General features: G+C 67.5%; 47 protein-coding genes and 3 pseudogenes (1 of these 50 cut by a window edge). 21 read left to right on the top strand and 29 right to left on the bottom strand.

Translation table 11 applies throughout. The features are described 5' to 3' along the window. Positions 1–33: 33 nt before the first annotated feature. From moaE to B7D75_RS05165, 4 genes are all read right to left on the bottom strand, one after another. A complete protein-coding gene (gene moaE, locus B7D75_RS05180; protein ID WP_003156338.1) occupies positions 34–486 on the bottom strand; it encodes a molybdopterin synthase catalytic subunit MoaE in 453 nt (150 codons plus the stop codon). A gap of 4 nt (positions 487–490) precedes the next feature. Further along, positions 491–742 carry a molybdopterin converting factor subunit 1 gene (gene moaD / locus B7D75_RS05175; protein ID WP_003156340.1) on the bottom strand — a complete coding sequence of 84 codons (252 nt, stop codon included), beginning with the start codon at positions 740–742 and terminating at the stop codon, positions 491–493. Further along, a complete protein-coding gene (moaC, locus tag B7D75_RS05170) occupies positions 739–1,221 on the bottom strand; it encodes a cyclic pyranopterin monophosphate synthase MoaC (protein ID WP_107113802.1) in 483 nt (160 codons plus the stop codon). Before moaC ends, moaD begins: the two co-directional genes overlap by 4 nt. Positions 1,222–1,486: 265 nt before the next feature. Next, on the bottom strand, positions 1,487–2,878 hold the full coding sequence (locus tag B7D75_RS05165; protein ID WP_003156342.1) for a PhoH family protein: 1,392 nt from the start codon (positions 2,876–2,878) through the stop codon (positions 1,487–1,489). A gap of 496 nt (positions 2,879–3,374) precedes the next feature. On the opposite strand from B7D75_RS05165, the gene copA1 reads away from it, so the two are divergent. Further along, a complete protein-coding gene (gene copA1, locus B7D75_RS05155) occupies positions 3,375–5,753 on the top strand; it encodes a copper-translocating P-type ATPase CopA1 (RefSeq protein WP_058174537.1) in 2,379 nt (792 codons plus the stop codon). 31 nt (positions 5,754–5,784) lie between these two features. Here copA1 and B7D75_RS05150 read toward each other — a convergent pair whose 3' ends face one another. The 4 genes from B7D75_RS05150 to B7D75_RS05130 form a co-directional block, all read right to left on the bottom strand. Further along, a complete protein-coding gene (locus tag B7D75_RS05150) occupies positions 5,785–8,505 on the bottom strand; it encodes a LuxR C-terminal-related transcriptional regulator (RefSeq protein WP_034079848.1) in 2,721 nt (906 codons plus the stop codon). A 332-nt stretch (positions 8,506–8,837) separates the two neighbouring features. Beyond that, on the bottom strand, positions 8,838–10,205 hold the full coding sequence (locus B7D75_RS05145; protein ID WP_003148854.1) for a DUF1329 domain-containing protein: 1,368 nt from the start codon (positions 10,203–10,205) through the stop codon (positions 8,838–8,840). Positions 10,206–10,265: 60 nt separating this feature from the next. Continuing rightward, complete coding sequence (locus B7D75_RS05140) at positions 10,266–12,191, bottom strand: DUF1302 domain-containing protein (RefSeq protein WP_012074477.1); 1,926 nt, start codon at positions 12,189–12,191, stop codon at positions 10,266–10,268. Between the two features lie 210 nt (positions 12,192–12,401). Next, entirely contained in the window at positions 12,402–14,084 is a 1,683-nt protein-coding gene (locus B7D75_RS05130) for a fatty acid--CoA ligase (RefSeq protein WP_034079846.1), read from the bottom strand. A gap of 181 nt (positions 14,085–14,265) precedes the next feature. Between B7D75_RS05130 and B7D75_RS05125 the strand changes: the two genes are divergently transcribed. Beyond that, a complete protein-coding gene (locus B7D75_RS05125) occupies positions 14,266–15,441 on the top strand; it encodes an acetyl-CoA C-acyltransferase (protein WP_107113801.1) in 1,176 nt (391 codons plus the stop codon). A 56-nt stretch (positions 15,442–15,497) separates the two neighbouring features. On the opposite strand, the gene B7D75_RS05120 is transcribed toward B7D75_RS05125, so the two are convergent. Further along, complete coding sequence (locus B7D75_RS05120) at positions 15,498–16,679, bottom strand: MFS transporter (protein WP_107113800.1); 1,182 nt, start codon at positions 16,677–16,679, stop codon at positions 15,498–15,500. 101 nt (positions 16,680–16,780) lie between these two features. On the opposite strand from B7D75_RS05120, the gene B7D75_RS05115 reads away from it, so the two are divergent. Then, a complete protein-coding gene (locus B7D75_RS05115) occupies positions 16,781–17,569 on the top strand; it encodes an AraC family transcriptional regulator (protein ID WP_107114654.1) in 789 nt (262 codons plus the stop codon). 175 nt (positions 17,570–17,744) lie between these two features. Here B7D75_RS05115 and B7D75_RS05110 read toward each other — a convergent pair whose 3' ends face one another. Genes B7D75_RS05110 through cioA form a run of 3 tightly spaced genes read right to left on the bottom strand, consistent with a single transcriptional unit; the run spans position 17,745 to position 20,388 of the window. Beyond that, entirely contained in the window at positions 17,745–17,915 is a 171-nt protein-coding gene (locus B7D75_RS05110) for a DUF2474 domain-containing protein (protein ID WP_107113799.1), read from the bottom strand. Between the two features lie 13 nt (positions 17,916–17,928). Continuing rightward, a complete protein-coding gene (gene cioB, locus B7D75_RS05105; protein WP_003093053.1) occupies positions 17,929–18,936 on the bottom strand; it encodes a cyanide-insensitive cytochrome bd quinol oxidase subunit II in 1,008 nt (335 codons plus the stop codon). A gap of 3 nt (positions 18,937–18,939) precedes the next feature. Beyond that, entirely contained in the window at positions 18,940–20,388 is a 1,449-nt protein-coding gene (gene cioA / locus B7D75_RS05100) for a cyanide-insensitive cytochrome bd quinol oxidase subunit I (protein WP_012074473.1), read from the bottom strand. 434 nt (positions 20,389–20,822) lie between these two features. Between cioA and B7D75_RS05090 the strand changes: the two genes are divergently transcribed. The 3 genes and pseudogenes from B7D75_RS05090 (at position 20,823) to betT (ending at position 24,896) form a co-directional block, all read left to right on the top strand. After that, on the top strand, positions 20,823–21,602 hold the full coding sequence (locus tag B7D75_RS05090) for a MetQ/NlpA family ABC transporter substrate-binding protein (RefSeq protein WP_034079845.1): 780 nt from the start codon (positions 20,823–20,825) through the stop codon (positions 21,600–21,602). 168 nt (positions 21,603–21,770) lie between these two features. Continuing rightward, entirely contained in the window at positions 21,771–22,745 is a 975-nt protein-coding gene (locus B7D75_RS05085) for a sigma 54-interacting transcriptional regulator (RefSeq protein ID WP_053813433.1), read from the top strand. A gap of 190 nt (positions 22,746–22,935) precedes the next feature. After that, positions 22,936–24,896: pseudogene (betT, locus tag B7D75_RS05080) on the top strand (choline BCCT transporter BetT). 130 nt (positions 24,897–25,026) lie between these two features. Here the strand turns inward: betT and B7D75_RS05075 are convergent. The 5 genes from B7D75_RS05075 to tauA form a co-directional block, all read right to left on the bottom strand. Further along, positions 25,027–27,063 carry an OPT family oligopeptide transporter gene (locus tag B7D75_RS05075; RefSeq protein ID WP_107113798.1) on the bottom strand — a complete coding sequence of 679 codons (2,037 nt, stop codon included), beginning with the start codon at positions 27,061–27,063 and terminating at the stop codon, positions 25,027–25,029. Positions 27,064–27,212: 149 nt separating this feature from the next. Then, the gene (gene tauD / locus B7D75_RS05070) at positions 27,213–28,046 is read right to left on the bottom strand and encodes a taurine dioxygenase (RefSeq protein ID WP_058174539.1); all 834 of its coding nucleotides are present in this window, start codon (positions 28,044–28,046) and stop codon (positions 27,213–27,215) included. Between the two features lie 107 nt (positions 28,047–28,153). Further along, positions 28,154–28,972, bottom strand: coding sequence for an ABC transporter permease subunit (locus tag B7D75_RS05065; RefSeq protein ID WP_107113797.1), 819 nt, complete (start codon positions 28,970–28,972; stop codon positions 28,154–28,156). Next, positions 28,962–29,753 (bottom strand): taurine ABC transporter ATP-binding protein, encoded by a 792-nt coding sequence (locus B7D75_RS05060; protein WP_107113796.1) that lies wholly within the window; start codon positions 29,751–29,753, stop codon positions 28,962–28,964. The genes B7D75_RS05065 and B7D75_RS05060 overlap by 11 nt, the downstream gene beginning before the upstream one ends. A gap of 62 nt (positions 29,754–29,815) precedes the next feature. Continuing rightward, on the bottom strand, positions 29,816–30,829 hold the full coding sequence (tauA, locus tag B7D75_RS05055) for a taurine ABC transporter substrate-binding protein (RefSeq protein WP_107113795.1): 1,014 nt from the start codon (positions 30,827–30,829) through the stop codon (positions 29,816–29,818). 755 nt (positions 30,830–31,584) lie between these two features. Here tauA and B7D75_RS05045 point away from each other — a divergent pair. Continuing rightward, complete coding sequence (locus B7D75_RS05045; RefSeq protein WP_158039327.1) at positions 31,585–31,926, top strand: HU family DNA-binding protein; 342 nt, start codon at positions 31,585–31,587, stop codon at positions 31,924–31,926. Between the two features lie 108 nt (positions 31,927–32,034). Here the strand turns inward: B7D75_RS05045 and B7D75_RS05040 are convergent, their stop codons facing one another. The 7 genes from B7D75_RS05040 to rocR form a co-directional block, all read right to left on the bottom strand. Continuing rightward, positions 32,035–32,631, bottom strand: coding sequence for an HAD family hydrolase (locus B7D75_RS05040; protein ID WP_034000247.1), 597 nt, complete (start codon positions 32,629–32,631; stop codon positions 32,035–32,037). After that, the gene (tesB, locus tag B7D75_RS05035; RefSeq protein WP_012074464.1) at positions 32,628–33,497 is read right to left on the bottom strand and encodes an acyl-CoA thioesterase II; all 870 of its coding nucleotides are present in this window, start codon (positions 33,495–33,497) and stop codon (positions 32,628–32,630) included. Before tesB ends, B7D75_RS05040 begins: the two co-directional genes overlap by 4 nt. Positions 33,498–33,530: 33 nt before the next feature. Next, positions 33,531–35,126, bottom strand: a complete 1,596-nt coding sequence (locus tag B7D75_RS05030; RefSeq protein ID WP_043098745.1) for a nitroreductase family protein — start codon at positions 35,124–35,126, stop codon at positions 33,531–33,533. Then, positions 35,123–35,707 carry a GNAT family N-acetyltransferase gene (locus tag B7D75_RS05025; protein WP_053813427.1) on the bottom strand — a complete coding sequence of 195 codons (585 nt, stop codon included), beginning with the start codon at positions 35,705–35,707 and terminating at the stop codon, positions 35,123–35,125. The genes B7D75_RS05030 and B7D75_RS05025 overlap by 4 nt, the downstream gene beginning before the upstream one ends. A 26-nt stretch (positions 35,708–35,733) precedes the next feature. Continuing rightward, the gene (locus B7D75_RS05020; RefSeq protein ID WP_012074462.1) at positions 35,734–36,324 is read right to left on the bottom strand and encodes a GNAT family N-acetyltransferase; all 591 of its coding nucleotides are present in this window, start codon (positions 36,322–36,324) and stop codon (positions 35,734–35,736) included. 243 nt (positions 36,325–36,567) lie between these two features. Beyond that, positions 36,568–40,215 (bottom strand): transporter substrate-binding domain-containing protein, encoded by a 3,648-nt coding sequence (locus B7D75_RS05015; RefSeq protein WP_107113793.1) that lies wholly within the window; start codon positions 40,213–40,215, stop codon positions 36,568–36,570. Between the two features lie 133 nt (positions 40,216–40,348). Further along, positions 40,349–41,527, bottom strand: coding sequence for a two-component system response regulator cyclic di-GMP-specific phosphodiesterase RocR (gene rocR, locus B7D75_RS05010; protein ID WP_043098746.1), 1,179 nt, complete (start codon positions 41,525–41,527; stop codon positions 40,349–40,351). Between the two features lie 282 nt (positions 41,528–41,809). On the opposite strand from rocR, the gene B7D75_RS05000 reads away from it, so the two are divergent. After that, complete coding sequence (locus B7D75_RS05000) at positions 41,810–42,439, top strand: response regulator transcription factor (protein ID WP_003151746.1); 630 nt, start codon at positions 41,810–41,812, stop codon at positions 42,437–42,439. Positions 42,440–42,781: 342 nt separating this feature from the next. Beyond that, a complete protein-coding gene (locus B7D75_RS04990; RefSeq protein ID WP_034079833.1) occupies positions 42,782–43,957 on the top strand; it encodes a TIGR03862 family flavoprotein in 1,176 nt (391 codons plus the stop codon). 32 nt (positions 43,958–43,989) lie between these two features. Here B7D75_RS04990 and B7D75_RS04985 read toward each other — a convergent pair whose 3' ends face one another. The 3 genes from B7D75_RS04985 to B7D75_RS04975 all read right to left on the bottom strand — a co-directional run bounded on the left by B7D75_RS04985 (position 43,990) and on the right by B7D75_RS04975 (position 46,702). Then, positions 43,990–45,333: a DEAD/DEAH box helicase gene (locus tag B7D75_RS04985; protein ID WP_003151750.1), complete on the bottom strand. Its 1,344-nt coding sequence runs from the start codon at positions 45,331–45,333 to the stop codon at positions 43,990–43,992. A 77-nt stretch (positions 45,334–45,410) separates the two neighbouring features. Continuing rightward, positions 45,411–45,914 carry a LabA-like NYN domain-containing protein gene (locus B7D75_RS04980; RefSeq protein ID WP_012074458.1) on the bottom strand — a complete coding sequence of 168 codons (504 nt, stop codon included), beginning with the start codon at positions 45,912–45,914 and terminating at the stop codon, positions 45,411–45,413. Positions 45,915–45,979: 65 nt separating this feature from the next. After that, positions 45,980–46,702, bottom strand: a complete 723-nt coding sequence (locus B7D75_RS04975) for a DUF2076 domain-containing protein (RefSeq protein WP_034079831.1) — start codon at positions 46,700–46,702, stop codon at positions 45,980–45,982. A 99-nt stretch (positions 46,703–46,801) separates the two neighbouring features. On the opposite strand from B7D75_RS04975, the gene B7D75_RS04970 reads away from it, so the two are divergent. The 7 genes and pseudogenes from B7D75_RS04970 to B7D75_RS04940 all read left to right on the top strand — a co-directional run bounded on the left by B7D75_RS04970 (position 46,802) and on the right by B7D75_RS04940 (position 51,304). After that, complete coding sequence (locus B7D75_RS04970) at positions 46,802–47,419, top strand: cysteine hydrolase family protein (RefSeq protein ID WP_053813423.1); 618 nt, start codon at positions 46,802–46,804, stop codon at positions 47,417–47,419. Beyond that, positions 47,367–47,540: pseudogene (locus tag B7D75_RS04965) on the top strand (dimethylsulfone monooxygenase SfnG); the annotation flags it as partial. The gene B7D75_RS04970 and the pseudogene B7D75_RS04965, both read left to right, overlap by 53 nt. A 63-nt stretch (positions 47,541–47,603) precedes the next feature. Next, on the top strand, positions 47,604–48,260 hold the full coding sequence (locus B7D75_RS04960; protein ID WP_034079900.1) for a membrane protein: 657 nt from the start codon (positions 47,604–47,606) through the stop codon (positions 48,258–48,260). Between the two features lie 66 nt (positions 48,261–48,326). Beyond that, a complete protein-coding gene (locus tag B7D75_RS04955) occupies positions 48,327–48,761 on the top strand; it encodes a VOC family protein (RefSeq protein WP_034079828.1) in 435 nt (144 codons plus the stop codon). Between the two features lie 144 nt (positions 48,762–48,905). Further along, entirely contained in the window at positions 48,906–50,045 is a 1,140-nt protein-coding gene (locus tag B7D75_RS04950; protein WP_034079898.1) for an endonuclease/exonuclease/phosphatase family protein, read from the top strand. A 91-nt stretch (positions 50,046–50,136) separates the two neighbouring features. After that, positions 50,137–50,871 (top strand): substrate-binding periplasmic protein, encoded by a 735-nt coding sequence (locus B7D75_RS04945; RefSeq protein ID WP_034079826.1) that lies wholly within the window; start codon positions 50,137–50,139, stop codon positions 50,869–50,871. A gap of 25 nt (positions 50,872–50,896) precedes the next feature. Continuing rightward, positions 50,897–51,304 carry a hypothetical protein gene (locus tag B7D75_RS04940; protein ID WP_012074454.1) on the top strand — a complete coding sequence of 136 codons (408 nt, stop codon included), beginning with the start codon at positions 50,897–50,899 and terminating at the stop codon, positions 51,302–51,304. Positions 51,305–51,314: 10 nt separating this feature from the next. Here the strand turns inward: B7D75_RS04940 and hrpB are convergent, their stop codons facing one another. Next, a complete protein-coding gene (hrpB, locus tag B7D75_RS04935) occupies positions 51,315–53,831 on the bottom strand; it encodes an ATP-dependent helicase HrpB (RefSeq protein WP_107113792.1) in 2,517 nt (838 codons plus the stop codon). 141 nt (positions 53,832–53,972) lie between these two features. Between hrpB and B7D75_RS04930 the strand changes: the two genes are divergently transcribed. Then, positions 53,973–54,389 (top strand): hypothetical protein, encoded by a 417-nt coding sequence (locus tag B7D75_RS04930; protein ID WP_012074452.1) that lies wholly within the window; start codon positions 53,973–53,975, stop codon positions 54,387–54,389. A gap of 87 nt (positions 54,390–54,476) precedes the next feature. Further along, positions 54,477–55,373, top strand: a complete 897-nt coding sequence (fieF, locus tag B7D75_RS04925; protein ID WP_003154127.1) for a CDF family cation-efflux transporter FieF — start codon at positions 54,477–54,479, stop codon at positions 55,371–55,373. On the opposite strand, the pseudogene B7D75_RS29700 reads toward fieF, so the two are convergent. Next, positions 55,366–55,505, bottom strand: a pseudogene (locus B7D75_RS29700) (DUF6515 family protein); the annotation flags it as partial. The gene fieF and the pseudogene B7D75_RS29700 overlap by 8 nt on opposite strands. A gap of 329 nt (positions 55,506–55,834) precedes the next feature. Between B7D75_RS29700 and B7D75_RS04920 the strand changes: the two are divergent. From B7D75_RS04920 to B7D75_RS04910, 3 genes are all read left to right on the top strand, one after another. Next, positions 55,835–56,314 carry an Lrp/AsnC family transcriptional regulator gene (locus B7D75_RS04920; RefSeq protein ID WP_003106063.1) on the top strand — a complete coding sequence of 160 codons (480 nt, stop codon included), beginning with the start codon at positions 55,835–55,837 and terminating at the stop codon, positions 56,312–56,314. A gap of 200 nt (positions 56,315–56,514) precedes the next feature. Continuing rightward, positions 56,515–56,724 (top strand): DUF2788 domain-containing protein, encoded by a 210-nt coding sequence (locus B7D75_RS04915; RefSeq protein WP_003093125.1) that lies wholly within the window; start codon positions 56,515–56,517, stop codon positions 56,722–56,724. Positions 56,725–56,824: 100 nt separating this feature from the next. Then, positions 56,825–57,054, top strand: partial view of a globin gene (locus B7D75_RS04910; protein WP_003093127.1) — the 5' portion only. It continues 163 nt past the right edge of the window; the window shows 230 of its 393 coding nt (coding positions 1–230); its start codon is at positions 56,825–56,827; its stop codon lies off the right edge, out of view.

Here is a 57,054-nt window from a genome sequence, read left to right as displayed (position 1 = left end):
AAGAGGTAAGCCGGCGGCGCGAGGAGGTAGCCGTCACTCCTCCCAGCGCTGCGCGGCGGCCTGGTCGCTGCAGCGGCCTTCGACCCAGCGCGGGCCTTCGGCGGTGTCTTCCTTCTTCCAGAACGGCGCGCGGGTCTTCAGGTAGTCCATGACGAAGTTGCAGGCGTCGAACGCCGCCTGCCGGTGAGCGCTGGCGCAGCCGACGAAGACGATCGGCTCGCCCGGCTCCAGGCGGCCGATGCGGTGGAGGATCTCCAGGCGCAGCAGCGGCCAGCGTTGCCGGGCCTCGTCGGCGATCCTGCCGAGGGCCTTCTCGGTCATTCCGGGATAGTGTTCGAGGAACATCCCGCCGACCTCGCGGCCGTCGTTGAAATCGCGCACGTAGCCGACGAAGCCGACCACCGCGCCGATGCCGACGTTCTGCGCGTGCAGGGCGTTGAGTTCCCGCCCCGGGTCGAAGGCGGCCTGCTGGACGCGGATGGCCATGGGCTCAACCTCCGGTGACGGTGGGGAAGAAGGCGACTTCGTCGCCGTCCTGCAGCGGCTCGTCGAGGCCACACAGTTCCTGGTTGCGCGCGCACATCAGGTTCTGCTCGCCGAGGGTGCGTTCCCAGGCGCCGCCGCGCTCCACCAGGAGCTGGCGCAAGGCGCCGAGGGTGGCCAGCCCGGCCTCCCAGTTCAACTGTTCGCCGTCGATGCCCAGGGCCTCGCGGTAACGGGCGAAATACTGCACGCGGATCATGCCTGCCCTTCCTCCTCTTTGCGGTAGTGGCCGCTCTTGCCGCCGAGCTTCTCCAGCAGCTGGACCTGCTCGATGAGCATGCCGCGATCCACCGCCTTGCACATGTCGTAGATGGTCAGGGCGGCGACGCTGGCGGCGGTCAGCGCCTCCATCTCCACCCCGGTCTGCCCGGCCAGCCGGCAGCGCGCGCGGATGCGCACCGCGTCGGGCGCCTCGGACTGCAACTCGACCTTGACGCTGGTGAGCAGCAGCGGATGGCACAGCGGGATCAGTTCGTGGGTGCGCTTGGCCGCCTGGATGCCGGCGATCCGCGCCACGGCGAAGACGTCGCCCTTGGGATGGCCGCCGTCCTGGATCAGTTGCAGGGTTTCCGGGCGCATGCGCACCACGGCCTCGGCCGTGGCCTCACGGGAGGTCACGGCCTTTTCCGTGACGTCGACCATGTTGGCACGGCCCTGGGAATCGAGATGGGTCAGCACGTGGGTGCTCCTGGAAGAGGCTACTGGCCAGTCATTGTAAGCCCTGGAGGGCATGACGCCATGCCTGGGGAAGGTTCGCAAGGGGGATGATTGTATACATAAAGAGGTAGGCCGGGCCGGCGCGGAGAAAGCGCCGGCCCAAGGCATCCTGCGCCGGGCGCCCGCAACGATGCGGGCTCGGCCCCCGGACAGGGCCTGGCAGGATGTATATCCCGCCTGGTTTGCAACCGGGCGGGATATCGGCCGGCGTATGCCGCCGGCTACCTCACATGTGCGCCTCGGCGTACTCCGCCAGTACCGAGCGCGGCACGCCCTGCAGGGTCACGTGCACGCCGTGGGGGAAGTCCTTGAAGCGTTCGGTCAGGTAGGTCAGGCCGGAACTGGTGGCTGACAGGTAGGGCGTGTCGATCTGCGCCAGGTTGCCCAGGCAGATCACCTTCGAGCCGCTGCCGGCACGGGTGATGATGGTCTTCATCTGGTGCGGCGTGAGGTTCTGGCACTCGTCGATGAGGATCAGGCTCTGCTGGAAGCTGCGGCCACGGATGTAGTTCAGCGACTTGAACTGCAGCGGCACCTTGCTGAGGATGTAGTCGACGCTGCCGTGGGTGCATTCGTCGTCCATGTGCAGCGCCTCGAGGTTGTCGGTGATGGCGCCGAGCCAGGGCTCCATCTTCTCCGCCTCGGTGCCGGGCAGGAAGCCGATGTCCTCGTCCAGGCCCTGCACGCTGCGGGTGGCGATGATGCGCCGGTAGCGCTTGCTGACCATGGTCTGCTCGATGGCCGCGGCGAGCGCCAGGATGGTCTTGCCGGAGCCGGCGGCGCCGGACAGGTTGACCAGGTGGATATCCGGATCGAGCAGGGCGTACAACGCCAGCGACTGGTACACGTCGCGTGGCCGCAGGCCCCAGGCTTCCTGGTGCAGGAGCGGTTCCTGGTGCAGGTCGAGGATGGTCAGTTCGTCCTGATGGATGCCCTTTATCCAGCCGACGAAGCCCTGTTCGTCGACGATGAACTCGTTGATATGCACCGCCGGCAGGTTGTCGGTGAGCTGCACGCGGTGCCAGGTGCGACCATGGTCCTGGCGGGTCTCGACCTTGCTCACGCGGTCCCAGAACGAGCCGGCGAGGGAGTGGTAGCCACGCGACAGCAGGGCCACGTCGTCGATCAGCTGGTCGGTGTGGTAGTCCTCCGCGTCCACCCCGCAGGCGCGCGCCTTCAGGCGCATGTTGATGTCCTTGGTCACCAGCACCACGCGCACGCCGCTGTGGCGGCTCTTCAGCTCGACCAGCTGGTTGATGATCTTGTTGTCGTTGAGATGCTCGGGCAGCCAGGTGATGGGTTCGGCGCGCTTGCTCATGAGGATCGACAGGCTGCCGCTGGGGCCGTTCTTGCCACGCTGGATCGGCACCCCGCCCTCCACCTGCTCGGGCGTGGCCTCGCCCAGAACCTGGTCGATCAGGCGGATGGCCTGGCGGCATTCGGCGGCGATGGTGTGCTTGCCGGTCTTCAGCTTGTCCAGCTCTTCGAGCACCGTCATCGGGATCGCGACGCGGTGTTCCTGGAAGTTCAACAAGGCATTCGGATCGTGGATCAGGACATTGGTATCGAGGACGTACAGGGTGGGCTGGGTGGGGCGGGAACGTCCGTGGTCATCCATACGCGATCACCTTCTGCTAAGGGCCTGGCGACGGAATGCCGGGTCGGCGCTCCGCCGGGGGGCGAGCCGCCTTCTCTCTTCCGGTGGAGAGAGCCTGACAGCAGAGGTGTGGGCCGGGGCCGCCACCTGTGCTGCAGGGTTCGGCGGTCTACGGTTCCACAAATACCGCAAAAAATATGACGGTAAAAAGTACTTTTCGTCATCAGCAGGTTTTTTTTCCGCAAGCGACGAAATACCTTGGCTAGGCCTGTATCGAGGGCTAGTGTTATCGGTCCCACCCATGGGAAAACCTGGCGCCCCTTGCCGCGCCGGGGTTCCGCCCGCCCTTCCCCATCCCCCTCTGCGCACGGCAAATCCGCCGCGCGCCCGTGCGTTTCTCCTGTATGAATCCGGGGCTTGACCTTGACACGATGTCAAGGCTGAAGCTGTCGCCCAGACTTCACCGAAGCCCCTTGCGGCCCCACCGGTGCCAATTCCGCGATTCCAAGGAGGTTCCATGAACAGCGCCACGCTCACCGAGCTCGATCTGCCGGTCAGCGGCATGACCTGCGCGTCCTGCGCCGGACGTGTCGAGCGAGCCCTGAAGAAAGTGCCCGGGGTCACGGCCGCCTCGGTCAACCTGGCCAGCGAACAGGCCCGCGTGCAAGCCCCGGCTGACAGCCTGCCGGCCCTGGTGGCAGCGGTCGAGCAGGCCGGCTACCAGGTACCGGCGCAGAGCCTGGAACTGGCCGTCGAGGGCATGACCTGCGCCAGTTGCGTCGGCCGTGTCGAACGCGCGCTGAAGAAGGTGCCCGGGGTGCGCGAGGTCAGCGTCAACCTGGCCAGCGAGCGCGCCCACCTCGATTTGCTCGGCGCGGTGGACAACCAGGCGCTGCTGCAGGCGGTCGAGCAGGCCGGCTACAAGGCGCGCCTGCTCGACGCCGGACAGCCGCAGCAGGACGACGCCGAACGTCGCCTGCGCCGCGAGCGCTGGTGGGTGATCGCCGCCCTGCTGCTGGCGCTGCCGCTGGTGCTGCCGATGCTGGTGGAATGGGCCGGCCTGCACTGGATGCTGCCGCCCTGGGCGCAGTTCGTCCTGGCCACCCCGGTGCAGTTCATCATCGGCGCGCGTTTCTACGTGTCCGCCTGGCGCGCGGTGAAGGCCGGCGCCGGCAACATGGACCTGCTGGTCGCCCTCGGCACCAGCGCCGGCTACGGGCTCAGCGTCTACCTCTGGCTGACCGCCCCGCCCGGACACATGCCGCACCTGTACTTCGAAGCCTCGACCGTGGTGATCGCCCTGATCCTCCTCGGCAAGTACCTGGAAAGCCGCGCCAAGCGCCAGACCGCCAGCGCCATCCGCGCCCTCGAGGCATTGCGCCCGGAACGCGCGGTGCGCCTGCGCGACGGCCGCGAGGAGGAAGTGGCGATCGCCGAACTGCGCCTCGGCGACGAGGTGGTGGTGCGCCCCGGCGAGCGCTTCCCGGTCGACGGCGAGGTGCTCGACGGCAGCAGCCACGCCGACGAGGCGCTGATCACCGGCGAGAGCCTGCCGGTGCCGAAGGCGCCGGGCGACAAGGTCACCGGCGGCGCGATCAACGGCGAAGGCCGGCTGCTGCTGCGCACCACCGCCCTCGGCGGGGAAACGGTGCTGGCGAAGATCATCCGCCTGGTGGAAGACGCCCAGGCCGCCAAGGCGCCGATCCAAAAGCTGGTGGACCGGGTCAGCCAGGTCTTCGTGCCGGTGGTGATCCTCATCGCGCTGGTCACTCTGGGCGCCTGGCTGGTGGCCGGGGTCGGCCTCGAACAGGCACTGGTGAACGCCGTGGCGGTGCTGGTGATCGCCTGTCCCTGCGCCCTCGGCCTGGCCACCCCGACCGCGATCATGGCCGGCACCGGGGTCGCCGCGCGCCACGGCATCCTGATCAAGGACGCCGAGTCCCTGGAGGTCGCCCACGCGGTCACCAGCGTGGCCTTCGACAAGACCGGCACCCTGACCTCGGGCCGGCCGCAGATCATCCACCTCGGCGGCGACGACCACGACGAGCTGCTCAGGCTCGCCGGCGCCCTGCAACGCGGCAGCGAACACCCGCTGGCCAAGGCGGTGCTCGAAGGCTGCGCCGAGCGCGGCCTGGAAACTCCATCGGTAAGCGCCAGCCAGGCCCTCAGCGGGCGCGGCATCCAGGGCGAGGTCGAGGGTCGCCGGCTGGCCCTGGGCAACCGTCGCCTGCTCGACGAACAGGAACTCAAGCCCGGCGCGCTGGCATCCTCGGCCGCGGACTGGGAGGCCGAGGGGCGGACCCTGTCCTGGCTGCTCGAACTGGCTCCGGAAAAACGCGTGCTCGGCCTGTTCGCCTTCGGCGACAGCCTCAAGGAAGGCGCGGCGGAGGCGGTGGCCGCCCTGCGCGAACGGGATATCCACAGCCACCTGATCACTGGCGACAACCGCGGCAGCGCGGCGGTGGTGGCCAAGACCCTGGGTATCGACGACGTGCACGCCGAGGTGCTCCCGGCGGACAAGGCCGCCACGGTCGCCGAGCTGAAAGGCCGGGGCCGGGTGGTGGCGATGGTCGGCGACGGCATCAACGACGCCCCGGCCCTGGCCGCCGCCGATGTCGGCATCGCCATGGGCGGCGGCACCGACGTGGCCATGCACGCCGCCGGCATTACCCTGATGCGCGGCGACCCGCGCCTGGTGCCGGCGGCGCTGGATATCTCGCGGCGAACCTACGCGAAGATCCGGCAGAACCTGTTCTGGGCCTTCATCTACAACGTGATCGGCATTCCGCTGGCCGCCTTCGGCCTGCTCAACCCGATGGTGGCGGGCGCGGCGATGGCCTTCTCCAGCGTCAGCGTGGTCGGCAACGCCCTGCTCCTGCGGCGCTGGAAGCCCTGAACCAGCACGCCAGGCACTTGGGGTGGCGCGCCTAGCGCAACAACCCCATGTGCTTGGCCCGCGCCACCGCCTGGGTGCGCCGCTCGACGCCGAGCTTGTCGTTGATGTGGCGGGCGTGGCTCTTCACCGTATGCAGCGAGATGAACAGCCGCTCGCTGATCTCCTGGTTGGACAGGCCCTGGGCGATCAGCTCCAGCACCGCCAGTTCGCGCCCGCTGAGCACTTCGCCGGCGACGGCGGCCGGTTCCGCCGGCGGCTCCGGCAGCAACGCGCGCAGGCGCCGGGCACCGGGGCAGGCGGGGAAGCGCTGCAACTGCTCGCGCAGCCATTCCGGCTGCTGCACCAGCAATTCGTGGAGTGGCAGCAAGGCGCCGCCGACCGCGCCCTCCATCGCCTGCTGCAGGGTCGCCAGGGCATCGCGCTCGCGGCCCTGCTCCAGGTACAGCGCGGCCAGTTGGCCGAGGGCCAGGCGCGCCGGCAGCAGCGCGCCGTTCTCCCGCGTCGAGCGGGCCAACCGCGCCAGCCGCTGGGCGGCTTCCTGCGAGCGCCCCTCGCGGCGCTCCAGGCCGGCCTGGAGCAATTCGACATGCAGCGGCAGCAGCGGGCTGCATTCCGGCGGCGTGGCCGCCTGCCCGCCATAGGTGCCGCCCAGGCGCTGTAGCCAGACGCCGGCCAGCTCGGTCTGGCCCTGGGCCAGCCAGAGTTCGCACTTGATCAGGGTGATCGCCGCCAGGTAGTAGATCGGCGGGATGTCCCAGGCATGCATCAGCCGTTCGACGTCGCCGAGCCGGGAGAACGCCGCCGCGTAGTTGCCCAGGCGCCCTTCCAGGCTGGCCAGGACGCAATAGCCGATCACCAGGCTGACGTCCCGGCAACTGCGGGTTTCCTCGATCCCCTGCTTGATCCATTTGCGCGCCTCGTCCGGCTGCAGCGCCAGGCTGCGCAGGTAGCCGCGGTACAGCAGCAGCCGCCCGCGCACCGCGTAGCGGCGTTGCGCCGGCAGGTGCTGGAGGCGTTCCAGGCCCTGGCGCACCTCCTCCTCGGCGCGCGCCACTTCGCCGCGCGCCTGCAGGACCCGGGCGCGGTCGTAATGGACCAGCGCCTCGAACAGCGGGTTGCCGTAGCGCTGGGCGAATTCGAGGGCGTCGCGGTTGTAGTTGCGCGCCTGCCAGAAGTCGCCACGGGTCACCGCCAGGTTGCTCAGCGTCGACAGGCATTGCAGGCGGGTGCCGTAGCGCTCCCCGACGAGGTCCTGCAAGGCCTCGCGGCAGTGCGCCTCGGCCTTGTCGATATCGCCGCGGCCACGCGCGATCACCCCGCTCAGGGCCTGCCACTGGGCTAGCAGGTCGCGTTGCGCGGCGGCGTCCGGCGCCGGCAGGAAGCGCGCCAGCTGGCCGGCCAGCTCTTGCGCCGCATCCAGCTGGCAGGCCAGGGCCAGGGCCCAGCCGTACAGCAGGATCAGCCGCGGCGTGCTGGCCAGCAGGCTGTCCGGCAGGTCCATCTTCCAGCGCAGCAGGGTGGCGATGTTCTGCTCCGCCAACAGTTGCTCTTCCGACAGGTTCTGCACCAGGCTCGCCGCCACGTCCGGCTGGCCGGCGCGCAGGGCTTGCTCGACCGCCTGGTCGAGCAGGCCGTGGCGGCTGAACCAGCCGCAGGCGCGCAGGTGCAGGGCGCCGGCGGAGGGCCCGAAGTCGGGCAAGGGGCGCGCCAGCAGCAGGTCGGAGAACAGATGGTGGTAGCGGAACCACTGGCCGTTTTCGTCCAGCGGCACGAGGAATACCTGGTGCTGCTGCAGGTGCTCGAGGATCGCGGCGCTGTCGCCGGCCTCGCGCACGGTGTCGCAGAGTTCGGCGCAGAAGCGCTCGAAGCGCGCGGTCTGGGCGAGGAAGGCCTGGACCTCGGGCGGCTGCCGCTCGATCACCTCCTCCAGCAGGTAGTCGCGGATCAGCTCGTCGGCGCCGTGCACCCCGGGGCTGACCTGTTCCGCCCGGTCGCCGCGCGCCAGCAGCCACAGGCGCAACCCGGCGACCCAGCCCTCGCTGCGTTCGAGCAGGCTGTCCAGCGCCTCCTCGTCCAGCGCCAGGCCGCTGGCGGCCATCAGCGCCGCGCTTTCCTCGGCGGTCAGGCGCAGGTCCTGTTCGCTGAGTTCGAGCAACTGCCGCGACAGCCTAAGGCGCGCCAGGTGCCAGTCCGGCCGCTGCCGGCTGGTGACCAGCAGCACCAGCCCCTCGGGCAGGTGGTTGAGAAGGAACTGCAGGCAGCGATCGAGAACCGCGCCCTGGGCCAGGTGGTAGTCGTCCAGCACCAGCAGCAGCGGGCGTTGCGGGTCCAGGCAGGGCGCCAGTTCGTCGAGCAGATCGTCGAGCCAGGTCTCGAAGGCGAACGGCTGGTGGCGCTGGCGCATCTTCAGCAGGCCCAGGGCCTCTTCGCCGAGGGTCGGGTGGTACTGTCGCAAGCCATCGAGCAGACGTTCGAGGAAACGCCCGGGATCGCTCTCGCGGCTGCTCAGTCCCAGCCAGAGGCTCTGCCAGCGCGGGTCGAGGCTTTCGCAGAACTCGATGGCCAGGGAACTCTTGCCGAACCCGGCGGGCGCGGCGATCAGCAGCAGGCGCCCGTCGAGCCCCTCGCGCAGCCGCTGGCAAAGACGCGGGCGTGCCACGTGGGCCGTCGGCAACGGCGGGCGGAAAAAGCGGTTGGCCGTCGGCAGGACGGCGGCGGCGGTGCCCGGAAAGGTGCGCGAGAAGTCAGTCATCACCCGGTTTCTTGGTTTATGTATGGGGCGTGAACGCTCCGGAGACTAACCACAAGTGATGGCTATTTGAAGCACTATCCATCGGCTCGGACCAAATAGCGCCCCGGCGCTTCAGCTCGACACTCAAGAAAAGACCGCTTTCCCGCCGCGGTCCAGGCGCGGCAAACGTTTCCCGGCCGTGCGGGCGCCTGCCGGGAGGACGACGGCGGCGGAATCCGCGGGCGAGGCGGGTAAACACTTTGTAATGAATTGGCGGCCAGGACCGGCAGCCGGGCGCGAAAACGAAGAAACCGGCACAAGGCCGGTTTCTTCGTGGCAAGCGGCGTCCTTCCTCAGCGCACCCCTTCCTGGCGCAGCGCCGCCGGGGTGTAGTCGCTTTCCGAAGCGCTGTAGTTGAAGTCGTAGGCCTGTTTCTCCTCGTTCTTCATGCCCAGCGCCAGGTAGCGGCCGGAGAGCAGGTCGTAGAGGGTCTCCACCGCATACCAGGGCACCTGCTTGTCGTAGTACTGCTCGGCATGCGCCTCGGCCACGCGCCACAGGGTGCCGCGACCGTCGTAGTGGTCGATCTCGGCGGCCTGCCAGGTGTCCTCGTCGATATAGAAGTCACGCTTGGCGTAGATGTGCCGCTCGCCCGGCTTCAGGGTCGCGACCACGTGCCAGACGCGGTGCAGCTCGTAGCGGGTCAGGTCCTGGTTGATGTGCCCGGCCTTGACGATATCGCTGTACTTGATCTTCGGATCGTCGAGCTTGTAGCTGTTGTAGGGAATGTAGATTTCCTTCTTGCCCACCAGCTTCCAGTCGTAGCGGTCGGGCGCACCGTTGTACATGTCGAAGTTGTCCGAGGTGCGCAGGCCGTCGGCGGCGGTGCCGGGGCCGTCGTAGGACACCTGCGGCGCGCGCCGCACACGGCGCTGGCCGGCGTTGTAGAGCCAGGCCAGGCGCGGTTCCTTGACCTGGTTGAGGGTCTCGTGGACCAGCAGCACGTTGCCGGCCAGCCGCGACGGCGCGGTGACCCGCTGCTTGAAGTAGAACAGCACGTTGCTCGGCTTGTTCGGGTTGTAGTCCTTCAGGTTGGTGCGGAAGGTGAAGGCGTCCTGGAAATAGACCAGCTGGTAGGAGCCGTTGACCTGCGGAGTGGCCTGGGTCACCAGGCGCCGCACGCTGCCGCCACGGTAGCGGGTGATGTGGTTCCAGATCACCTCCAGGCCGTTCTGCGGGATCGGGAACGGGTTGGCGGTATCGAAGTTCTCCAGGCCATTGCCGCCCTCCACCAGCTTGGTGGTGGTGGCGTTGCGCTTGGCCGCCTCCTGCACCGCCGCCGGGACGGTGGCGCTGCGATGGGTCTTGTACACCGGGATCTTGTAGGTGTCCGGATAGCGCTTGAACAGGGCCAACTGGCCGGGGGTCAGCTTGTCCTTGTACTGGTCGACGTTCTGCGCGGTGATGGTGAACAGCGGCTGCTCGCTGGCGTAGGGGTTGGAGAGGAAGCCACGGCCGTCGACACTGCCGGCGTTGGTCGCCAGGCCACCGTCCCAGGCCGGGATGCTGCCGTCGGCGTTGCCGGCCTTTTCCGCGCCCAGCGGGGTCAGGCTGGCGCCGAGCTTGGCCGCCTCGTCGGCGGACACCGCCGCCATCACCTGGGTGGCCAGCAGGCTCAGGGCCAGCACACCGGAATGCAGGAGAATCTTGGTTGTTTTCATTCGCTCGTCGTCCTCGTTAAGTCCCGCTCGCCGGCCCGGCGCACGCCGGGCCGGCGTACATCAGAAGTTCATGCCGAAGCTGAGCGCGACGAAGTCGCGATCGTCCACGGTGGTGTACTTGCCGTCGAAGAAGTTGGTGTAGGAGAGGCTCGCGGTGTAGGTGTTCTGGTACTCCGCATCCACCCCCAGGCTGACCGCCTTGCGGCCTTCCTCGAAGTTGGCGCCCGGACCGGGCGAATAGCCGTCGACGTCATGCGACCAGGCCACGCTGGGCTTGAGGTTCACCCCCATGAACACGTCGTTGTAGTCCCAGATCGCACGGGCGCGGTAGCCCCAGGCATCGGAGGTGGTATAGCCGTCGTTCTCGCAGTAGCGGCTGACGTTGTTCGCCGCTGCGGTGCCGAGGGTGCTGACGTTCAGCGCCTGGCAGCTGGCCAGGCCGGAGATGGTCCCCGGCAGCGGCCCCGGGCCGAACACCGGGTCACGTCCGTAGCGCGCCTTGGAGGTGCTTTCCAGGCCGCCGACGTGGGTCCAGCCGACCTCGCCGACCAGGGTCAGGCGCTCGGCGCCCATGACCTGGTCGAAGAAGTGCGTCAGGGTGGTCTGCAGCTGGGTGATCTCCTTGCGCCGGTAGCCGTGCAGGTCCTGCCCGGCCTGGCCGTTCAGCACCGAGGCATTGTCGTAGGGGCGGTTGCCACCGATGTTCACCGGGTCGAGGCCGGCGAAGAGAATGTCGGTGGTGTTCAGTTGTACCGGCGCGTTCGGCCGGTAGCTGACCTCGCCGCTCCACGCGGTGCCGTTGGGCAGCGTGGTGGAGAAGCTCAGGCCGAACATGCGGATGTCTTCGGGGTATTCGATGAAGTAGCTGGAGTTGCCGGCGGTGGCTGCCGCCGCGGCCTGGGCGGCCAGCGCCGGGTTGAGCGCAGCGAGGCGGGTGGTCAGTTCGTTGATTTTTGCCATGGTGCTGGCCGAGGCGCCCTGGCCGCTGAAGATCGGCAGGCGGCTGTGGTAGTTCATGTAGTAGGCGCCGAACTCGGTGTTCAGTTCGTCGGCGAAGTAGCGCAGAGCGAAGCCGTACTGGCCGCTGTCGCGAGCGTCGCGGTCCGGTCCGCGGCGCACCAGGATGCCTTCGTCCCAGGGCGATGGGGTAACGCTCAGGCCGGCGCCGGCGAGCACGTTGTTGAGCAGGTTGATGGACGCCTTGTTGTTGGTCAGCACCGCCAGGTTCTGGTCGCAGCCGTCGGCCACCACGTCCGGCTGGGAGAAGAAGGTGCCGCAGTTGTCCACCACGGTCTGGTCCCACTCGATCTGGTAGAAGCCTTCGGCGGACAGGTTGTCGGTGAGGTTCTGCGACAGGTAGAACATGTTCACCGGGATCAGGCCTTCCTTGATCTCCGAACCGGGCCGGCGGAAGGCGGTGACGTCGATCGGGTTGACCGCGCTGATGCCGTTCTGGATGAAGGTGCTCTCGCCCCAGTTCACCACCTGCTTGCCCAGGCGCACGCTGCCCGGCAGGTCGCCGATGGCGTAGTTGTGGTAGATGAAGGCGTCGAGCAGTTCGGCGCCGGAGGACTTGGCCAGGGTCTTGCGGCCGCTGTCGTCGATGTCCTTGAACTCGCGGTGCTCGTCCTTCAGTTCGAAGTCGTACCAGTACTTGCCGCGCAGGAACACACCGGTATCGCCGTACTTCAGTTCGAGGTCATGGATGCCCTTGAAGACCTTCGAGAACGTCTCCCCACGCTTGAAGTTCAAGTGGCTGTCGTCGGAGGTCTGGGAAAGTCCCTTGCCGCCATTGTTCACACCGATCAGGTTCTTGTTCGGCTTGGCGGTCGACCAGCTGGCCCCGACCGACAACGCCGAGTCGAAGGAACCTTCGATTTCCCCGATGTTGAAGGTCACCCCAAAGGCCGGAGCCGCCAGCGAGGAAGCCAGGCTGACGGCCAACGGCAACCGGGCCCGGCGCGAGAACGGATTACGGGTTGTCATCGACGCTACTCCATGTGTGTTTTTTGTTATGAGTGCGTGGACTATAGCCAGCGGTGCCTGCCGCTTGATCCCTCGAAAGTGTGATTTGCGCGGCGCGACCACTCTGGCTCGCGCCTTTGCGGCGGGCCTGCCGTGACCGGACGGTCGCAAAACGTGGAGACCAAGCGTTTGCTTGGCCTCCGGGCGTTTCAGCGGTGTAGGAAAGCCCTGTCAGACGGTCGACAGGAAGGCGCTGCCGGCTTCCTGCCACTGGGCGATCTCGATGCGGATGCGCTTCTTGTCCAGCTTGCCGACGCTGGTCTTGGGAATATCGGTAACAACCGCGATCTGCGAGGGAATCGCCCACTTGTTGATGTTGCCCTGCTCGACGAAAGGCTTGAGGTGCTCCTTCAGCCCGCGCGCGTCGAGTTCCTGACCCTCGCGCACCACCAGCAGGGCGAACGGTCGCTCGCCCCACTGCGGGTCGGGCACGCCGACCACCGCCACCTCGCGCACCGCCGGATGGCGGCTGATCAGGTCTTCCAACTCCAGGGAGGACAACCACTCGCCGCCGGTCTTGATCACATCCTTGATGCGGTCGCGGATCTCGATGAAGCCCATGCCGTCCAGGGTCGCCACGTCGCCGGTATGCATCCAGCCGCCACGCCAGAGTTCCTCGCCGCGCTCGGGCTCGCGGAAGTAGCCCTGGGTCAGCCACGGCGAGCGCAACACCAGCTCGCCCTGGGACTCGCCATCGGCCGGCAGGAAGCGGCCCTGTTCGTCCATGATCGCCGCATCCACCAGTGGTACCGGCACGCCGGCCTTGATCCGGTAGGTGGTGCGCTCGTCCTCGCTTCCGGCCAGCAGTTCGTCGTTGAGGTAGGCGCAGGAGATCAGCGGGCAGGTCTCCGACATGCCGTAGGCGGCGGTCAGCTGGATACCGCGCGCCTTGGCGGCCTCGTAGAGCGAGCGGTTCAGTGCGCTGCCGCCGATGATCACCTTCCAGCCTCTGAAGTCCACGCCCTGGGCGGCCCTGGCGTTCATCACCATCTGCAGGATGGTCGGCACGCAGTGGGAGAAGGTGACCTTCTCGCGCTTCCACAGTTCGACCAGCAGTTCCGGATCGTAACGCCCGGGGTAGACCTGCTTGACCCCGAGCATGGTCGCCACGTACGGAGTGCCCCAGGCGTGGACGTGGAACATCGGGGTGATCGGCATGTACACATCGCTGGTGCCGAGCAGGCGGATGCTGTCCAGGCTGCCGATGGTCGAGGCCATCGCCAGGGTGTGCAGGACCAGTTGCCGGTGGCTGAAATACACCCCTTTCGGATTGCCGGTGGTGCCGGTGGTGTAGAAGGTGGTGGCTATGGAGTTCTCGTCGAAATCGGGAAAGTCGTAGCGCGGGCTGGCCGCGGCCAGCAGCGACTCGTATTCGCCGACCAGCCCGGGCAGTTCGGCGCTCTTTTCCGCGCCGTCGCTGAGCAGGATGGTCCGCTCCACCGTGGCCAGCTGCCCCGCCACTGCCTGGTAGAGCGGGACGAACTCGCTGTTGACCAGCACGAAACGATCCTCGGCGTGATTCATGGTGTAGAGGATCTGTTCCGGGGAGAGACGGATGTTGATGGTATGCAGCACCGCCCCGATCATCGGGATGGCGAACATGCATTCCAGGTAGCGATGGCTGTCCCAGTCCATCACCGCCACCGTGTCGCCGGCCCTTACCCCGGCTTCGCTGAGCACATTGGCCAGTCGCGCGACACGCTCGTTGAAGGTGGCGTAGCTGTAGCGCACCTGGTCGCGGTAGACGATTTCATGACTCTTTTCGTAACGACTGCCGGAAAGCATCAGGCTCTTGATCAGCAACGGATACTGATAAGCGCCGGCGGCGGCCGGGATGAGACGGGTCTTCAGCATGGGGCGTACACCTGGGAGCGGGTTCGTTGTCAGGATGAGGCCGACTCTAGAGCCGTCGGCGGGCTTTGTTCATCAGTCAAAAGAGTGATTTGCCCCGTGACCTTTCGAACCCTCTCGGTCACAAGATAGAATCCGCTCACTGAATCGTTCAGACCCTATCCAGAACAAGAGGTAACGTTCCATGTCTGATATCGTCATCGTCGCCGGCGCCCGCACTCCCATGGGCGGCTTCCAGGGCAGCCTGGCCGGGGTTTCCGCGGTCGAACTCGGCGCCGTCGCGATCCGCGAGGCGGTGCAGCGCGCCGGCATCGCCGCCGACGACGTGCAGGAAGTGATCATGGGCTGCGTCCTGCCCGCCGGCCTGAAGCAGGGGCCGGCCCGCCAGGCCGCGCTGGAGGCCGGGCTGCCCGCCGCCACCGGCTGCACCACCATCAACAAGCTGTGCGGCTCGGGGATGAAGGCGGTGATGCTGGCCCACGACCTGCTCAAGGCCGGCACCAACCAGGTGATGGTCGCCGGCGGCATGGAAAGCATGTCCAACGCGCCCTACGTGCTGCCGAAAGCCCGCACCGGCCTGCGCATGGGCCACGGCGAGATCAAGGACCACATGTTCCTCGACGGCCTCGAGGACGCCCGCACCGGCCGTTTGATGGGTTCGTTCGCCCAGGAGACCGCCGACAAGTACGGCGTGACCCGCGAGGAGATGGACGCCTATGCCATCGAATCGCTCAGGCGCGCCCAGGCCGCCATCGCCGATGGCTCGCTGGCGGCGGAAATCGTCCCGGTCACCGTCACCAGCCGCAAGGGCGAGACCGTGGTGAAGGACGACGAGCAACCGCTGACCGCCAACCTGGAGAAGATCCCGAGCCTCAAGCCGGCGTTCCGCAAGGACGGCACCATCACCGCCGCGAATGCCAGTTCGATCTCCGACGGCGCCTCCGCGCTGGTCCTGATGACCGCCGAGGAAGCCCGGCGCCGTGGCCTGAAGCCGCTGGCGCGAATCGTCGGCCATGCCACCCAGAGCCAGGACCCGAGCGAGTTCACCCTGGCGCCGATCGGCGCGATGACCAATCTGTTCGCCAGGACCGGCTGGAGAAAGGACGACGTCGACCTGTTCGAGATCAACGAAGCCTTCGCCATGGTCACCATGCTCGCCATGCGCGAACACGGCCTCGATCATGCGAAGGTCAATGTCTATGGCGGCGCCTGCGCCCAAGGCCACCCGGTCGGCTCCACCGGCTCGCGGATCATCCTCACCCTGATCAACGCACTGCGCCAGAAAGGCGGCAAGCGCGGCGTCGCCTCGCTGTGCATCGGCGGCGGCGAAGCCACCGCGGTGGCGGTCGAACTGCTCTGACGCGGCGTTGAGCCATCGGCGCCCGGCCGGATCGCGCGGTCCGGGCGCCCTCTTCCTCAGGCACCTACCGCGGCGCTACGCGCCGGGCGCGGAAACACCAGCGCCGCGGCGAAGGTCAGCGCGGCGAAGCCTGCCAGCACCAGGTACAACCCCACCAGTCCCTGCCGCGGTTCGAGGAAGGCGATCATCGGGATCGCCGCCGCACTGGCGCCGAACGACAGGAAATAGCGCAGGGCGAAGACCCGCGCCTGCCACTGCGGCGCGACGAAGTGGGCGACCATCGCGTCGTTCACCGTCACCTGGCCGAACACCGCGAACATGAACAGCGCGCCGAACAGCACCACCGCGCTGCCGTGGCCGTAGGCCAGGGCCAGCAGCAGCGGCACCTGGCAGAAGGTGAGGAAGACGAACGGCAACTTCAGGTTCAGCCGATCGATCAGGCGGCCCATGATCAGTTGCGCCACCGCGCCGAAGGCATAGGCCAGGCTGACCACCACGCCGAGGGTCTGCGGCGACGACAGCAGGTCGCTCAGGCGCTCCTGGAACAGCTTCGGGTAGGTCACGGTGCTGGCGTTGAACACCACCCCGCCGGTGGCGGTGACCAGCGCCAGCACGCCGAACACCCGGCGCGTCGACAGGCCCTCGCCGTCCTCGCCACGCGCCGCGGCCTTGGCCGACAGGTGCGGCGATGGCTCCTCGCGCACGCAGAAGAAAAAGCCGATGCCGAGCAGGATGGCCACCCCGCCGGGCAGGATGAACGCCGCACGCCAACCGAAGTGCGCGGTGAGAAAGCCGGTAAGCAGCGCGGCGAAGGCCACCCCGAGGTTACCCCACATGCCGTTGATGCCGATCTCGCGGCCGCGGTTCTCGGCGTGTGCCACCAGCATCGCGGTGCCGACCGGGTGGTAGATCGCGGCGAATACCCCGATCAGGGTCAGCCCGGTCACCAGCATCGGTACGCTGCCGGCCAGCCCGGTGAGCACCGCGGCGGCGCCGATGCCGAAGAAGAACAGCAGCATCATGCTGCGCCGGCTCCAGGTGTCGCCCAGCCAGCCGGCCGGCAGCGAACAGGCGCCGAAGGCGATGAAGCCGCCCAGCGCCAGGCCGATCAGCCCGGCGTAGTCGAGGTCGAAGCTGCCGGCCATGCCGAGCACGGCGGCGGGGAAGATCAGCATGAACATGTGGTCGATGACATGCGCGGCGTTGATGAAGCGGATAACGGTTCGAGGTCGGTTCATGGCGTGCGGCCTGAATGGTCGGTGGGGAATGGGCGTCATGACCCGGGCATGATAGGTTGACCGAAAAGCGCAGACAGGACAGCGAGGTCATCGAAACGGACATGCTGATCGAGCACCGCCCGGACGGCCTGCTGGCCGCCATCTCCCTCGACTTCCCCGACGGCCATCACCTGGGGCGGCATTTCCACCCGCAGGCGCAGTTCCTCTACGCCGCTCGCGGCCTGATGCGCCTGGCCACCCACCACGGCGCCTGGGTGATCCCGCCGACCCGCGCGGTATGGATTCCGCCCCGGGTGGAGCACGAGATATTCATGTCCGGCGAGGTGCACATGCGCACCCTGTTCATCGAGCAACCCGAAACGCCGACACCGCTAAGCGACTGTTGCGTACTGGCGGTGACGCCGCTGCTGCGGGAAATGATCCTGCGCGCCATCCACCTCGAGAGCCAGCCGCGCCTGGACGACTTCCGCCAGCGCCTGCAAGGGCTGATCCTCAGCGAGATCGCCAACCTCGAACGGATGCCGCTGTACCTACCGATGCCCCGCGACCGCCGTTTGCAGGCGATCTGCCAGGCATTGCTGAAGCAGCCGGAACTGGGGCTGACCCTCGATGACTGGGGCCTGCGGGTCGGCGCCAGCTCGCGTACCCTGGCGCGGCTGTTCGCCCAGGAACTGCAGATGAGCTTCCATGGGTGGCGCCAGCAACTGCGCCTGACCGAAGCCCTGCCGCGCCTGCTGGCCGGCGACAGCGTGCAGGTGGTCGCCCGCGACCTCGGCTACGGCAGTACGCGGGCCTTCAGCAGCATGTTCCGCCGTTTGCTCGGTGAGACCCCACGCGACTACCTGGGGCGACTGGAGCAACTGGCACGGGTCAGAGGCCGCGAGGACTGATGCCCCTCGGCGCAACCCGAGGCAATGGCGGATCGGCGGATAACGCCTGTGGCGTTATCCGCCCTACACGACGATTCCGCTTAATCGCTGGGGCGATACACCGCGGATAAAAAGAAGCCCTCCGGCGGAGGGCTCTCGGAAAAGGGCGCCGCAGCGCCCCGGATGGGATCGTCGATCAGTGCGGGACGCCCAGCCCCGCCGCGTTCATGAACAGGCGCATCAGCCAGGCGGCGACGCCCAGGGCCAGCACGCTGGCGGTCCAGATGCCCGCCAGCCAGGCCAGGCGCCGCCAAAGCGGCGGCTTGGCCGCGGTGTCTCGTTCGGGATGACTCGGCGTACGGACCATGTGCGGCGCCTCCTCAGTGATAACCATCGCCGTGCTTCACCTTGCCGCGGAACACGTAGTAGCTCCAGGCGGTGTAGCCGAGGATGAAGGGAATGATGAACAGCGCGCCGACCAGCATGAAGCCCTGGCTCTGCGGCGGCGCCGAGGCCTCCCAGATGCTCACCGCCGGCGGGATGATGTTCGGCCACAGGCTGATGCCCAGGCCGCTGTAGCCGAGGAAGATCAACACCAGGGTGAGCACGAACGGCTTCACATGGTCGTTGTTGGCCACCGAGCGCAGCAGCGCATAGAAGGTCACCAGGACCAGGATCGGCACCGGCAGGAACCAGAACAGGTTCGGCAGGCTGAACCAGCGCGCGGCGATCTCGGCGTGGGCCAGCGGCGTCCACAGGCTGACCACCCCGATGATCGCCAGCAGCACCAGCGCCAGCGGACGCGCCAGGTCGTGCATGCGCTCCTGCAGGCGGCCCTCGGTCTTCATGATCAGCCAGGTGCAGCCAAGCAGGGTGTAGGCGACGATCAGCGCCAGGCCGCAGAACAGCGGGAACGGTGCGATCCAGTCCAGCGAGCCGCCGGCGAAGCTGCGGTTCTCGACCGGGATGCCTTCGATGAAGGCACCCAGCGCCACGCCCTGGAAGAAGGTCGCCACCAGCGAACCGCCGATGAACGCCTTGTCCCAGATGTGCTGCTTGGCCGGCTTGGCCTTGAAGCGGAACTCGAAGGCCACGCCACGGAAGATCAGCCCGACGAGCATGAAGATCAACGGCAGGTAGAGCGCCGACAGGACCACCGCGTAGGCCAGCGGGAAGGCCCCGAACAGCGCCGCGCCGCCCAGCACCAGCCAGGTCTCGTTGCCGTCCCAGACCGGCGCCACGGTGTTCATCATCACATCGCGGTCACCGCTGTCCTTGAAGAACGGGTAGAGCATGCCGATGCCGAGGTCGAAACCGTCCATCACCACGTACATCATGATGCCGAAGATGATGATGACCGCCCAGATGAGGGGAAGATCGATACCCATGTCTCAGTTCCTCTTGTCCTGGTCGTGGCCGTCGTGTTCTTCGTCGAAGCCTTCACCGGCGGCCGACAGCGGCCGTGCCGGGGTGCGCTTCTGCCCGGCGCCGCCGGGGTTGGTCTCGCGTCCCTCGTGGGTGACCGGGCCCTTGCGCACCAGGCGCATCATGTAGCCGATGCCGACGCCGAACAGCGAGAAGTACACCACCACGAAGGTCAGCAGGGTCAGGCTCATCTGCGTCACGCTCTGCGCCGAGGAGGCGTCGGCGGTGCGCATCAGCCCGTAGACCACCCAGGGCTGGCGACCCATCTCGGTGGTGAACCAGCCGGCGAGGATCGCGATCAGTCCGGAAGGGCCCATCAGCAGGGTCAGGCGCAGGAAGGCCTTCGAGTTGAACAGGCGGTCCTGGCCGCGCCAGCGCAGCCACAGGCTCCAGACACCGACCAGGATCATCAGCATGCCGAGGCCGGCCATGATCCGGAACGACCAGAACACCACGGTGGAGTTCGGCCGGTCTTCCGGCGGGAAATCCTTCAGCGCCGGGATCGGTTCGGTCAGGCTGTGCTTGAGGATCAGGCTGCCGAGCACCGGGATCTCCACCTTGAAGCGGGTCTCCTCGCGCTGCATGTCCGGCCAGCCGAACAGGATCAGCGGGGTCGGTTCGCCGCTGCTGTTGTCCCAGTGGCCTTCCATCGCGGCGATCTTCGCCGGCTGGTGCTCCAGGGTATTGAGACCATGGGCGTCGCCGATCACCGCCTGCACCGGGGCGACGATCAGGGCCATCCACATGGCCATCGAGAGCATCTTGCGGATCGCCGGGTTGTCGCGCCCGCGCAGCAGGTGCCAGGCCGCCGAGGCGCCGACGAAGAAGGCGGTGGCGAGGAACGCGGCGACCGACATGTGCAGCAGGCGATAAGGGAACGACGGGTTGAAGATCACCGCCAGCCAGTCCACCGGGATCACCCGGCCGTCGACGATCTCGAAGCCCTGCGGGGTCTGCATCCAGCTGTTGGAGGCAAGGATCCAGAAGGTCGAGATCAGCGTGCCGATCGCCACCATAACCGTGGCGAAATAGTGCAGCCCCGGCCCGACGCGGTTCCAGCCGAACAGCATGACGCCAAGGAAGCCGGCCTCGAGGAAGAACGCGGTGAGCACCTCGTAGGTCAGCAGCGGCCCGGTGATGGATCCGGCGAAATCGGAGAAATGGCTCCAGTTGGTGCCGAACTGGTAGGCCATGACCAGGCCGGACACCACGCCCATTCCGAAGTTGACCGCGAAGATCTTCGACCAGAAGTGATAGAGGTCGCGGTAGACCTCTTCGTTCGTTTTCAGCCAGAGCCCTTCCAGCACCGCCAGGTAGCTGGCCAACCCGATGGTGATCGCCGGGAAGATGATGTGGAAGGACACGGTGAAGGCGAACTGGATGCGGGCAAGGTCGATAGCCTCCAATCCGAACATGGCAACTCCTCTTCAGGTTCTCGGCCCTTCCGGCTTACGTGCGGATTCGGCCGTGCTTCCTCGCGCGCCGTTCGCGCAAGGCTTTGGAACACATCCTTCAGCTATCGTTCTTGTCATTGGAAAGCGACCGCAGCCCTGGCCGGCAGGAGTGCGGGAAGGGTCGCAAGCAGATTCCCGGCCTGCCCGCCTTGATGCAGAGCAATCCGGTACGAAAATCTTACCCGTTAGCCTAGACCGTCCCGCTGTGGTCGGTTGTCGCGAGACAAATTGCCTCAGCCGCTCATTATTCAAATAATGAATATAAAAATAAACAAATAATATTTTTATGGAATAAAAAGAATCGCTAATCTCCCTCCAAGCCCGCCCTTCCGGCCCCGGCAACTCGACTCCCGCCTTGCGCACCGCAGCGGAAACAGCCCTATAAGGATCTAGGAATGAAAAGATTGCTTCTGCTGACCGCCCTGGCCTCCGTCATCAGCGTGTCCGCCAGCGCCGCGGAAAAGCTCATCGTCGCCGCCACTCCGGTCCCCCACGCGGAAATCCTCGAGCTGATCAAGCCGACCCTGGCCAAGGAAGGCGTCGACCTGCAGATCAAGGTGTTCACCGACTACGTGCAGCCCAACGTGCAGGTCGCCGAGAAACGCCTGGACGCCAACTACTTCCAGACCCTGCCGTACCTGGAGAACTTCAACAAAGGCAAGGGCACCAACCTGGTCACCGTGGCCGGCGTGCATGTCGAGCCCTTCGGCGGTTATTCGAAGAAGTACAAGTCGCTGGCCGACCTGCCCGAAGGCGCCACCGTCGCCATTCCCAACGAAGGCAGCAACAGCGGGCGCGCCCTGCTGCTGTTGCAGAAGGCCGGGCTGCTCAAGCTGAAGGACCCGAACAACGCCCTGGCCACGCCCAGGGACATCGCCGAGAACCCGAGGAACCTGAAGTTCAGGGAGCTCGAATCGGCCCTGCTGCCGCGGGTGCTGGAGCAGGTCGACCTGGACCTGATCAATACCAACTACGCGCTGGAAGCCAAGCTCAACCCGGCGAAAGACGCGTTGATCCTCGAGGACCGCGACTCGCCCTACGTCAACTACCTGGTGGCGCGCCCGGACAACAAGGACAGCGACGCCCTGAAGAAGCTTTCCGCCGCGCTGACCAGCCCGGAAGTGAAAGCCTTCATCGAGAAGAAATATGACGGCGCGGTGGTTCCGGCCTTCTGATCCCACCCCGACTCCCACGCTGGGCGCCGTTGCAGCGCCCCTTGTTCACGCCGGTGTCGCATGGCTTGCACCGGCGTTTCTTTTTTCCGGAACGACCCCGCCCGCAATCGTTCCGGCCGCCGTCGCGGCATAGGCGCAGGACGCGCCCACGCCGCCCAGGAGCGATCCATGAGCGAGAAACCACGACCCGCGCCCCTGACCTTCCCCGACGCCGATCGCAGCCCGCTGAGCATCCGCGCCAAGGCCCTGGTGTTCTTCGATCCACGCTCGCGCCAGGTGCGCGAGCAACTCGAGCATCTGGCGCCGCAGAGCCAGCCGGTGCTGATCGAAGGCGAGACCGGCACCGGCAAGGAGCTGCTCGCCCGGCAGATCCACCGCCACAGCGAACGCGCCGGGCTGTTCGTCGCGGTCAGTTGCAGCGCCCTAAGCCGCAACCATGCCGAAGCCGAGCTGTTCGGCTACGTCCCCGGCGCCCACAACGGCCCGGTCGGCAGCCGCGCCGGCTGGTTCGGTTCGGCCAACGGCGGCACCCTGTACCTGGACGAGATCGCCGACCTGCCGCTGGCCCTGCAGGCCAAGCTGCTGCAAACGCTGGAGGAACGCGAGGTGCTGCGGGTCGGCGCGCAGCAGCCGCTGCCCCACGACGTGCGCCTGGTCACCGCCACCAGCATCGACCTGAACCAGGCGGTGCGTGCCGGCAAGTTCCTCGAAGGCCTGCGGCAATACCTGCACGACGGCCGCCTGAGCCTGCCGCCGCTACGCGAGCGGCCCGGCGACATCCTGCCGCTGGCGGAATACTTCGTCGGCGTCTATGCCCAACGTCTGGAACTCCCGGTGCCGGTGATCGGCGTGGAGACCCAGGAGGTCCTCGAGCGCTATCCCTGGCCCGGCAACATCCGCGAACTGGAAAACGTCGTCCACTTCGCCCTGCTGGTCAGCGGACGGGATGAAATCCTACCGCAACATCTGAATTTTGGCGGCGCGACGCCAGACCCTTCTCTGGCTGGTGTAAGGCGCCTGCTCGGCCAGCCAGGTGCTCCGTCCCTGGAGCAGGTCCAGGCCCTGCTCCTGCAGTTGGCTACCGAGCAGGCCGGAGGGGATGCGCAGGCCGCCAGGCTGCGCCTTGGACTGGTGGCGAACTGAGGAAAACCTTCGGCGAACGTGCGGGAAAAAGCGCCCCGCCGAGGGGATCCATACGTCCGAAGGATTGGCTCCGCGGCCCTTGATCGTGTTTATATTGAACGCTTGATCAAATTAAGGACGAGGAGACCAGCCTGTTTTGACTGACGCACAATCGCCCTCCACTACCCCCGCCACGCCCCCGCCGATCCGCATGAACCCACCGGTGTTCTACGGCGCGGCGATCCTGATCCTGCTGTTCGCCACGGTGGTCATCGGCTTTCCCCAGCGCGCCGGCGAATGGCTGCTGGCCGCGCAGACCTGGGCCTCGCAGACCGTCGGCTGGTACTACCTGCTGGCGATGACCCTGTACCTGATCTTCGTGGTCGTCACCGCGCTCTCCGGCTACGGCAAGATCAAGCTCGGCGCCGACCATGACGAACCGGAATTCAGCTACCTGTCCTGGGCCGGCATGCTGTTCGCGGCCGGCATCAGCATCACCCTGTTCTTCTTCTGCGTGTCCGAGCCGCTGACCCACTTCCTCCAGCCGCCGCAAGGCGAGGCCGCTACCCAGGAAGCCGCGCGGCAGGCCATGGAACTGCTGTTCCTGCACTGGGGCCTGCACGGCTGGGGGGTGTTCGCCCTGGTGGCGATGGCCCTGGCCTATTTCGCCTACCGCCACAACCTGCCGCTGGCCCTGCGTTCGGCGCTCTACCCGCTGATCGGCAAGCGGATCAACGGGCCGATCGGCTACACCGTGGACTGCTTCGGCATCATCGCCACGGTGTTCGGCCTCGGCGCCGACATGGGCTTCGGCGTACTCCAGCTCAACTCAGGACTGGACTACCTCTACGCCATCCCGCACACCCACCCGGTGCAGATGGTGCTCATCGCGCTGATGATGGGCGCGGCGATCTCGGTGGCGATCTCCGGGGTCGACAAGGGCATCCGCATCCTCTCCGACATCAACATGCTGCTGGCCTGCAGCCTGCTGCTGTTCGTGCTGTTCGCCGGGCCGACCCAGCACCTGCTCAACACCCTGGTGCAGAACGTCGGCGACTATCTCGGCCACCTGCCGGGCAAGAGCTTCGACCTCTACGCCTACGGCGGCCCGACCGACTGGCTGGGCTCCTGGACGGTGTTCTACTGGGCCTGGTGGATCGCCTGGGCGCCCTTCGTCGGCCTGTTCATCGCGCGCATCTCGCGCGGCCGGACGATCCGCGAATTCGTCTTCGGCGTGCTGTTCATCCCGCTCGGCTTCACCCTGGCGTGGATGTCGATCTTCGGCAACAGCGCCCTCGACCAGGCCCTCGGCGGCGCCAGCGAACTCGGCCGGGTGGCCATCGAGCAACCGTCGATGGCGCTCTACCAGATGCTCCAGAACTATCCCTGGAGCCGCGCGGTGATCACCGTCACGGTACTGGTCAGCTTCGTCTTCTTCGTCACCTCGGCGGACTCCGGCACCGTGGTCCTGTCCACCCTCTCCGCCCATGGCGGCAACGCCGACGACGACGGGCCGAAGTGGCTGCGGGTGTTCTGGGGCTCTGTCACCGCGCTGGTCACCGGCGGGCTGCTGTTCGCCGGCAGCATCGACGCGCTGAAGTCGGCGGTGGTGCTGACCTCGCTGCCCTTCTCGCTGATCCTGCTGCTGATGATGTGGGGCCTGCACAAGGCCTTCTACCTGGAATCGCAGCGGCAACGCGCGCGAACCCACTCCCTGGCGCCGCTGATGAGCGGCAACGGCAAGCGTTCCGGCGGCTGGAAGCGGCGCCTTTCGCAGGCGGTGCACTTCCCTCGCGGGACGAGGTGTATCGCTTCATGAACGACGTGGTGCGTCCGGCGATCAGCGAAGTCTCCGCAGTGTTCCGCGAGAAGGGCCTGGCGGTGGACGCCCAGCTCGACCCTGGCAACGCCTCGCTGAGCCTGGAGATCGGCCATGGTGAACAGCACCGCTTCCTCTACCAGGTGCTGATGCGCGGCTACTTCACGCCATCCTTCGCCCGCGCCGGCATGGGCGGCCTGCACCTGAAGAACCGCCGTTACTTCCGCGCCGAGGTGCACCTCGCCGAAGGCAGCCAGGACTACGACCTGATGGGCTACACCAAGGAGCAGATCATCAACGACATGCTCGACCAGTACGAGCGGCACCTGCAATTCCTTCACCTGGTGCGTTGAGCGTACGCAAAGGGGGCGCGCAGGTCGTGCCGCCCCCTCTCCCCAGCCCTGTCCCTGAAGGGTGGGGCAGCCGGCCTGAGCGCGGGCAATGACGCTAGCGGCCTCCCCTCTGCTTGCAGCCGCGAATCCCTCAGCACGCCAGCACGCGCCGGTAGAACAGCACGCAGACCGCGACGAATACCGCCAGCCCCAGCCACTGGGCGGTGCCGGCGAAGCCGGCGTCGACCAGCGCCAGCGGCGCGTCCTCGCCGGTAGTGCCGATCACCCCGGCGAGAAGGATGCCCATCAGGCTCTCGCCGACGATGAGTCCCGAGGCCAGCAGCACGCCGCGCCGCTTCGGCACTTCGGCGTAGCTTTCCGGGTCGGTCCCGGCCGCCGCCGCGCGCTTCTTCAGGGCGTTTTCCAGCAGCCAGGAAAGCAGCGCGCCGACCACCAGGGTCATGCCGATGGTCGGCGGCAGGTAGATCCCCAGACCCACCGCCAGCACCGGCAGGCAGGCCTTGCCGGTGCGGCGCAGGAGCAGGTCGACGAGGATCAGGGCGATACCGAGCACGACGCCGATCAGGATCATGTTCCAGTTCAGCGCATCGTGGAAAATCCCGCTGGCGATCGCCGTCAGCAAGGTCGCCTGCGGCGCCGCCAGCGCCTGGTTCGGATCCATGCCGTCACGCGGCAGGGCGCCGGTGAAACCATAGGCGCCATAGAGCAGTTCCAGCACCGGCGGGATCACCAGCGCGCCGACGATGCAGCCGACGATCAGCGCGACCTGCTGGCGCCAGGGAGTGGCGCCGACCAGGTAGCCGGTCTTGAGGTCCTGCAGGTTGTCGTTGGAAATCGCCGCGATGGCCAGCACCACCGAGGTGGTGAACAGCGCCAGGGCGATCGCCAGCTTGCCGCCCTGGCGCTGCAGCAGGTCGCCCTCGACGCTGCCGAAGGCAAGGATCAGCAGCGACACCAGGATCACCGCGATGATCCCGATCCCGGAGATCGGGCTGCTCGACGAACCGACCAGGCCGGCCATGTAGCCACAGGCGGCGGCGATCAGGAAGCCGAAGAAGAAGGCGAACACCACGCACACCGCGACCAGGCTCCAGAACGCCGGCCGCGCCATGTCCGGCGCGGCCTCGCCGAGGAAATGCCCGAAGACCGCGGTCAGCGACACCAGCAATGCGCCGACGATCAGCAGGATCCACCTGGCCGGCATGTCCAGCTCGGTGCGCTGGCCGCTCGCCCTGGCGTTGCCGCGTACCGCCCCGAGGGACGCCCAGACGCCACGGACCATGGGCTTGAACAGGGTCGCCAGGGTCCACAGCGCGGCCACGCCGATGGTCCCGGCGCCGAGGAAACGCACCTGCGAACTCCATAGCTGGGAAGCCAGGTCCGCCAGGCTCTGGCCGTCGGCCGGCAGGCTGTTGACGGTCAGCAGCGGTACCGCGACGCCCCAGGAGATCACCACGCCGACGAGAATCGCGATGCCGGCGGTGATGCCCATCAGGTAGCCGGCGCCGACCAGCGCCAGGGAGAAACCGGTGGACAGGCGGAATGCCGCCTGCCCGGCGCTCAGCCAGACGCTGAAGCCTTCGGCGAAGACCTTGAAGCCGCTGCTGCACAGGCTGAACAGCGCCGCCACCAGGCCGCCGCCGAGGATGTCGCGCAGGCCGGGCGCGCGGCCGTCGTCGCGAGGCGCGGCGGCGCCCTCTTCCGGCTCGCCGCCATCGCTGCCGACGCGGAGGATTTCCGCCGCCGCCACGCCTTCCGGATAGGGCAGTTCGCTCTGCACCACCATCACCCGGCGCAACGGAATGGTGTAGAGCACCCCGAGGATGCCGCCGATCGAGCAGATCGCCGCGGTCTGCCAGAACGGGAAGCCGCTCCAGTAGCCGATCATCAGCAGGCCGGGAAGGATGAAGATGATCGAGGACAGGGTGCCAGCCGCCGAGGCCTGGGTCTGCACCATGTTGTTCTCGAGGATGTTGGCGCCGGCGAAGTAGCGCAGCACCGCCATCGAGATCACCGCCGCCGGGATCGACGAGGCGAAGGTGAGGCCGACCTTCAGCCCGAGGTAGACGTTGGAAGCGGTGAAGACCACGGTGATCAGCGCACCGAGGATCAGGCCACGCAGGGTGAGCTCAGGCAGGGTCAGCTCATCCGGGATGCGTTCTTGCATGGATGAAAACTCTCGAAACAATTGGACCCGCCAAGCTTAGGCGAGTGCGACGCGCGGGGACACGACAGCGAATGTCGCAGAGGCGACCTTTTCGAGAGGGAAAGCTGGCGGAACGAACAGTTGCAGCGCGGACCCGCGCCCGGCGCGGATCAGAACGGCCTGTCGCCGAGAATGGTGGCGCGGTGCATCACCCGCCGCTGCGGCCGGTAATCGTCCACGGCGTAATGCTGGGTCACGCGGTTGTCCCAGAACGCCACGTCGTTCTCCCGCCAGCGCCAGCGCACGGTGAACTCCGGGCGGGTGGCATGGGCGAAGAGAAACGTCAGCAGGGCGTCGCTCTCGGCCGGCTCCAGTTCGTTGATGCGGGTGGTGAAACCGTCGCTGACGAACAGGCCCTTGCGTCCGGTGACCGGATGGGTGCGCAGCACCGGATGCGAGCGCGGCGGGTTCTTCAGGCGCGCTTCCTCCAGGCGCGCCAGGTCGGCCTCGGTGGTGCCGAAGCGCTCGCGGGGGAAGGACTTGCCGATGTCATGGGTCGCCGTGAGTCCCTCCAGCAGGCGCCGCAGCGGTGCCGACAGCGCCTCGTAGGCCGCCGAGCTGCTCGCCCAGAGGGTGTCGCCGCCGTAGGGCGGCAACTGCTTGGCGGCGAGCACGGCGCCCAGCGCCGGGGTCTCGAGGAAGGTCACGTCGGTGTGCCAGATGGCGTTGTCGCGCACATCGGTGACCGCGGTATCGAGGACGATGACCTCCGGTTGCTCCGCCACGCTGGGGTAGATCGGGTGGATGTGCAGGTCGCCGAAGTGGGCGGCGAAGCGCGCCTGGCTCTTCGGCTCCAGAGATTGGTCGCGGAAGAACAGCACCTGGTGGTCGAGCAGGGCCTGCTCGATGGCCCGCTGCCCGCCGTCGTCGAGCGGCGCGGCGAGGTCGATGCCGGAAACGATGGCGCCCAGGGCCGGGCTGATGGGTTGGATGGTCAGGCTCATGTCGTTCTACTCGTCGGGCAGGTTGCGGACGAGGCGCTGCGCGGCCTCGCCGTGGCCCTCCCGCATGGGGAAAGCCTGTTCGGTACGGATCCGGTTGTGGCCTGCGCTCAGCCCCAGCAGGCGAAACGCCGCTGGATCCAGCGCAGCCCCAGTTCGAAGGCCAGGGCGATGGCGGCGATCAGCAGGATGCCGATCACCACCACGTCGGTGGCGAGGAATTGCGCGGCGGACTGGACCATGAAGCCGAGGCCGCGGTTGGCCGCGATCAGCTCGGCGGCGACCAGGGTCGACCAGCCCACCCCGAGGGCGATGCGCAGGCCGGTGAGGACCTCCGGCAAGGCGCTCGGCAGGATCACGTAGCGCACCACCTGCCAGCGACTCGCGCCCAGGCAGCGCACCGCCTGCACCCGCGACCTGTCGACACGGCGCACGCCGGCGGCGGTGGCGATCAGCAGCGGCGCGAACAGCGCCAGGTAGATCAGCAGTACCTTGCTCAGCTCGCCGATGCCGAACCAGATGACGATCAGCGGCAGGTAGGCCAGCGGCGGGATCGGCCGGTAGAACTCCACCAGCGGATCGAGCGCGGCGCCGGCCAGCGGGTTGAGCCCCATCAGCACGCCCAGCGGGATCGCCGTCAGCACCGCCGCGCCGAGCGCCAGCAGCACCCGCAGCAGGCTGGTGCCGACGTGTTGCAGCAGGCTGGCGTCGAGGTAGCCCTCCTGCCACAGCCGTTGCAGGGCTTCGAAGAGTTGTTCGGGTGCCGGCAGGAACAGCACGTCGACCCAGCCGAAACGGGTCGCCGCCCACCACAACGCGGCCAGGACCAGGACGCTGGCACCGGCGGCCCAGCGCCGACGGTCGCCGGGCAGGCGCAGTGTGCGCGAGGCCGGCTTGGCGACGGCGAGTCCGAGGGTATCAGTGGGCATGTTCGGCCTCCGCGACATCGAGGAATTCGTCCAGCAACGCCTGGCGCAAACGGCCGAACTCGGGGTCGGCCTTGATCGAGCGCACCGCTTCGCCGGCGGCATAGCGCCGCGCGAAGTCCACCGGCAGGCGCTTGACGATGCGCGCCGGCGGGCCGTCCATCACCACCAGGTCGGTGGCCAGGAACAGCGCTTCGTCGACGCTGTGGGTGATCAGGAAAAGGCCCTTGCCGGTCTGTTTCCACAGGTCCAGCAGGAGCACCTGCATGCGCTCGCGGGTCAGCGCGTCGAGCGCGCCGAACGGCTCGTCGAGCAGCAGGAAATCCGGCTCCACCGCCAACGCGCGGGCCAGTCCGAGGCGCTGGCGCTGGCCGCCGGAGAGCTGGGCGACGGATTGCTCGGCGTGATCCTGCAGGCCCACCCGTTGCAGCACCTGGCGCGCCCGCGCGCTGCGCTCGGCCTTGCCCAGGCCACGGATGCGCAGGCCCAGGGCGACGTTGTCGAGGGCATTGAGCCAGGGCATCAGGGCATCGTCCTGGAACACCACGCCGCGCTCGCCGCCGGGCCCTTCGAGGGTCCAGCCGTCGATCTGCACGCGTCCCTGGTCCGGCTTCTGGAAACCGGCGAGGATGTTCAGCAGGGTCGACTTGCCGCAGCCCGACGGCCCCAGCACCACCAGCGATTCGCCCTTGGCCAGGCCCAGGCTGAGATCGCGGAGGATGGCACGGCGCTGGCCGCGCTGTTCGAATGAGAGGCTGATCGCCTCGGCCGTCAGACGGCTCATGTTCTGCCCTCCGTAGGGTAAGCAGGTGCCGCTCCGGCAGGCGGGGGCGGCAATCGCGGCATTCAGCGCTGGCCGAGCTGGACCTGACCGGCCTCGCGCACGAAGTCGGCGCTGACGTAGGGCGAGTAGTCGCCGAGCACGGTCGGCACGCGCTTCTGTTCCTTGAGGAATGCGGCGGTGCCGGCGATGGCCTTGGCGGTGCCGCCGCCGAGCAGGTCGGCGGACAATTGCGCCTGGCTTTCCGGGAAGCGTGAGCCGGCCAGCAATTCGGGGACGTCCCCGGGATCGGCACCGGTCAGCCGGGCGATCTTCTTCACCGGCTCGGAGTCGGCGGTCCATTCGGCCTTGTGCGCGTTGTAGTCGGCGAAGGCATCGAGGCTGACGCGGGCGAAGCGGGCGACGATTTCAGGATGCTTCTCGGCGAAGTCCCTGCGCGCCACCCACACCTCGAAGGTCGGCGCGCCCCACTGGCCGACTTCGGCGGCATCGATGAGGACCTTGCCGCTTTTCTTGATCTCGCCCAGCGCCGGCGACCAGACGAAGGCCCCGTCGATGTCGCCGCGACGCCAGGCGGCGGCGATCTCGGCCGGGTTGAGGTTGACGATCTTCACCTTGGACGGATCGATCCGCCAGTGCTTGAGGGCGCCGAGCAGGCTGTAGTGGGAGGTTGAAACGAACGGGGTGGCGATGGTCTTGCCGGCCAGGTCCTCGGGTTTCTCGATCCCGCTTCCATTGCGCACCACCAGCGCCTCGGCGGCATTGATCTGCGCGGAAACGAGGAAGGCGACGATCGGCAGCTTGCGCGAGGTCGCCGCTGCCAGCGGGCTGGAGCCGATGTTGCCGAGTTGCAGGTCGCCGGAGGCGAGCGCGGCGATCACTTCCGGACCGCTGTTGAAGCGGCGCCAGTCGATCTTCTCGCCGATGGCTTTCTCGTACAGGCCATCGGCCTGCGGCACCTTGGTCGGGTCGATGCCGGTCTGGTAGCCGACCGTGATGTCGGCGGCCTGGGCGGCGACGGAAAGGCCGGCAAGGGCCAGGGCTGCCACCAGGCAGTGCAGGGAATTCGGGCGTTTCATCGGGCGAACCTCGGAGGCAAGGGTGCCGCGCTCCAGAGGAGGACGGACCAGGAGTCGGCGAAGGGTGGCGACAGCGAGTCCGGTGGTCCGGTGTGACGCAGATTACAGCTATAAAAAACTCAATATAAATAATATTTGGGAATTAGTTTATGAGCGCGAGGCACCCTCCCCCTTGCCCCATGCGCGCTCGTCTCTACAGGGCGGCGCCCAGCAGGCGGCGCTGCTGCTCCGGACTACCCAGCAGGCGAATGGAAGCGAGCAGCAGATGGTGCCGGACCAGGCGCCAGTTCGAGTTCCTGCCCGGGAGCTGGCGGATGCCTGCGAAGATTTCCCCCAGTCCCGCTCCATCCCGGCGAACGCGCGCGGCATTGCCAGCGCCAGCAATCCGCTGTCAGGCAGGCTTGCCGTCCAGCCGGCCATGGGTCGCGGTCTCTTTGGGCTGGGCGATTGGCGCCGGGCTTCGCTCATGCGGCACCTCGAACGAGGGAGGCAGGCTCCGGGAAGGATGGAAAGGGAACGGGAGGTCCTGCCTATAACCCAGATCGATGAACGTCCCGCACATGAATAACCGATCATCCTTGACCAGGAACCGGACGCGCGCGCCCCTGGCAGAACCATGAGGATGCGTCGTACCACCGACGCCGGCATCATTCCCGACAGCCGCGAAAACCTCTGTAACGGCTCTGTCATGCGCGTCGTGCGAGGAAACAAATAAGCGGAGAAAAGGGAACCTTATTCGCGCCAAGCTGTTTAAAATCACGCCCGTTTCTGCGCGAGGCCCCTCGCGCAGTCTTTCACCAAGGAGCTACACCACCATGGCACTGACCAAAGACCAACTGATCCAGGACATCGCCGAAGCCATCGACGCGCCGAAGACCACCGTTCGCAGCGCGCTCGACCAGCTCACCGACATCGTCAAGGACGCCCTGGAGAACGATGGCGAAATCACCCTGCCGGGCATCGGCAAGCTGAAGGTCTCCGAGCGTCCCGCCCGCACCGGCCGCAACCCGCAGACCGGCAAGGCGATCGAGATCGCTGCCAAGCGTGTAGCCAAGTTCGTTCCGGCCAAGGCCCTGACCGACGCGATCAACGGCTGATAACGGCCACCGCATCCCAAAAAAGCGCAGGAGCCTGGCCTCCTGCGCTTTTTTCGTTTTCAGCGGGGCGCTGGCGCTCTCGCCCTGGAGATCTTCCGCCGGATGTTCCTACGGCGCTTGCAGTTGCTCGAGCAACGCATGGCAGTCGGCAGCGTGCCAGTCGGCCAGCTCCGGCCAAGGGTTTTCCGGCAGGTTGACCAGCACCGTGCGACTACCCGCGGCGCGTCCGCAGTCGAGGTCGAAACGGTAGTCGCCGACCATCACCAGCTCCGCCGGCGTCACGTTCCAACGCCTGGCGATGCGCAGCAGGCCGTCCGGGTCCGGCTTGGGCCGCGCCTCGCCACGCCCGAGGATGTGCTCGGTGGGGAAGCAGCCGCCCAGGCCGATCGCTTCGAGGGTGACCAGCGCCAACTGGTGGTCGTTGCGGGTCAGGATGCCCAGGCGCATGCCGCGTCGCTGCAACTCGCGCACCAGTTCCGGCGCGCCCGGCGCCGGCCGCGCGGCCTCGGCCAGCTCGCGCTCGTGCTCCAGCAACCAGGCGTGCTTGGCCGCGGCCTCGGCTTCGGGCAGGGCGGCGAGGTGCAGCAGGATGTCGTCCTGCTCGGGGATGTCCAGCGCCCGGCGGATCGCCGGGAAGTCGTGCACGGCCCGGGTCAGGGTTCCGTCCATGTCGAATACCCAGTGACGGATGTCGGCCAGCCTCACGCCCAGTCCTCGCGCTTGCGGATCAGGCCTTCCTGGCTCGACGAGGCGACCAGCTGGCCGCTCTGGTTGAAGATGCTGCCGCGCACGAAACCGCGTGCGTTGCCGGCCCAGGGGCTGTCGATGGCATAGAGCAGCCACTCGTCCGCGCGCAGGTCGCGGTGGAACCACAGGGCGTGGTCGAGGCTGGCGACCTGCATGGTCTTCTGCCACACCGACACGGCGTGGGGTTGCATCGAGGTGGTGAGGAAGCCGAAGTCCGAGGCGTAGGCCAGCAGGTACTTGTGCAGCGCCGGGACGTCCGGCAGCTTGCCGTCGGCGCGGAACCAGAGGTATTTCACCGGCTCGTCCGGCTGCGGGTCGTAGGGGTCGTGCTGGGTGACCGGGCGGATCTCGATCGGCTTCGGATACAGCAGCTTGTCGCGGATGCGCTCGGGAATCCGCTCGGCGCGCAGGCGGGTCAGTTCCAGCTCCGACGGCAGGTTGTCCGGGCCGACCACCTCGGGCATCTCGATCTGGTGGTGGAAGCCTTCCTCGTCGTACTGGAAGGAGCTGCTCAGGGTGAAGATCGGCTGGCCTTTCTGGATCGCGGTGACCCGGCGGGTGCTGAAGCTGCCGCCGTCGCGCACCCGGTCGACCTGGTAGACCACCGGCATGCCGGCGTCGCCGGGACGCAGGAAGTAGCCGTGCATGGAGTGTACGTGGCGATCGTCCTCCACCGTCTGGCTGGCCGCCGACAGTGCCTGGCCCAGGACCTGGCCGCCATAGAGCTGGCGGAAGCCGAGATCCTGGCTCATGCCCCGGAACAGGTTCTCCTCGATGGGTTCCAGGCTCAGCAAGGCCACCAGGTTGTCGAGTATCTGGGTCATGGGGTGTTTCCTCGAATTCGGGCTGTCGACGGGCTAGTCGCGGCGCAAGGCCGGGTACGCGGGCATGTTGGAAAGACGAGTGTCCCACACCGCGCGGCCGAGGGTGAAATGGTAGAGACTGGCCAGGGACTCGTCCGTTAGTCCAAGCAGCTCCTGCACCAGGGGGTCGTAGTAGCAGCCGATGCCCGTTCCAGACAGCCCGGCAGCCTCCGCCTCGAGGTAGAGCAACTGGCCGATCTGGCCGCATTCCCAGTACAGCCGCGGATAGCACCAGGGGCCTTCTTCGAGCGCCGCGCCGAGGTGGGCGAGCATGGCGACGGCGAGGCAGCCATCGCCGGCGATGTCCTGCTGGCAGGAGAGAAACGCCGACAGCGCGCGCGCATCGCCTTCCTGCAACAGGTACAGCGGCAACTCCGGATCGACGCGTTGCCAGAGGAAATCGTCGCGCATCGGCGGCCGCCGCAGGCCACTGCGCTCCAGCCAGTACAAGCCCGGCGCCAGGCCCCGGACACGATGGACGAACAGCAGCAGGTCGACCCGCACGGCCTCGCCCGTGACCGCGAAAGGCACCGGCGAGCGCTCCGGCAGCAGCCGGCGCAGCCAGGCCCGTAGCAGGTCGACGTCGATCCCGGCGCGCCCGTCCATGCGCTGCGCGCTGCGCCGCCGATGCAGCAGCGGGCGCAACGGCAGGCCGGGGTTGTCATTGCCGGGCTCGCCCGGCGCGACCCTCCAGGGGCGTGCCGGCAGGCGCGGCGCACGGCACAGTCCATGGATCCGCTGCAACTCCGGCCAGTCGCGGTACTCGCGCGACAGCCGGTTCGGCGCGCCGGCCAACGGCAGGACCGCCAATGCCTCGCACAGGCGCGGCGAAAGGGACGGCTCCTCGGTGAGTGCCGGACCGATCCAGAACAGTGCGTCGACACTCTCACGCTCGGCGAAGCCGTCCCGGTCAAGCCCGAACAGGCCGTCCAGTGCGCTTTCGGCGACGCCGCGCATCAGGCGCATCTCCCAGCCCTGGATCGCCGCGGCGATGGAGAGACAGGCCAGCGCATGGCCAAGGTCGTGCTGGCAGTAGCGATAGGCCCGCTCACCGTACTTCCAGGCTTCGCGCCAGGGCACGCTGGCCAACGCCAGGAGACAGCCGCCGGGCGGCAAGCATTCATCCAGCAGCGAAGCCAGCGGTGCCGGCAGTTCGCCGCGCACTTCCAGGGCATGCTTGTCGGGACGGTAGTGGGCGAGCAACGGCGCCGCCTCCAGCGCACCGCCGGGAAGCAGCAGGTAGGCCTCGGTGGGATGCAGGTTGCCGCTCGACGGGTTGACCCGCAGCGCCCAGCGATTGCCACCGGCTTCCTTCCAGGCCGACAGCGCCAGGCTGTCGTAGAGCAGTTGCGAGAGGCTCGCGCGGTCGAGCCGGGCGGGCGTCGCCGCCGGCCCGGAGAAGATGCCGTCGTAGGGGTGAGACTCCTCCAGCGGCCGATGCAGCAGTTCGATTTGCCGGCAGCCCCGGTACTGGCGGAACGGTGCCGGCTGGGTCGCCCAGTCCAGCCCGCCGGGGCCGGGCGCATAGCGCTCCGGGTGATGCATGCTGAGGCGATGGTAGGACAGCACCTCGGCGGCGGTATCGCTCATCGCCGTCGCTCCGCCCAGCGAGCCGCATCGGTGCGATAGAGGATATGCCGGCGCATCGGGTGGTCTGCCGCCAGGAGCGGGTGGTCGAAATCCTCGGCCGGATCGCGACGCATGCCCAGGCGCTCCATCAAGCCCCAGGAGCTACGGTTGGGCGGCGTGGTGAAGGCCACCACCTCCGGCAGGCGCAGCCGCTCGAAGGCGAAGTCCAATGCGGTTTCCGCTGCTTCGCGGGCGAGTCCCCGACCCCAATGGGCGGGCGCCAGCCGCCAGCCGATCTCCACGGTCGGCGCGAAGTGCACGTCCATGGTCACCTCGAACAGGCCGGTGAACCCGATGAACGCCGCCTCGCCAGGCAATTCCAGGGCCCAGGGCCCCCAGCCACGCTCGGCAAAATGCGCCTGGACGCGATCGACCAGGGCGTCGCTCTGCGCGCGGTCCAGCACGCTTGGGAAGAATTCCATCACCCGCGGGTCGGCGCACATCTCGGCGAACGCCTCGCGGTCGCTGTCGCGCCAGGCGCGCAGCAGCAGGCGTGGGCCATGCAGTTGGGCAATGGCGGAAGGAGAAGGGATCGCGTTCATAGAAGGCCTTTTCGGAAACGGCCGACTCATCTGCGAAGCCAGTCCTCGCGCGTCAACCGGTACAGCACATGATGCCGCAAGCGGTGGCCGGGAGGCAGGTCGGGATGCTCGAAGTCGTCGGCGGGGTCGCGCTGCATCCCCAGACGCTCCATCAGTCTCAGGGAGTTGCCGTTGGCCGGTACGGTGAAAGCCACCACCTGGTCCAGGCCAAGGGTATCGAAGGCGTAGCTCAACGCCGCCTCGGCCGCCTCGTGGGCGAAGCCCTCCGCCCAATGCTCGGCGGCAAGGCGCCAGCCAATGGCCACCGCGGGGACGAAGGGCGCATCGAAGTCCACGACTTCCAGCCCCACGTAGCCGATGAAAGGATCGCCACCCTTGACCTGCAGCGCCCACCAGCCAAAACCGTGCTCGGCGAAATGCGCGTCGATGCGGCGCAGCAACGCGTCGCTCTGGGCACGATCCAGGCAAGACGGAAAGAACTCCATCACCCGCGGATCGGCGTTCAGCTCGGCGAACCTGGCTCGGTCCTGCACCAGCCAGGGCCGCAGGATCAGACGGTGGGTGTACAGCCGTGGCGAGCGCAGATGCTCGATACTCAGGCTGGTCAGGTCGGCCATCGCTTGGTTCCTTTCGTTCGACACACTCCAGAAGGAATGTCTGACCGCGGGAATCGGTTGGGGTGCCCGCGAGGACGACATTCCGATCTTTGGTCAGGCTCCGCGGAAAAGGCTACCCAACCGGAGTGTAGACTTTTCCGCGCCTGGACATGTCCGATCCTCGGGCAAAGCGATGACGATCGCTTTACCGCGCCGGCGGTTGCGGCACCCAGGCGACCGGCATGTAAGAAAAAGAGCCGCGGGTCATTCGGCCAGTTCCCCGAGCAGGCCCTCGTCCAGGGCGAGGAGCGCCAGCTTCACGCCGACGGCGCACTCCTCCACCCGGGAAAACGCGGCGTTGGGGTTGAGGCAGGCCTCTTCCAGGCGCCGGCAACTGTCCACCAGTTGCTCGCCGCGCACCACCCGCGCCGCGCCCTTGATCCGGTGCGCCAGTTCGGCCAGTTCGCCGGTCTCCTGGCGTTGCACCAGAATTTCGAGGGCTTCCAGATCCTTGCGGTTGCTGGTGAGCAACTCGTCGAGCAGGCGACGAAGCATGCTCGGCTCGCCGCCCGTCAGCGCATGCAGCGACTCCAGGTCGTACAGAAGCGGTAACGGCGGCGCCGCGACGGGCTCGGCATCGAGGGACACCGGCGAGGTCTCCTCCTGCTCCTCGGCGAAGCCGAGGGCCAGCAGACGCTCCTCCAGCACGTCGAGACCGATCGGCTTGATCAGGCACTCGTTCATCCCGGCCTGGATGCACCGTTCGATCTCTTCCGGCTGGGCATCCGCGGTGAGGCCGAGGATGACCACCGGCTCCTCGTTGTTCTCGCACTCCTCCTGCCGAATCGAGCGGGCCAGGTCGGAACCGTTCATCAACGGCATGTGGCAGTCGGTGATGACCATGTCGAACGGCTGCTCGTGCCACAGATTGAGGGCAGCCAGGCCGTTTTCCGCCTCCTGCACGTCATGGCCGAGGAAGCTCAGTTGCTGGTGGAGGATCTGCCGGTTGACCGCATGGTCGTCCACCACCAGCACCTGCAGGCGCCGCGCCTGGCGGGTGCCGACCTGGACCGGGCGCTCGCTGACGCTGACCGGTTCGAGCACTTGCAGGCGCAGCTCGACGTCGACCCGCGTACCCTGTCCGAGCGCGCTGCTCATGACCAGGCGCCCGCCCATCATCTCGCACAGCGAACGGCAGATCACCAGACCCAGTCCGGTTCCTTCGGTGTTCTGCACATTGCGCTCGACCTGGGCGAACGGACGGAACAGTTGCTGCTGGTCGCCCAGGGAAATGCCGATGCCGGTATCCTCCACGCAGAGGTTGACTTGCAGCAGCGAGGGCTCCACCAGGTGACCGTCGATGCGGATGCTGATCGAGCCTTCGTCGGTGAACTTGATCGCGTTGCTGACCAGGTTGGACAGGATCTGCTTGAAACGCATGGCGTCGAGCAGCACGTCGCCATTGATGCTCGCGTCGATGTCGAGGATCAGGCTCAGGCGCTTCTGCCGGGCCAGCCCTTCGAACACCCGCGCCACCGACTCCACCAGTTCGCGCAGGTTGGCCCGCTTCGGCGACAGGCCGAGACGTCCGGACTCGATGCGGGCGATGTCGAGGATATCGCCGATCAGTTCCAGCAGGCTCTTCGCCGAGGCATAGGCGATCTCGATGCTGGAGCGGTCCACCCGGCCGGTATCGGCGCGCTTGAGCGCCAGCTCGAGAATGCCGATCACCGCATTCATCGGCGTGCGGATCTCGTGGCTCATGGTCGCCAGGAAGGTGGTCTTGGCCCGGCTCGCCTCGTCCGCCAGGTTCTTCGCTTCCTTGAGTTCAGCGACCAGTTTGCGGTGTTCGGAAATGTCCAGCCAGCCGCAGATGACGCCCCGCACGGTACCGTTGGCGTCGCGGAACGGCTGGATCCAGTGGTCGATCCAGCATTTCCTGCCACCCAGGACCACCTCGTGCACCGACTCGATGGTCCGGCCGTCACGCATGGCCTCGAGGTAATTGCGATGGAACTGGGGGCCGGTCTCGAAGTTTTCCATGGGCAGTTCGAGCACCGTCCGGTTCAGCACCTGTTCGGCAGCGAGGCCAACGCTGCTCAGGTAGCTGCGGTTGCAGGAGAGCATCCGCCCATTGGCGTCACGCACGTAGAGCGGGGGCGGCATGGAATCGGTGAGGGCCTCGACGAACTGCAACTGGTCGTTGAGCGCCTGCTCGACGCGCAGCCGGTCGCGAATCTGCCGACGCTGGTAGGTGACCCAGCCCAGGCTCAGCAGCAGCAGGCCCGCCGCCGCCGCGACGATTTCCGCGATCAGCCGGGTATAGTCGACCCAGGTCTGCCCACTCATGCCTGGCGGCGAGCGCCAGCGGTTGACGACATCGCTCAGGTCGCCGGGGGAAATGCTCAACAGGGCCTTGTCGAGGATGGTCTGCAACTCCGTGTCGCCACGGCGCACGGCAAAGTTGGCGGTCGCCGGGCCGAGGGCAACCTGGTCGGCCACCGCCAGTCTCTCGTGGAACAGGCGGACGATGTAGTAACGGGCGGAAACCAGCGGCACCACCGCCGCTTCGGCACGCCCTTCGTAGACCAGGTTCATCGCGTCGAGGGTGGTCTCGACCTCGACGACGGCAGCCTGCGGATAACGATCGCGCACCCCCTGGATTCCCACGTGGCCCGAGGGAATCGCCAGGCGCTTGCCATCCAGGTTCCCCACCCTTTCCGCCCGGCCCTTCTCGTCGGCCCGGGCGATCAGCACGAAGGAGGTCGACAGGAAGGAGCGGGTGAAGCGCAGCGTCTCCTCGCGCCGGCTGCTGCGGCTCATGATCGCCAGGTCGGCCTGGCCTTTCTGCAATGCGGCGATCTGTTCCGGAAAGCCGCCACTGCGGGAGGAAACCTGGAAATGCAGGCCGGTGCGCCGGGAGATCATTTCCAGCAGGTCGGAGGTGATCCCGGAAAACACGTCGTTGGAGTTGAAGAAGGCCAGCGGCGCCAGGTCGTCGTTTATCACCAGGCGTACCACCGGATGCCGGGCGACCCAGCGACGTTCCTCGGGCGTCAGCGCGATACGCTCGCCGGTCGGCAGGGAGCCGCCGCCGACCCAGCGCCGGGCGATGTACTCCAGGCGATCCTGGTCGATGGCGCCGATGGCGGCGTTGACCACCCGCAACAGGCGCGTCTCGTCGCTGCGCAGGAGGTAGCCGTACCCTCCGTCGCTGCGGGTATCGGCGAAACGCTCGAACTTCACGTAGCCGTAGAAGGAACGATTGATCCGCTGGTAGGCGCTGAGCACGTCGTCGATGTAAAGGTCGGTGTGGCCGAAGGCTACCGCCGCGATCGCTTCGTCGTGATTGTCGAACACCACGAAGCGGGCACGCGGGAAGCGCTGGCGCAGTTCCTCGTCGTGCTCCCTGGCCACGGCCACGCGCAGACCGGCGAGGTCCGCCGATGAATTGCGCGGCTCGCCGACCCGCTTGAACACGGCCAGCCGATCCCGGGCGTAGGGACGGCTGGAAACCAGCGCGGGCTGCTCCAGCGCGCTGTAGTGACTGCCCAGCAGGTCGATCTGCCCGGCGCCGAGCGCCTCGATCGCCGCCGCATGGGTGGCGTACGCCACCAGCTTGATGCGCATGCCGAGCAATTGCCCGACCAGAGCGGTGACATCGGCGGTGATGCCTTCGTAGTTCTCGTCGTCGAGGCGCACGTTGAACGGCGCCGTTTCGTCGAGGGCCACGCCGACCCGCAGGGTTCCCTTGTGACGCACCCAGGCCCAGTCGTCCTCGCCGATCACCATGTCCTCGTGCTCGACGTGCATCTGGCTGAACAGGGTCATGGAAGCACCCGCCTGGGTGGCGGCCAGCGGTACCGCCGGCAGCAACAGGCAAATGAACAGCAGGAGTAGTTTCGATCGCATGGGAGTCGGGTCGTGAAGTGGAAGGCCGGCGTCTGAACGAGGCCAGGCACGGCCAGGGAAAATGGCTGACGCGATGCGTCAGGCGTTCGGCCAGCGGTCCGGCGCGAGGCGACCCGCTGCCGACGCCACGGCCTCAGGTTCCGGAGCAGTAGTCGAGGAAATGCTGCTCCGGCATCGGTCGGGCGAACAGGTAGCCCTGGGCTATCGAGCAACCGAGTTCGATCAGGCGCACCCGCTGCTCGTCGCTCTCCACCCCTTCGACCACCAGGGAAATCCCCAGCGCCTGCGCCAGAGCCACCACGCTGCTGATGACGGCACAGCTTCTCGGCTGGCTTTTCATCTTGTGCACGAAGGTCCGGTCGAGCTTGATCTGGCTGAACGGGAACTCGCATAGCCGGTCGAGGGAGGAGTAGCCGGCGCCGAAGTCGTCCATCGCCAGGCCGCAGCCCATGATCCGCAGGCGCACCAGGTTCTCCAGGCTGCTCGCCGGCGCGCTAATGAGGCCGGTTTCGGTGATCTCGAACATCACGGAACTGGGCGGGAGGTGGAACTCGGTCAGCAACGCCGAGATGTTTTCGGCCAGTGCCCGGGACCCCAGTTGCGATGGATGGACGTTGAACGCTAGATTGATCGGCTGCCCGAGCTGCGCCAGCTTCCTGCGCATCGACAGCCCCTGGCTGAACAGTTGCCAGAACAGTTTGTCGATCAGGTTGTAGCTCTCCATCACATACAGGAAATGCGAAGGCGGCAGCACGCCCAGGTGCGGGTGGTTCCAGCGCGCCAGGACCTCCGCGCCGATCAGCCCGCCGCCGTCGAGGGCCACCTTCGGCTGGTAGTAGGCTTCGAATTCGCCGTTGTCCAGGCCGCGCACGACGTCCGCCACCGAGGGCAGCTCGGCCACCTCGACCTGCCGCGGCTGGTCCTGGCGATGGGCGTTGTAGCGGGTCAGCAGGGCGGTGATACGCTCCAGGCTGAACGGTTTGCCGAGGTCGCCGAGAAAGTTCAGGCCCAGGCATTCGATCATGGAAATGGTGGCCTGGCGCAGGATAGGATCGACCTCGCTGCTGAGGATCACCGAATGGACCTTGCCGCTCAGGCTCGCATGACGAAGGAAGGCCAGGCCATCCATGCCGCTCATCTGCAGGTCGCAGATGGCGATGTCCACATGCCCGCAGGACTCCAGAATCGCAACGGCCTCCTTGCCATCCGCCGCTTCGAGGATCGATCCGGGCACAACCTTCTTCAGGGCGGTGACAGCCACCAGACGCTGGAATGGCTCATCTTCCAGCACCAGCACATTCAAATCATTCATCGCGGCTCACGCAGGGATTCCAGAAAATACCGGCGATATACTGCTGTTTTTCCCTTACTAGACCTATGGGACAAGTCCCCATGTTTTGTGGGAATTTTCCTACTGATTTGAAGGCCCCGTTGGATTAGCATGAGTACACATGAAAAAGCGGATCGCCCTGCCGTAACAGGCTATTCTGGGCAGCGATATCGGCTTAGCGCCCCAACATGGATGACCAGCGGTGGAAGCGCTCGGGAAGTCGAAGCCCGGAGCAACACCGGTCCCTCAAGGTAAATCGAACTTATGCATACCGTCCTGATCGTCGACGACCATCCCGTCATCCGCCTCGCCGTGCGCGTCCTGCTGGAAAAGCATGGCTTGCAGGTGGTGGCCGAGACGGACAATGGCGTGGACGCCATCCAACTGGTCCGGGAGCACGAGCCGGACGTGGTGATTCTCGACATCGGCATTCCCAAGCTCGACGGCCTGACCGTGATCTCGCGGATCAAATCGCTGGAATTGCGCAGCCAGGTGCTGGTTCTCACCTCGCAATCCGCGGAAGCCTTCTGCAAGCGCTGCATCCAGGTGGGCGCCCGGGGCTTCGTCAACAAGGAAGAAGACCTGGGCAACCTGATCAACGCCCTGAACGCCGTCACCGCGGGCTATACCTTCTTCCCCTCGCTGACCTTCGATACCCTCGGCACCCCGCCGGAGCGGATTTCCGAAAGCGAACTCATCGGCCTGCTCTCGGACCGCGAGATGATCGTCCTGCAGCATCTCGCCATGGGATATTCGAACAAGGCCATCGGCGAGAAGCTGTTCCTCAGCAACAAGACCGTCAGCACCTACAAGACCCGCCTGCTGCAGAAGCTTGGCCTGGGCTCGCTGGTCGACCTCGCGGAATTCGCCAAGCGCAACTCGCTGATCAGCTGAGACCGGGCTTCACGCCTTCCGCCGGCAAGCGGCGCCCGGTTGGTTGCCGCGCCGCCCTCCCGGCGAGAGGGCAGAAATGTCCACAAAGCATGTGGAGCCAGCTGTGGACAAGATGCGAAAAATGGCTTGCGCACCGCGCCACCGCTGGCTCCGCGAGAATCGATCATTTCCCGACCAGACGCCGCGCCGGGAGGCTTCGTGGTTCCCGGGGCTCGGAGCCGCTCTTCGCCTCGGGTACACTGCGCGCCTGTTTCCTCCGGTCACGCGCGTCATCCACATGCCCAGCCAAACCCATCGCCCCTCCCCCGAGTCGCCATCATCGGCGGCGGCCCCGCAGGCCTGATGGCCGCGGAAGTCCTGAGCAGGGAGGGCGTGCGTACGGAAGTGTTCGATGCCATGCCTTCGGTCGGCCGCAAGTTTCTCCTCGCGGGCGTCGGCGGCATGAACATCACCCATGCGGAAGCCAAGGCGCAATTCCTCAGCCGCTATGGAAAGCGCCGGGAAGAAATTTCCGGATTGCTCGGAGATTTCGATGCGGAAGCCCTGCGCGCCTGGATCCATGACCTGGGCATCGACACCTTCGTCGGCAGCTCCGGCCGGGTCTTCCCCACGGACATGAAGGCCGCCCCCCTGCTCCGCGCCTGGCTCAAGCGCCTGCGCGAGCAGGGCGTGCTCATCCATACCCGCAGCCGCTGGCTGGGTTGGCACCCGGATGGCGCGCTGGACATCCAGAGCGGCAGCGAACGCCAGACGCTGCGGGTCGATGCCATGATCCTCGCCCTCGGCGGCGGCAGTTGGCGCCGCCTGGGCTCCGATGGCGCCTGGGTGCCCCTGTTGCAGGCGCGCGGGGTCGAGGTCGAGGCCCTGCGCCCGAGCAATTGTGGTTTCGAGTGCGTCGGCTGGAGCGAGCTGTTCCGCGACAGGTTCGCCGGCGCGCCGGTCAAGCCGGTGGCCATGGGCTTGCCGGGCGACACGCCGCGCCAGGGCGAGTTCGTCGTCACCGGCAACGGCATCGAGGGCAGCCTGGTCTATGCGCTGTCCGCCGCGATCCGCGCTCGGATCGAAACGCAGGGGGCGGCCGACGTACTGCTCGACCTGCTGCCGAACCGGAGCCACGAGCAGATCGAGAAGGCCCTGTCCCGACCGCGCGGTTCCCGTTCGATGGCCAACCACCTGCGCAGCCAGCTGGGTATCGACGGGGTACGCGCCGGCCTGCTGCGCGAACTCTCGCCCGCCGACACCTACGCCGATCCGGCCCGCCTGGCGGCGGCGATCAAGCGCCTGCCATTGCGGCTGCTGCGTCCGCGTCCGCTGGACGAGGCGATCAGCAGCGCCGGCGGCGTGCGCTTCGAGGCGCTCGATCGCAAGCTGATGCTCAAGGGCCTGCCCGGGGTGTTCTGCGCCGGCGAAATGCTCGACTGGGAGGCGCCCACCGGCGGCTACCTGCTGACCGCCTGCTTCGCCAGCGGGCGCGTGGCGGGGCTGGGCGCGCTGGAGTGGTTGCGCGGCAGGCGCTAGGCTCCGGAGCCGCCGCGAACCTGTCGGTCTCGCTACTTCCCGGACGGCCGCTTCTTCGGCTTGCCCGCCGCGCCGAAGCCCGGCGCCTTGCGTACCGCCCTGACCTTCGGCGCGCTGCTGTCGAACCAGGTGCCCAGGTGGATCTGGCCGGGCTTACCGGTGGCCTCGGCGGCCTTGGGTTTCTTCGGCTTCTTCGGTTTTTTCAGCACCACCCCACCCGGCGCGGTCTGCGGCACCCGGTGCTCCGGCTCGAAGTCGGGCTCTTCGCGGCGCTGCAGGGTCTGGCCGATCAGCGTCTCGATCGCCGCCAGCAGTTCCACCTCGTCGGCGCAGACCAGCGACAGCGCCTGGCCGGTAGCGCCGGCGCGGCCGGTGCGGCCGATCCGGTGCACGTAGTCCTCGGCGACGATCGGCAGGTCGAAGTTGACCACCAGCGGCATTTCCTCGATGTCCAGGCCTCGCGCGGCGACGTCGGTGGCCACCAGCAGGTCGACCTCGCCGGCCTTGAATCGCTGTAGCGCGCGCAATCGCGCCGGCTGCGGCTTGTCGCCATGGATCGAGTCGGCGGCGATACCCTGCCGCTGCAACAATCCGACCAGTTCTTCGACACTCTTCCGGGTCTTGGCGAAGACCAGCGCCTGGCGCCAGCGATTGGCCTGCAACAGGTGACAGAAGAGCTCGGCCTTGCGCTTCTTGTCCACCGGAACCAGCCATTGCCTGACGCTCTTCGCCGCGGTATTGCGCGGACTGACCTCGATGGACAGCGGGTCGCGCAGCAGTTCGCCGGCCAACGTGCGGATGGCGTCGGAGAAGGTCGCGGAGAACAGCAGGGTCTGGCGCTTGCGCGGCAGCGCGGCGAACAGCTCGTCCAGTTCGCGGGCGAAACCGAGGTCGAGCATGCGATCGGCCTCGTCCAGCACCAGCGCCTGGAGCCGGGCGAACTGCACCGCGTTCTGCCGGTACAGGTCGAGCAGGCGGCCCGGGGTGGCGACGAGGACGTCCACGCCCTTGCGCAGCTTCATCATCTGCGGATTGATGCTGACCCCGCCATAGGCCACCGCGGTACGCAGCGGCAGGTGCTGGCCGTAGTCGCGAATACTGCCGTGGACCTGCTCGGCCAGTTCGCGGGTCGGAACCAGTACCAGTGCGCGCACCGAGTTGGCTGCGACCTGCGGCCCCTCCAGGGTCAGCCGCTGCAGCAGCGGCAGGGCGAAAGCGGCGGTCTTGCCGGTGCCGGTCTGGGCCGCTGCGAGCAGGTCGCGGCCCTTGAGCGCCGGCGGAATGGCCTGGGCCTGGATCGGCGTGGGCGTGTGCAGGCCGAGCCCTTCGAGGGCCTTGAGCAGGGGGTCGAGCAGACCGAGGGAGGCGAACGTCATGACAGGCTCGGGAAAGAGTGAAACGGAGCGCATTCTAACGGATTCGCCGCCCGCCTGACTCGTTGCGGCGAGCTCGTTCAGCCCTTGAGCAGCAACCCGCCCTCGATCGGCACGTAGCGCGACGCCGCGCGGATCAACGCGTTGGCGGTCAGCCCGGGCACGCCATAGGCGCTCGCCTCGACGCCGTGGGCACGGATGACCTTTTCCAGCAGCAGGTCGAAGTCGCCGTCACCGGAAAGCAGCACCACCTCGTCCACCCGCGGTGCGGCGTCCAGCACGTCGATGGTGATGCCGACGTCCCAGTCGCCCTTGGCCGAGCCATCGGCGCGCTGGATGTACGGCTTGAGCTTCACCGTGAAACCGAGGTTGCGCAGGATCCGCTGGAACTGCTGCTGGCGCGGGTCGCCCCGATCGATGGCATAGGCGTAGGCCTCGACGATCCGTCCGCGACGGGCGATGTCGGCCCACAGGGCGGCGTAGTTGAGGTGACAGCCGTATGCCTGGCGCACGGTGTAGTAGAGGTTCTGCACATCGGCGAAGACAGCGATCTTCTTCGCCGCGGGCGACTCGGGATGACTCAAGGGGAACTCCGGAACGACGGCCGTGGACCACCATTATCGCAGCCCACGGCCCGCAACCCTAACGATCAGGTGAACAAATCGTCGTCGTCGCCTAGGAAGCTGGAGTCGTCGTTGAAGTCGCTGTCGCTGAAATCGCCATCGGCGAAACCACCGTCGGCGGAATGGTCGCCATCGGCGAAACGCTCGGACGCCGGCTCGGGGTCGGCAAACTGGCTGGCGTCCAGGTTATCCACCGGGACGTCCTGGATCACCTCGACGATCTCCTGCGGCTGGCTGTGGCGGAACATGCCGGTGAGCAGGTCGGCTACCAGCATCCCGCCGGCGACGCCGGCCGCGGTCTGCAGCGCGCCGCCAAGGAAGCCGCTGGCGCGCGAAGGCGCGGCCGCCGCAGCTGGCGCCATACCCGGACGCATGTCGCCGGTCCCAGCCGCCGCCGGACTGGAGAACCGTGTCTCGCCCCAGCCCGCCGGGCGCGCCGGCTGGCTCGGCGCCGGCTCGTCGCGCGCGCCGCCGCCGAACAGGCCGGAGAGGAAGCCACCGCTGCTCGGACGGCTCTGCTGCAACTGGGCGACCTGCGCCTCGAGCTCCTTCACCCGTTGGTCGAGGCGCTTCAGCGCGGCTTCCTGGATCAATACCACCTGCGCCATGTAGTACGGCGCCGCCGGCTGCCGCACCAGGTGCTGGTTGATCTGCGCCTCGGCCTCGGCGTCACGCGGAGCGGACTGCCCCTCGGCCTCGCGCAGACGGCTGAACAGACCATCGATCAGGGTTTTCTCATCGGATTTCATCGCACGCCTCGACTGCATTTCGAGAAGGAAGGATGGATTGCACGAAAGGGAAATATTGGAGCACCCTGCACGATCTCAAGTTCCTCCGGTGAAATCCCGATGAATGACGCCGCCACGCCTTCCCCGCAGCCGCCGATCGCCCTGCTGGTCGTCGACCTGCAACGCGGCATGCAGCGCAGCGACCTGCCGCCACGCAACAACCCCGGCGCCGAGGCGCGCATCGCCGAGCTGCTCGCCGCCTGGCGCGCCACCGGCTGGCCGGTGGTGCACATCCGGCACATTTCCCGGCAGCCCGCCTCGCCGTTCGCTCCCGGCCAGCCGGGCGTGGAGTTCCAGCCGGCGCTGGCGCCACGCGACGACGAAGCGGTGTTCGAGAAGAACGTCCCCGACGCCTTCGTCAACAGCGGCCTGCAACGCTGGCTGCACGCCCGCGACATCCGCCACCTGGCGATCGCCGGCGTGGCCACGGAGAATTCGGTGGAAGCCAGCGCGCGTAGCGCCGGCAACCTCGGCTTCCACACCTGGGTGGTCGCGGACGCCTGCTTCACCTTCGCCAAAACCGACTTCCACGGCATTCCGCGCAGCGCCGACGATGTGCACGCCATGGCGCTGGCCAACCTGCACGGCGAATATGCCGAGGTGCTGCATGCCGGCGAACTGTTGCAGCGCCTTCGGCGACGCGGTGAAGCCGGCCGGCAAGGCCTCGCCGGAGGGTGAAGGCAACTGGGCCAAATCGACTTTCGAGGACCTGGTGCAATACAACGACGGCTTCAAGACCAACCTGATCGGCCCCCCGCGGCAGGTCGCCGAACGAATCGTCGCGCTGAAGGCCGCCGGGCGTTGGCCTCGGCGGGCCGGCTGCGGTAGAGTCGCGGGCTCGACCCCGATCTGCCGACCCGCGATGAATCCTCTGCTGCCGCTGCGTGACGCCTGGTTTTTCTTCACCCGCCACCTGACCACCCTGGTGCCGCTCTGCCTGCCCTGGATCTTCCTCGAGAGCCTGGTCCAGCAACAGATCGACGAGGCAGTCGGCCCCCAGCAGATGGGGGCCTGGAGCCTGGTCGCCGGACTGCTCTTCTACCCGCTCTACACCGCCGCGCTGATCCTGTTCATGGACGCCCGCGGCCGCGACGAGCGGCCCCGCATCGGCCAGTTGTGGAGCGCCGCCCTGCGCCTGTGGCCGGGTTTCGCCCTGCTCGCGGCGCTGACCTCGCTGCTGATCGTGCTCGGCCTGTCGCTGCTGATCCTGCCGGGGATCTTCGTCATGGTGAAGCTGGCGTTCGCCGAGTTCTGCCTGGTCCTGCGCGGGCGCAGCCCGCTGCAGGCGCTGCGGGAAAGTTTCGAGTTCACCCGCGGGCGGTTCTTCGTCATCCTCGCTTGCTCGCTGGTGATCCTGCTGCCGGTCTGGAGCCTGGAAGCCTGGCTCGCCGACTCGGCCGGCGAAGCCGTGATACTGAAGGTCGGCCTGCATACCCTGAGCGGGTTCTTCCAGCTGCTGCTGACCATCGTCGCCTTCCGCATCTACAGTCTCGGTCCGGCGCCCCGCGCGCTGAGCTGAACGCGGTCACGCGCCGACCCACGCCGGTAGCCTATCCTTGTAGGCCCGACCCGCGAGGAAAACGCCATGAGCGACGAATCGGCCAACCCCAGCTGCATCTCCCACCTGTCCATCGGCACCAACGACTTGCCCAGGGCCAGGGCCTTCTACGACGCGGTGCTGGCCACCCTGGGCTGCAAGGTGATCCTCGAGCATCCCGGTGCTGTGGCCTATGGCAGGCTCTATCCGGAATTCTGGGTGCAGGCGCCCATCGATGGGCGTCCGGCCAGTACCGGTAACGGCAGCCATGTCGGCTTCCTCGCCAACAGCAAGACCCAGGTCGACGCCTTCCACGCCGCCGCCCTCGCCGCCGGCGCCCGCGACGACGGCGCGCCCGGCCCTCGCCCGGAGTACGGCGAGCCCTACTACGGGTGCTTCATCCGTGATCCCGACGGGCACAAGGTGGAGGCCTCCTATTGGGACCCGGGCCAGGGTTTCGATAGCCACGACCACGCCCACTGATCGCCACGCGAGGCGGCGGCCCGAGCCCGACGGACGCAGCGCCTCGTGACGATACGCCTGGCCGCGGGTGGCCCTGCGCGGCCGGCTCGTTGCTCTCGCTCGAAAAAACGCGAACCCTGCCTCAATTCATGCGGCAAGGATGAAATACGCGGCGGCAAGCTCTATGCTCTGGTCCTTTCCGGCCCAGTCTCGATCGCGATGTCCCTGCCCCGTCTACGCAACCTGCTGTTCATCGGCCTGCTCCTGCTGGTCGGCGGCGCCCTGCTCGCCAGCTACCTGCTGAGCTGGCAACCGGCCGAGCGCGAGGCCGCGCCCCTGCACTGCCAGGGCTCCACGCCAACGCTGAAGCCAGGCCAGGCGCTGAAGGTGATGACCTGGAACATCCAGTACCTGGCCGGCAAGCGCTACATCTTCTGGGACGACCTGCCCGACGCCACCGGCCCCGACCAGCGGCCGACCGCCGAGGACCTCGCGTTCACCCTCGACGAAGTGGTCCGGGTCATCCGCGACGAGCAACCGGACCTGGTCCTGCTGCAGGAAATCGACGACGGCTCCAGTGCCACCGACGACCAGGACCAGCTGGTACTGATCCAGGAGCGCATCAACGACCTCTATCATTGCAGCACCCAGGCCTACGAATGGAAGTCGGCCTTCGTGCCGACTCCGCACATCTTCGGCAGCGTCGGCCGCAAGCAGGCCACCCTGAGCCGCTACCGCATCGACAGCGCCGAACGCCGCCAGTTGCCACAGCGCGACGGCGGCCTGTTCGACCGCCTGTTCGGGCCGCGCCCGGCGATCCTGGTCAGCCACCTGCCGATCGACGGCGGCGGCGCACTGGCGGTGCTCAACGCCCGCTTCGACCGCCCACGGGAACAGGACGACACCTTGCAGCGCCAGGTCGAAATGACCCGCGCGCTGCTCGATGAACTCCAGGCCCGACGCACGCCCTGGTTGCTCGGCGGCGACCTCAACCTGCTGCCGCCCGGCCAGTACGCCTACCTTCTGGAGCCGCTGCGCGCGCCTTATCGCGCGGACAGCGAACTGGCACTCCTCAGCGGGCGCTACCCGATGGTGCCCTCGCTGGAGGAAGCCAGCGGCGTCGACCAGATGCGCTGGTACACGCACTTCCCCAACGATCCGCGGGTCCAAGGGCCGGACCGGACACTCGACTACCTGTTCCACAGCCCCTCGCTGACCCGCCTCGACGCACGGGTACGACGCAGCGATACGCTGCAGATTTCCAATCACCTGCCACTCAGCGCGCGCTTCCTCCTGCCCCACTGAACGACCGCGCGCCGGGCTGGACAAGCGGCCCGGCGCGCCGCATGCTTCGCCCCCAATCGATAACAACAAGAAAACGGCAAGGCCGCATCGCATGCCCCTACGCCCTTCCACGCCGCTGTTAGCGCTGCTGGCGCTCGTCCTGCTGGTCGCACCGCCGCTCCGCGCGCAGGATGCCCGGCCCGCGCTGAACGTCGGCTATTACGAATTCCCGCCTTATATCCATACCGCTGCGAACGGTCGGGCCGTCGGTCCTGGCGCGCGCCTGGTACGCCTGCTGCTGGGGCAGGCCGGCTACCGGGCGAATTTCCGCGCCCTGCCCAGCGCCCGCCTGTACCTCGGCCTGCGCGACGGTAGCGTGGCGCTCTGGGCCGGCGCCGCCAAGCCGGAGTTGGCTGCCGACACCCTGCAGGCGCGGCGCGTGCTCGGCCATGTCAGCCTGAACCTGTACTACCCGGCGCGACAGCCGGCCCCGCGCATTCCCCAGGACCTGGCCGGGCGCCGGCTGATCCTGATCAGCGGCTACAGCTACTGGAAGCCGGCCACCGACTTCATCCATGACCCCGCCCTGCGCCTGCGGCTGTACCGTACCGGTAGCCACCAGGCCGCCTTGCGCATGCTCGAACTGGGACGCGGCGACTACCTGCTGGATTACCAGGCGCCAGTGGAGGCGGCGAGCCACCAGCCTCTGGCCAGCCAGGAACTGCAGCGCCTGCCGCTGCGGATGATCGTTTCGCGCCATGTGCCCGACGCCGAGGCGCTGCGCGACCGCCTGGACCAGGCCTACGACCAGTTGCGCAGGAACGGCGCCGACCTGTCCCTGCTGTGACCCCCGACCCCGGAGGAGGAGCCCGATGCACACCGCCATTCCCTGCTGCACGATAAACGGTGAACAGCCCGCCCTGCTCGGCCAGGTCTGCCAGTCGCTGCTGATCCAGGAATGGTGGTGGGAGGGGCGCCCGGCGGACCCGGTGAACGTGGTCTACCTGCAGTTCGGGCAGCGCTGGTACCGCCTCTACTTCGAGGGTGAGACGGTGTTCTGGCGCAGCGGCGAGGCGCCGCGCCCCTGCGAGCGCGACGAGGGGCCCGGCGAATATCGCCTGCACGACCTCGGCCAGCAGCGCGGGCTGGTCGGCGTGCGCCTGCTGGACCTGGGGTTCGTCCTCAACGGGCCGACCCTGGACAGCCATTTCGACTTCGCCGACGGCCAGCGCCTGAGCTTCCGTCACTTCCTCGACGACGACCTGACCCGGGTGCTCTGAGCGTCGCCGGCTACTTGCGCGGCCTGGCCCGCGCGGTGGCCTCGGCGATCAGCGGGTCGTCCGGCCAGTAGTGCTTGGGATAGCGCCCCTTGAGGTCCTTCTTCACCTCCGCGTAGGTGCTGCGCCAGAAATTCGCCAGGTCCTGGGTCACCTGCACCGGGCGCTGCGCGGGAGACAGCAGGTGCAACTTCACCGCCAGGCGGCCCTGGGCGATGCGCGGGGTGTCGCCGAGGCCGAACAGCTCCTGCAGGCGCACCGCGAGGATCGGCGGGGTTTCGCTGTAGTCCAGGCGGATCCGCGAACCGGAGGGTACTTCCAGGGTTTTCGGCGCCCATTCGTCGAGGCGCTGCGGCAGCGGCCAGGGCAGCAGGCCGGCGAGCATCGAGGCGAGATCGAGATTGGCGAAATGGGCCTGGCGGGTGACCTTGCCGAGGTAGGGTTGCAGCCAATCCTCCAGGCGCGCCAGCAGGGCCGCGTCGCCGAGGTCGGGCCAGTCGCTGGTATCGCCCCGTTCGAGGTCGAGCCGACGCAACAGGCTGATGCGCGCCTGCCACTGGCGTAGCTCCGGGGTCCAGGGCAACAACTCCAGTCCCTTGCGCCGGACCAGTCCGATCAGCGCCCGGCTGCGCGCCGCCTCGTCGAGGCCGGGCAGCGCCTCGCTGGACAGCACCAGCTCGCCGACCTTGCGCTGGCGCTCGGCGCGCAGCACGCCCTCGCGCTCGTCCCACTCCAGTTCGTCGTGCAGGCCGACCTGTTCCGCCAGGACCGTGTCGAACAGCGCCGGGTCGAGTTCGGCCGCCAGGTAGATGCGCTCCTCGCGCTGGCCCTGGCGACTGCCGAGGTCGGCGATCACCAGCCAGGGCTGTTTCATCAGGCTGTCCGGCTCGCCGAACTGCGCGGCGCGACCGTTGGCCAGCCGGTAGTCGCCGCCGCCGGCGCGGCGCTGGCGGGCGACGCGGTCGGGATAGGCGAAGGCCAGCAGGCAGCCGAGCCAGCGCGGATGCCCGGGATCGACCACCGCCTCGGCGACCGGCCCGCGCAGGTAGCCGCGGAACTGCCGGGCCAGTTGCCGGGCGCGCTGTACCGCGCTTCGCGAGGCGCCAGCGCGGGCTTCGCCGGCGAGCAGGGCGAGACGACTATGCAGGTCGGCACCGCCGCCACGCTGTATATCGCGTTCGCCGAGCAGCGCCGCTACGTTGCAAGCCAGTTCGCCAAGGCCGAGGGCCTGGCCGCGCAGCAGCAGGTGGGCAATGCGCGGGTGGGTCGGCAACTCGGCCATCGCCTGGCCATGGGCGCTCAGCGCGCCGCTGGCGTTCAGCGCACCCAGCCGCCCGAGCAGGTCGCGGGCCTGGGCATAGGCCGCCGCGGGCGGCGCGTCGAGCCAGGCCAGCTCCTCCGGCGCCACGCCCCAGCGCGCCAGTTGCAGGGCCAGCCCGGCGAGATCGGCCTGGAGGATTTCCGCGCTGCCATAGGCCGGCAACTGTTCGTGCTGGGTCTCCGACCACAGCCGGTAGCACACCCCCGGCTCCAGGCGCCCGGCGCGACCGGCACGCTGGGTGGCGGAGGCGCGGGAGATGCGCTGGGTCTCCAGGCGGGTCATGCCGCTGCCCGGATCGAAGCGCGGCACCCGCGCCAGGCCGGCGTCGATCACCACTCGCACGCCATCGATGGTCAGGCTGGTCTCGGCGATGTTGGTCGCCAGCACCACTTTGCGCACCCCGGCCGGCGCCGGCTCGATGGCGGCGCGCTGGGCGGCGAGATCGAGTTCGCCATGCAGCGGGCAGAGCAGCACCGCGTCGCGTCCCTCGAGGGCCTCGCGCAGGCCGTCGTGCACGCGGCGGATCTCGGCCTGTCCGGGAAGAAAGACCAGCACGCTGCCGCTTTCCTCCGCCAGCGCCTGGAGCACCACCTGCTGCACCCGCGGCTCGATGAACTCGCCGGGTTGCGCCGGCCGTCCCCAGCGGATATCCACCGGGAACATGCGTCCTTCGCTGCGCACCACCGGCGCCTCGCCGAGCAGCGCCGCAAGGCGCTCGCCCTCCAGGGTCGCCGACATCACCAGCACTTTCAGCGGCGGCTCGTCGCGCAACAGTTCGCGGCCATTGAGAGTCAGCGCCAGGGCCAGGTCGGCATCCAGGCTGCGCTCGTGGAATTCGTCGAAGATCACCAGGCCGACGCCGTCCAGCGCCGGATCGTCCTGCAGGCGGCGGGCGAGGATGCCCTCGGTGACCACTTCGATGCGGGTCCGCGGCCCGACCTTGCTCTCCAGGCGGATGCGATAGCCGACGGTCTCACCGACCCGCTCCCCCAGCTCGGCGGCCAGCCGCTCGGCCGCCGCGCGCGCCGCCAGCCGGCGCGGTTCGAGCATGAGGATGCGCTGGCCGGCGAGCCAGGGCTCGCCGAGCAGCGCCAGCGGCACCCGGGTGGTCTTGCCGGCGCCCGGCGGGGCTTCGAGCACGGCCTGGTGGTGTTCGCCAAGGGCCTGGCGCAAGGCGGGAAGAACGGCATCGATGGGTAGTGAAATCATGGTGGCTCCGGACAGTCCGACGCAGTATACCGGCGAACCGGCGAGCGCCTTCGACGGTCCTATCGTCATGTCCAGGCCAGAAGATTGCCGAACCCTGGCCGATTGCTATAGTTCGCCGTCATGTCCACCCGGAGGTCCTCCATGCGCCTTGCCACCCGCGTTTCCTGTGCCGTTCTCAGCGCCGCCCTGCTGAGCCAGCTGTCGGCCTGCGGTACGCTGTTCTACCCCGAGCGGCGCGGCCAGATCGACGGCCGCATCGACCCGGCCATCGTCGCCTTCGACGCCATCGGCCTGCTGTTCTATATCATCCCCGGCCTGATCGCCTTCGGCGTCGACTTCGCCACCGGCGCCATCTACCTGCCCGACGCCAAGTACTCGGTCGCCCCGGAAGTGCTCAAGGATGCCGTCGGCGCGGACGGCAAGGTCGACAACCGCAAGCTCAAGGCGATCCTCGAGCGCGAGATCGGCCGCGAGCTGCCGCTCGACGACCCGCGCCTGATCCGCCACAGCGGCAACCTCGAGCAACTGGCGGCCTATGGCCTGAAGCCGGCCGCCTGATCCGTCGTCGCGGCGCGACCGTGCAGCAGTGCCCGGTCGCCGCCCGGTTGGTTTACAGTGGCGCCAGTCTCCTCGCAGAAGCGCCCCATGAGTCCCGATTCCCCCCATGCCCGCCTGCTGCGCCTGGCCACCCTGGCCTCGCTCGGCGTCGCCGTCACCCTGGTCATCGGCAAGGCCATCGCCTGGTGGCTGAGCGGTTCGGTGAGCCTGCTCGCCGGCCTCACCGACTCCCTGCTGGACAGCGCCGCCTCGCTGCTCAACCTGCTGGCGGTGCATTATTCGCTGCGCCCGGCGGACGACGACCACCGCTACGGCCACGGCAAGGCGGAAGCGCTGGCCGGCCTGGCCCAGGCCATGTTCATCGGCGCCAGCGCAGTGCTGGTGGGGATCCAGGCGCTCGAGCAACTGCGCGATCCACAGCCCCTCGGCTCGGCCGACTGGGGCATCGCGGTGATGCTCCTGTCGCTGCTGCTGACCGCCCTGCTCCTGGCCTTCCAGACCCATGTCATCCGCCGCACCGGCTCCACCGCGATTCGCGCCGACTCGCTGCACTACCGCTCGGACCTGCTGCTCAACGCCAGCATCCTCGTGGCGCTGCTGCTGACCCGTTACGGCTGGCCGCAGAGCGACGGCCTGTTCGGCCTCGGCATCGCCCTGTACATCCTCTGGAGCGCACTGCAGATCGCCCGCGAGTCGGTGTCGATCCTGATGGACCGCGAGCTGCCGACCGATATCAGCGAGCGCATGCGGGAACTGGCCTGCAGCGTGCCGGGCGTGCTCGGCGCGCACGACGTGCGCACGCGCATCTCCGGCAACCACTGGTTCGTCCAGTTGCACCTCGAGTTGCCCGGCGAGTTGAGCCTCTCCACCGCCCACGCGCTGACCGACCAGGCGGTGCTGGCGATCAGGCGCGAATACCCGAAGGCCGAGGTGCTGGTCCACGCCGACCCGCAGGAAGTGGTCGGCAGGGAAACCATCAGTTGACGCTGTAGCCACGCCCGCTCAGGCAAGCCGCCATGGCCCGCCGGTAGCCGTTGGCGACCCGGCGGCCGGCGCGTAGGCCGCCGCCGGGTCGAAGCCGCTTTGGCCCACCGCCCAGCGCTGGCACTCGTAGCGAATCGCGGGCAAAGAAAAAGGGAGGCCCGTCGACCTCCCTTCCGGGGTAACTGTCCTGGCTCGGCGCTGTTGGCGGCGGCTCACCTCACTCCACCTTCTGGGCGGTGTGCAACCCGGAGGCCGGCGCAACCCTGTAGGGTCGGCGGCCACGGCAGGCCTGATTGGGCGTGCCGTGATGGACGAGATGTCCGGGCCGTGAATCTGGGTAAAAGAATACGTCGCCAGGCGCGACCAATGATTGCTAATATTGCTCACCATAAGACTGATTGCGCAATAAATCACTCAAATACACCTTGCCAACGGCAATCAACCTGAAAGAATCCCTCGCCATGAACAAACTCGACCGCTACGACCTGCGTATTCTCGAAGAGCTCCAGCGCGACGCACGCATCTCCAACCAGGAACTGGCAGAACGGATAGGCCTGTCGCCATCGCCCTGTTCGCGACGGGTCAAGCAGCTCGAGGACGACGGCTACATCGTCCGCCAGGTGGCCCTGCTGGACCGCAAGAAGCTCGGCCTGAGCCTCACCGCCTTCGTCCTCATCGGCATGGACCGGCACACCCCGGAACGCTTCGAGCACTTCCAGGAAGTCATCGGCAAATGCCCGGAAGTGCTGGAGTGCAGCCTGGTCACCGGAATGGACGCGGACTACCAGCTGAAGGTCGTGGTGCCGGACATGGACCATTACCAGAAGCTCCTGCTCGGTACCCTCACGCGCATCGAAGGGGTCTCCAGCGTGCGCTCCAGTTTCGTCCTGAACCAGGTACTGGCGAGTACCGAACTGCCGCTGGAGCACCTGCGCGATTGATCGGAGCGAGACCTGGGACATGACACGGAACAGGCGGCATGCCGTATAATCGGCAGCCTGTTTCAGTTGTCATGCCCGCGTGGCCCCCGCACATAAAGAGCTCCCGCTCGTAGAACGATAAACGCCTTGCCCGCCCCCCATGGCACGCTCCGTCCGACCGCGAGCCGGACTTCGTTTGCTTGAAAATCCGGAGGTTGCCAATGGATCCCGAACTGTTCGAAGAGTGGATGATGACCGGTCTGGTGACCGTCCTGATCCTGTTCATGGCTTTCATCGTCTGGGACCTGGCGAAGAAATCCAAGGCCGGCAAGTTCGGCACCCTGATCCTGTTCTTCGCCCTTGGCCTGGGCGTGCTGGGCTTCATCATCAAGGGCCTGGTCATCGGCAGCCTCGAAGGCGCGGGCATGTAACCCCGCCGCCGCGCGCGTCATCCAACTACTCGTTATCCATCCGCCGGCCCGCCCAACGGGGCCGGCTCGCCTTGCCATTGCCTAGAACAAGGGAGTCGCCATGAACGCCGCCGACCGCGTCATGCAGAGTTATGGACGCTGCTGTGCCAGCACCGGATTCTTCGATGATTTCTACCGGCATTTCCTTGCCAGTTCCCCGCAGATTCGCGCCAAGTTCGCCACCACCGACATGACCGCGCAGAAACACCTGCTGCGCGCCGGGATCATGAACCTGGTGATGTACGCTCGCGGCATGTCCGACAGCAAGCTGCGCGCCCTCGGCGCCAGTCA

It is taken from the genome of Pseudomonas paraeruginosa, from assembly GCF_003025345.2.
Lineage (GTDB): Bacteria > Pseudomonadota > Gammaproteobacteria > Pseudomonadales > Pseudomonadaceae > Pseudomonas > Pseudomonas paraeruginosa.
This window is presented reverse-complemented; position numbering and strand designations above follow the sequence as displayed.

Coding starts and splice junctions, on each gene's coding strand:
- moaE (WP_003156338.1), bottom strand. CDS start 486: ATGGCCATCCGCGTCCAGCAGGCCGCCTTCGACCCGGGGCGGGAACTC.
- moaD (WP_003156340.1), bottom strand. CDS start 742: ATGATCCGCGTGCAGTATTTCGCCCGTTACCGCGAGGCCCTGGGCATC.
- B7D75_RS05165 (WP_003156342.1), bottom strand. CDS start 2,878: ATGGATGACCACGGACGTTCCCGCCCCACCCAGCCCACCCTGTACGTC.
- copA1 (WP_058174537.1), top strand. CDS start 3,375: ATGAACAGCGCCACGCTCACCGAGCTCGATCTGCCGGTCAGCGGCATG.
- B7D75_RS05150 (WP_034079848.1), bottom strand. CDS start 8,505: ATGACTGACTTCTCGCGCACCTTTCCGGGCACCGCCGCCGCCGTCCTG.
- B7D75_RS05145 (WP_003148854.1), bottom strand. CDS start 10,205: ATGAAAACAACCAAGATTCTCCTGCATTCCGGTGTGCTGGCCCTGAGC.
- B7D75_RS05140 (WP_012074477.1), bottom strand. CDS start 12,191: ATGACAACCCGTAATCCGTTCTCGCGCCGGGCCCGGTTGCCGTTGGCC.
- B7D75_RS05130 (WP_034079846.1), bottom strand. CDS start 14,084: ATGCTGAAGACCCGTCTCATCCCGGCCGCCGCCGGCGCTTATCAGTAT.
- B7D75_RS05125 (WP_107113801.1), top strand. CDS start 14,266: ATGTCTGATATCGTCATCGTCGCCGGCGCCCGCACTCCCATGGGCGGC.
- B7D75_RS05120 (WP_107113800.1), bottom strand. CDS start 16,679: ATGAACCGACCTCGAACCGTTATCCGCTTCATCAACGCCGCGCATGTC.
- B7D75_RS05115 (WP_107114654.1), top strand. CDS start 16,781: ATGCTGATCGAGCACCGCCCGGACGGCCTGCTGGCCGCCATCTCCCTC.
- B7D75_RS05110 (WP_107113799.1), bottom strand. CDS start 17,915: ATGGTCCGTACGCCGAGTCATCCCGAACGAGACACCGCGGCCAAGCCG.
- cioB (WP_003093053.1), bottom strand. CDS start 18,936: ATGGGTATCGATCTTCCCCTCATCTGGGCGGTCATCATCATCTTCGGC.
- cioA (WP_012074473.1), bottom strand. CDS start 20,388: ATGTTCGGATTGGAGGCTATCGACCTTGCCCGCATCCAGTTCGCCTTC.
- B7D75_RS05090 (WP_034079845.1), top strand. CDS start 20,823: ATGAAAAGATTGCTTCTGCTGACCGCCCTGGCCTCCGTCATCAGCGTG.
- B7D75_RS05085 (WP_053813433.1), top strand. CDS start 21,771: ATGAGCGAGAAACCACGACCCGCGCCCCTGACCTTCCCCGACGCCGAT.
- B7D75_RS05075 (WP_107113798.1), bottom strand. CDS start 27,063: ATGCAAGAACGCATCCCGGATGAGCTGACCCTGCCTGAGCTCACCCTG.
- tauD (WP_058174539.1), bottom strand. CDS start 28,046: ATGAGCCTGACCATCCAACCCATCAGCCCGGCCCTGGGCGCCATCGTT.
- B7D75_RS05065 (WP_107113797.1), bottom strand. CDS start 28,972: ATGCCCACTGATACCCTCGGACTCGCCGTCGCCAAGCCGGCCTCGCGC.
- B7D75_RS05060 (WP_107113796.1), bottom strand. CDS start 29,753: ATGAGCCGTCTGACGGCCGAGGCGATCAGCCTCTCATTCGAACAGCGC.
- tauA (WP_107113795.1), bottom strand. CDS start 30,829: ATGAAACGCCCGAATTCCCTGCACTGCCTGGTGGCAGCCCTGGCCCTT.
- tesB (WP_012074464.1), bottom strand. CDS start 33,497: ATGACCCAGATACTCGACAACCTGGTGGCCTTGCTGAGCCTGGAACCC.
- B7D75_RS05030 (WP_043098745.1), bottom strand. CDS start 35,126: ATGAGCGATACCGCCGCCGAGGTGCTGTCCTACCATCGCCTCAGCATG.
- B7D75_RS05025 (WP_053813427.1), bottom strand. CDS start 35,707: ATGAACGCGATCCCTTCTCCTTCCGCCATTGCCCAACTGCATGGCCCA.
- B7D75_RS05020 (WP_012074462.1), bottom strand. CDS start 36,324: ATGGCCGACCTGACCAGCCTGAGTATCGAGCATCTGCGCTCGCCACGG.
- B7D75_RS05015 (WP_107113793.1), bottom strand. CDS start 40,215: ATGCGATCGAAACTACTCCTGCTGTTCATTTGCCTGTTGCTGCCGGCG.
- rocR (WP_043098746.1), bottom strand. CDS start 41,527: ATGAATGATTTGAATGTGCTGGTGCTGGAAGATGAGCCATTCCAGCGT.
- B7D75_RS05000 (WP_003151746.1), top strand. CDS start 41,810: ATGCATACCGTCCTGATCGTCGACGACCATCCCGTCATCCGCCTCGCC.
- B7D75_RS04990 (WP_034079833.1), top strand. CDS start 42,782: ATGGCCGCGGAAGTCCTGAGCAGGGAGGGCGTGCGTACGGAAGTGTTC.
- B7D75_RS04985 (WP_003151750.1), bottom strand. CDS start 45,333: ATGACGTTCGCCTCCCTCGGTCTGCTCGACCCCCTGCTCAAGGCCCTC.
- B7D75_RS04975 (WP_034079831.1), bottom strand. CDS start 46,702: ATGAAATCCGATGAGAAAACCCTGATCGATGGTCTGTTCAGCCGTCTG.
- B7D75_RS04970 (WP_053813423.1), top strand. CDS start 46,802: ATGAATGACGCCGCCACGCCTTCCCCGCAGCCGCCGATCGCCCTGCTG.
- B7D75_RS04960 (WP_034079900.1), top strand. CDS start 47,604: ATGAATCCTCTGCTGCCGCTGCGTGACGCCTGGTTTTTCTTCACCCGC.
- B7D75_RS04955 (WP_034079828.1), top strand. CDS start 48,327: ATGAGCGACGAATCGGCCAACCCCAGCTGCATCTCCCACCTGTCCATC.
- B7D75_RS04945 (WP_034079826.1), top strand. CDS start 50,137: ATGCCCCTACGCCCTTCCACGCCGCTGTTAGCGCTGCTGGCGCTCGTC.
- B7D75_RS04940 (WP_012074454.1), top strand. CDS start 50,897: ATGCACACCGCCATTCCCTGCTGCACGATAAACGGTGAACAGCCCGCC.
- hrpB (WP_107113792.1), bottom strand. CDS start 53,831: ATGATTTCACTACCCATCGATGCCGTTCTTCCCGCCTTGCGCCAGGCC.
- B7D75_RS04930 (WP_012074452.1), top strand. CDS start 53,973: ATGCGCCTTGCCACCCGCGTTTCCTGTGCCGTTCTCAGCGCCGCCCTG.
- fieF (WP_003154127.1), top strand. CDS start 54,477: ATGAGTCCCGATTCCCCCCATGCCCGCCTGCTGCGCCTGGCCACCCTG.
- B7D75_RS04920 (WP_003106063.1), top strand. CDS start 55,835: ATGAACAAACTCGACCGCTACGACCTGCGTATTCTCGAAGAGCTCCAG.
- B7D75_RS04915 (WP_003093125.1), top strand. CDS start 56,515: ATGGATCCCGAACTGTTCGAAGAGTGGATGATGACCGGTCTGGTGACC.